At 33.8% G+C, this 57,671-nt stretch carries 45 protein-coding genes and 2 tRNA genes (2 of these 47 cut by a window edge); 15 read left to right on the top strand and 32 right to left on the bottom strand.

All coding sequences use genetic code 11. From position 1 onward, the window contains the following. Positions 1-623: the final stretch of a DUF2326 domain-containing protein gene (locus GKZ86_RS12380; protein WP_154783424.1), read on the top strand. Its footprint begins 1,150 nt before the window's first position; 623 of the gene's 1,773 nt are visible here — the last part of the coding sequence; its start codon lies beyond the left edge, outside the window; it ends in the stop codon at positions 621-623. 134 nt (positions 624-757) lie between these two features. On the opposite strand, the gene GKZ86_RS12375 is transcribed toward GKZ86_RS12380, so the two are convergent. The 4 genes from GKZ86_RS12375 to rseP all read right to left on the bottom strand — a co-directional run bounded on the left by GKZ86_RS12375 (position 758) and on the right by rseP (position 3,320). Continuing rightward, positions 758-1,147: a helix-turn-helix domain-containing protein gene (locus GKZ86_RS12375; protein ID WP_154783423.1), complete on the bottom strand. Its 390-nt coding sequence runs from the start codon at positions 1,145-1,147 to the stop codon at positions 758-760. Positions 1,148-1,707: 560 nt separating this feature from the next. Continuing rightward, a tRNA-Asn gene (locus GKZ86_RS12370) sits at positions 1,708-1,781 on the bottom strand. A 38-nt stretch (positions 1,782-1,819) separates the two neighbouring features. Continuing rightward, a tRNA-Asn gene (locus GKZ86_RS12365) sits at positions 1,820-1,893 on the bottom strand. 83 nt (positions 1,894-1,976) lie between these two features. Next, positions 1,977-3,320 (bottom strand): RIP metalloprotease RseP, encoded by a 1,344-nt coding sequence (rseP, locus tag GKZ86_RS12360; RefSeq protein WP_154783422.1) that lies wholly within the window; start codon positions 3,318-3,320, stop codon positions 1,977-1,979. A 199-nt stretch (positions 3,321-3,519) separates the two neighbouring features. Between rseP and GKZ86_RS12355 the strand changes: the two genes are divergently transcribed. From GKZ86_RS12355 to hflX, 7 genes are all read left to right on the top strand, one after another. After that, the gene (locus GKZ86_RS12355; RefSeq protein ID WP_154783421.1) at positions 3,520-4,590 is read left to right on the top strand and encodes an NADH:flavin oxidoreductase/NADH oxidase; all 1,071 of its coding nucleotides are present in this window, start codon (positions 3,520-3,522) and stop codon (positions 4,588-4,590) included. 168 nt (positions 4,591-4,758) lie between these two features. Continuing rightward, a complete protein-coding gene (locus GKZ86_RS12350) occupies positions 4,759-5,799 on the top strand; it encodes a Gfo/Idh/MocA family oxidoreductase (protein WP_154783420.1) in 1,041 nt (346 codons plus the stop codon). Positions 5,800-6,125: 326 nt separating this feature from the next. Continuing rightward, positions 6,126-7,343 carry an MFS transporter gene (locus tag GKZ86_RS12345; protein WP_154783419.1) on the top strand — a complete coding sequence of 406 codons (1,218 nt, stop codon included), beginning with the start codon at positions 6,126-6,128 and terminating at the stop codon, positions 7,341-7,343. 226 nt (positions 7,344-7,569) lie between these two features. Continuing rightward, a complete protein-coding gene (locus GKZ86_RS12340) occupies positions 7,570-10,401 on the top strand; it encodes a TonB-dependent receptor (RefSeq protein WP_154783418.1) in 2,832 nt (943 codons plus the stop codon). Between the two features lie 21 nt (positions 10,402-10,422). Then, positions 10,423-11,772: a DUF5689 domain-containing protein gene (locus GKZ86_RS12335; RefSeq protein ID WP_154783417.1), complete on the top strand. Its 1,350-nt coding sequence runs from the start codon at positions 10,423-10,425 to the stop codon at positions 11,770-11,772. A gap of 135 nt (positions 11,773-11,907) precedes the next feature. After that, positions 11,908-12,768, top strand: coding sequence for a hypothetical protein (locus GKZ86_RS12330; protein ID WP_154783416.1), 861 nt, complete (start codon positions 11,908-11,910; stop codon positions 12,766-12,768). Between the two features lie 190 nt (positions 12,769-12,958). Next, complete coding sequence (gene hflX / locus GKZ86_RS12325; RefSeq protein ID WP_154783415.1) at positions 12,959-14,203, top strand: GTPase HflX; 1,245 nt, start codon at positions 12,959-12,961, stop codon at positions 14,201-14,203. A gap of 39 nt (positions 14,204-14,242) precedes the next feature. On the opposite strand, the gene GKZ86_RS12320 is transcribed toward hflX, so the two are convergent. From GKZ86_RS12320 to GKZ86_RS12285, 8 genes are all read right to left on the bottom strand, one after another. Then, the gene (locus tag GKZ86_RS12320) at positions 14,243-14,836 is read right to left on the bottom strand and encodes a hypothetical protein (protein WP_154783414.1); all 594 of its coding nucleotides are present in this window, start codon (positions 14,834-14,836) and stop codon (positions 14,243-14,245) included. A gap of 196 nt (positions 14,837-15,032) precedes the next feature. After that, entirely contained in the window at positions 15,033-15,983 is a 951-nt protein-coding gene (locus tag GKZ86_RS12315) for a DUF3078 domain-containing protein (protein ID WP_154783413.1), read from the bottom strand. A gap of 79 nt (positions 15,984-16,062) precedes the next feature. Beyond that, positions 16,063-16,572, bottom strand: a complete 510-nt coding sequence (locus GKZ86_RS12310) for a DUF2480 family protein (protein ID WP_154783412.1) — start codon at positions 16,570-16,572, stop codon at positions 16,063-16,065. A gap of 85 nt (positions 16,573-16,657) precedes the next feature. Beyond that, positions 16,658-16,981, bottom strand: coding sequence for an SUF system Fe-S cluster assembly protein (locus tag GKZ86_RS12305; RefSeq protein WP_154783411.1), 324 nt, complete (start codon positions 16,979-16,981; stop codon positions 16,658-16,660). Positions 16,982-17,068: 87 nt separating this feature from the next. Then, on the bottom strand, positions 17,069-17,479 hold the full coding sequence (locus tag GKZ86_RS12300; RefSeq protein WP_154783410.1) for a GxxExxY protein: 411 nt from the start codon (positions 17,477-17,479) through the stop codon (positions 17,069-17,071). A gap of 137 nt (positions 17,480-17,616) precedes the next feature. Beyond that, positions 17,617-18,042, bottom strand: coding sequence for a SufE family protein (locus tag GKZ86_RS12295; RefSeq protein WP_154783409.1), 426 nt, complete (start codon positions 18,040-18,042; stop codon positions 17,617-17,619). 2 nt (positions 18,043-18,044) lie between these two features. Continuing rightward, entirely contained in the window at positions 18,045-18,470 is a 426-nt protein-coding gene (locus tag GKZ86_RS12290; RefSeq protein ID WP_154783408.1) for a hypothetical protein, read from the bottom strand. An 11-nt stretch (positions 18,471-18,481) separates the two neighbouring features. After that, a complete protein-coding gene (locus GKZ86_RS12285; protein ID WP_154783407.1) occupies positions 18,482-19,693 on the bottom strand; it encodes an aminotransferase class V-fold PLP-dependent enzyme in 1,212 nt (403 codons plus the stop codon). Between the two features lie 221 nt (positions 19,694-19,914). Between GKZ86_RS12285 and GKZ86_RS12280 the strand changes: the two genes are divergently transcribed. Beyond that, entirely contained in the window at positions 19,915-21,264 is a 1,350-nt protein-coding gene (locus GKZ86_RS12280; RefSeq protein WP_154783406.1) for a serine hydrolase, read from the top strand. Between the two features lie 160 nt (positions 21,265-21,424). Here GKZ86_RS12280 and sufD read toward each other — a convergent pair whose 3' ends face one another. The 6 genes from sufD to GKZ86_RS12255 all read right to left on the bottom strand — a co-directional run bounded on the left by sufD (position 21,425) and on the right by GKZ86_RS12255 (position 26,407). Then, on the bottom strand, positions 21,425-22,741 hold the full coding sequence (gene sufD / locus GKZ86_RS12275; protein ID WP_154783591.1) for a Fe-S cluster assembly protein SufD: 1,317 nt from the start codon (positions 22,739-22,741) through the stop codon (positions 21,425-21,427). 118 nt (positions 22,742-22,859) lie between these two features. Next, positions 22,860-23,228: a four helix bundle protein gene (locus GKZ86_RS25240; protein ID WP_194632431.1), complete on the bottom strand. Its 369-nt coding sequence runs from the start codon at positions 23,226-23,228 to the stop codon at positions 22,860-22,862. Positions 23,229-23,275: 47 nt separating this feature from the next. Beyond that, positions 23,276-24,022 (bottom strand): Fe-S cluster assembly ATPase SufC, encoded by a 747-nt coding sequence (gene sufC, locus GKZ86_RS12270; RefSeq protein WP_017494567.1) that lies wholly within the window; start codon positions 24,020-24,022, stop codon positions 23,276-23,278. Positions 24,023-24,036: 14 nt separating this feature from the next. After that, a complete protein-coding gene (locus tag GKZ86_RS12265; RefSeq protein WP_154783405.1) occupies positions 24,037-24,525 on the bottom strand; it encodes a flavodoxin family protein in 489 nt (162 codons plus the stop codon). Positions 24,526-24,532: 7 nt separating this feature from the next. Beyond that, positions 24,533-25,981 carry a Fe-S cluster assembly protein SufB gene (gene sufB / locus GKZ86_RS12260; RefSeq protein ID WP_154783404.1) on the bottom strand — a complete coding sequence of 483 codons (1,449 nt, stop codon included), beginning with the start codon at positions 25,979-25,981 and terminating at the stop codon, positions 24,533-24,535. Between the two features lie 96 nt (positions 25,982-26,077). Further along, complete coding sequence (locus GKZ86_RS12255) at positions 26,078-26,407, bottom strand: iron-sulfur cluster assembly accessory protein (RefSeq protein ID WP_035686721.1); 330 nt, start codon at positions 26,405-26,407, stop codon at positions 26,078-26,080. 373 nt (positions 26,408-26,780) lie between these two features. Between GKZ86_RS12255 and GKZ86_RS12250 the strand changes: the two genes are divergently transcribed. From GKZ86_RS12250 to GKZ86_RS12235, 4 genes are all read left to right on the top strand, one after another. Next, a complete protein-coding gene (locus GKZ86_RS12250; protein ID WP_154783403.1) occupies positions 26,781-27,638 on the top strand; it encodes an MBL fold metallo-hydrolase in 858 nt (285 codons plus the stop codon). Between the two features lie 190 nt (positions 27,639-27,828). Next, positions 27,829-27,993, top strand: coding sequence for a hypothetical protein (locus tag GKZ86_RS12245; RefSeq protein ID WP_154783402.1), 165 nt, complete (start codon positions 27,829-27,831; stop codon positions 27,991-27,993). A gap of 156 nt (positions 27,994-28,149) precedes the next feature. After that, positions 28,150-29,784: a S8 family peptidase gene (locus tag GKZ86_RS12240; protein WP_154783401.1), complete on the top strand. Its 1,635-nt coding sequence runs from the start codon at positions 28,150-28,152 to the stop codon at positions 29,782-29,784. Between the two features lie 61 nt (positions 29,785-29,845). Continuing rightward, a complete protein-coding gene (locus GKZ86_RS12235) occupies positions 29,846-31,726 on the top strand; it encodes a M1 family metallopeptidase (protein WP_154783400.1) in 1,881 nt (626 codons plus the stop codon). A gap of 68 nt (positions 31,727-31,794) precedes the next feature. Here GKZ86_RS12235 and GKZ86_RS12230 read toward each other — a convergent pair whose 3' ends face one another. Beyond that, on the bottom strand, positions 31,795-32,997 hold the full coding sequence (locus GKZ86_RS12230; RefSeq protein ID WP_154783399.1) for a DUF418 domain-containing protein: 1,203 nt from the start codon (positions 32,995-32,997) through the stop codon (positions 31,795-31,797). Between the two features lie 185 nt (positions 32,998-33,182). Continuing rightward, positions 33,183-34,121 (bottom strand): L-threonine 3-dehydrogenase, encoded by a 939-nt coding sequence (locus GKZ86_RS12225; RefSeq protein WP_154783398.1) that lies wholly within the window; start codon positions 34,119-34,121, stop codon positions 33,183-33,185. Positions 34,122-34,415: 294 nt separating this feature from the next. Here GKZ86_RS12225 and GKZ86_RS12220 point away from each other — a divergent pair, with 294 nt between their 5' ends. Together GKZ86_RS12220 and mfd are read left to right on the top strand one after the other, a co-directional pair. After that, entirely contained in the window at positions 34,416-35,024 is a 609-nt protein-coding gene (locus tag GKZ86_RS12220) for a hypothetical protein (protein WP_154783397.1), read from the top strand. Continuing rightward, positions 35,017-38,382, top strand: a complete 3,366-nt coding sequence (gene mfd, locus GKZ86_RS12215) for a transcription-repair coupling factor (protein ID WP_154783396.1) — start codon at positions 35,017-35,019, stop codon at positions 38,380-38,382. The genes GKZ86_RS12220 and mfd overlap by 8 nt, the downstream gene beginning before the upstream one ends. 161 nt (positions 38,383-38,543) lie before the next feature. Here mfd and GKZ86_RS12210 read toward each other — a convergent pair whose 3' ends face one another. From GKZ86_RS12210 to GKZ86_RS12155, 12 genes are all read right to left on the bottom strand, one after another. Further along, positions 38,544-41,909: an Ig-like domain-containing protein gene (locus tag GKZ86_RS12210; protein WP_194632430.1), complete on the bottom strand. Its 3,366-nt coding sequence runs from the start codon at positions 41,907-41,909 to the stop codon at positions 38,544-38,546. Positions 41,910-42,136: 227 nt separating this feature from the next. Further along, complete coding sequence (locus GKZ86_RS12205; RefSeq protein WP_228526522.1) at positions 42,137-44,317, bottom strand: glycoside hydrolase family 97 protein; 2,181 nt, start codon at positions 44,315-44,317, stop codon at positions 42,137-42,139. A gap of 46 nt (positions 44,318-44,363) precedes the next feature. After that, a complete protein-coding gene (locus tag GKZ86_RS12200) occupies positions 44,364-45,743 on the bottom strand; it encodes an alpha-amylase family glycosyl hydrolase (RefSeq protein ID WP_154783394.1) in 1,380 nt (459 codons plus the stop codon). A gap of 121 nt (positions 45,744-45,864) precedes the next feature. Further along, complete coding sequence (locus tag GKZ86_RS12195; RefSeq protein WP_154783393.1) at positions 45,865-46,959, bottom strand: SusE domain-containing protein; 1,095 nt, start codon at positions 46,957-46,959, stop codon at positions 45,865-45,867. Between the two features lie 13 nt (positions 46,960-46,972). Further along, entirely contained in the window at positions 46,973-48,484 is a 1,512-nt protein-coding gene (locus GKZ86_RS12190) for a RagB/SusD family nutrient uptake outer membrane protein (RefSeq protein ID WP_154783392.1), read from the bottom strand. A 9-nt stretch (positions 48,485-48,493) separates the two neighbouring features. Next, complete coding sequence (locus GKZ86_RS12185; RefSeq protein WP_228526521.1) at positions 48,494-51,706, bottom strand: TonB-dependent receptor; 3,213 nt, start codon at positions 51,704-51,706, stop codon at positions 48,494-48,496. Positions 51,707-51,897: 191 nt separating this feature from the next. Next, positions 51,898-53,076 (bottom strand): FecR family protein, encoded by a 1,179-nt coding sequence (locus GKZ86_RS12180; RefSeq protein WP_154783390.1) that lies wholly within the window; start codon positions 53,074-53,076, stop codon positions 51,898-51,900. Between the two features lie 419 nt (positions 53,077-53,495). Next, positions 53,496-54,059, bottom strand: a complete 564-nt coding sequence (locus GKZ86_RS12175) for an RNA polymerase sigma factor (protein WP_154783389.1) — start codon at positions 54,057-54,059, stop codon at positions 53,496-53,498. A 368-nt stretch (positions 54,060-54,427) separates the two neighbouring features. Continuing rightward, positions 54,428-55,084: an aspartate kinase gene (locus tag GKZ86_RS12170; RefSeq protein ID WP_042564741.1), complete on the bottom strand. Its 657-nt coding sequence runs from the start codon at positions 55,082-55,084 to the stop codon at positions 54,428-54,430. 119 nt (positions 55,085-55,203) lie between these two features. Further along, on the bottom strand, positions 55,204-55,575 hold the full coding sequence (locus GKZ86_RS12165; protein ID WP_154783388.1) for a YraN family protein: 372 nt from the start codon (positions 55,573-55,575) through the stop codon (positions 55,204-55,206). 144 nt (positions 55,576-55,719) lie between these two features. Next, on the bottom strand, positions 55,720-56,619 hold the full coding sequence (locus GKZ86_RS12160; protein WP_154783387.1) for an LD-carboxypeptidase: 900 nt from the start codon (positions 56,617-56,619) through the stop codon (positions 55,720-55,722). Between the two features lie 147 nt (positions 56,620-56,766). After that, positions 56,767-57,671, bottom strand: the 3' portion of a protein-coding gene (locus GKZ86_RS12155) for a serine hydrolase (RefSeq protein ID WP_154783386.1). It continues 187 nt past the right edge of the window; 905 of the gene's 1,092 nt are visible here — the last part of the coding sequence; its start codon lies beyond the right edge, outside the window; it ends in the stop codon at positions 56,767-56,769.

Here is a 57,671-nt window from a genome sequence, read left to right as displayed (position 1 = left end):
TAAGTGATAAAAAAACAAAACTATCGGAATTAGAATCAAATACGAAAGTTTTATTTGATTTAACAAGAGAGCTCAACGAGATAGAAACCGAAATTAATAAGCTAAAAAATGAATCATTAAATTATATAGATTCAATTAGTAATCTTATTGCAGATTTTTATAAAAATTTTAATGATGTATATAATGCAATTTATATAGGTAATAATGAGTTTTCTCGTTTTTCCATTACACAAAATTTAAAGAAAGATAGTTTAATCGAAATTGATATATCTTTACCTGATATGTTTGGAAAAGGGAAAAACCAAGGTAGAACTTTAATTTATGACTTGTCAATTTTAATATCAAATATCATCAATACAGAAAACTTTCCGCGATTTTTAATTCATGATGGTATTTTTGATGGTGTTGATAAAGCTCATTTTGTTTCTGTTTGTGAATTTATTGACGGTTTTGTAAATGTTGGAAAAAAAATACAATACATCACAACAATAAATGAAGAAGGAACTTTAACGGCTGATAAATTTGGAGATATTGATCATGTAGATCCAAAATATATTGAGGAGAATTCAATTTTAATTTTGTCTCCTAAAAATAAATTATTTGGCAGTGATTTTGGACAATAATAAGTGGATAAAATATTTATCAGTTTTATTTGTTTCAGGGTTTAAAATCTTTCTAAAGAACTAAAAATCATGTTAATAAGAAAGATATATTTTGGTAGATCTTTTTCTTATTTAATGATAGGTTTTCAAAAAATTCACTTCCCTTTCAACAACTTCTCTAAATATTCAACTTTCTCTTTTTCAGCCAAAACTAAACGCTCATAAAGTTCAACAACTTTATCAAGAGGATTAAAAGTACAACCATAATTAAATGAAGAAGCATTGTCATGATTATTAATTGTATTTCCAATAATATTTAAAACCGCTTCTTCAGAGAAATTTTTAATTCCTTCAACAGACACGCCTAAAACTTCAGCAATTGCTTTAAGTTTTTCTTCATCTATAGTTTCACTGTTTTCAATAGCAGAAATAGCCTGTTGGTTAGTTCCTAAAGCTTGCGCTAATGCTTCTTGTTTCATATCTCGAAGTTCACGAATGCGGCTAATTTTTCGCCCTATATGGTTTGGTTTTGCTAGTGTGCTCATAATTCAAAGATATTTAAAATTCCTGAGAAAATTATTGGTGCCGTAAAATACGGGGTTGTATTTGTGTGATACAAATTTTGTGTGTTTGTGGCTTTGGTTAATTGCGATTGTATTAAACAAAAATACAATTTTTCGCACAGGTAATTATTACTTTTTTCCATTTGGTTTAATGCAAGTTTTACTTTTTGTGTTGTATTTGAAATTTGCTTGTTTTTGTCGAGTTTCTTGCGAAGATTTCTCGTTCCTCGAAATGACACAGACTGTGGGTTAACTTTTTTTGTCATTTCGACCGGAGGGAGAAATCACACTAGAAGCTCCGTAATCATAATCGCCAATCTTTGTAGAGTTCCTTGCGGAGATTCCTCGTTCCTCGGAATGACACAGATTATCGATTAAGAGTTGCGGAGGAACAGATTATATTGTAGGGATGGATTTTAATCCATCATTTGCAAGCAAAATAACCAATCTTTGTAGAGTTTCTAGTGCGATTTCTCCTTTCAGTCGAAATGACAAACCAGTATAAACAAAAAAAGACGATCATTTGATCGTCTTTTTTTAAGCTCCCCCTCTTGGGCTCGAACCAAGGACCCTCTGATTAACAGTCAGATGCTCTAACCAACTGAGCTAAGGAGGAATCACCTTAAAGGTAAATATGTTTGCTAAAAAAAGTTGCTCCCCCTCTTGGGCTCGAACCAAGGACCCTCTGATTAACAGTCAGATGCTCTAACCAACTGAGCTAAGGAGGAAGTTGTTGCTCTTTTTAGCGAGTGCAAATATAGTCGAATTTTTAATTTCCCAAAAATATTTTCACACTTTTTATTAAATATTTTTACCTGCCTACAATTGCCTTGTAAATATCGTTTCCGTTAGCAAACAAAAGCAGTGTTATAAGTAGAACGAAACCAACCATTTGTGCGTTCTCTAAGAATTTATCGCTTGGTTTACGGCCACTAATTATTTCGTATAATAAAAACATAACATGACCACCATCTAGCGCCGGAATTGGCAATAAATTCATAACTCCAAGCATAATTGATAATAAAGCCGTGATCGACCAGAATGTTTCCCAGCTCCAAGTGTTCGGAAAAATGTTAAAAATCGCCGCAAAACCACCTACTTGTTTGTATGCTTTTGTTTCCGGATTAAAGATCATTTTCAATTGTTTTCCGTAACCTACTAATTGGTCTTTTCCTTTTTCTAATCCAACCGGAATAGATTCGAAGAAAGTATATTCTTTTGTGCTTATTTTATAGTATCCTAATTTGTCTAAAGATTTAACGTCTAAACCACCAACAGCAATACCCAGTTTTCCGTCTTTAGAAACGTTTACAGTAATAGGAGTTTCTTTTAGGTCACGCAATACAACTGCAGGAATAGTTTTTCCTTTATGGGCATCTAAAATAACTTTTGCTTCATCAAAATATTTTATTTTCTGACCATTAAGGCTCAAAATTAAATCTTTTGGTTTTAAAGCTGTATTTGTAGATTCTTCTGAAATTTTACCCACAACAAAAGGCATTCTGATCCCTACAAGAAATCCTTTTTCATGTTTAGATAACTGGTCAACAAAATCCTTCGGAATATCGATGGTTTGTTGTTGTCCGTTTCTTTCAATTAAAATATGTTTAGACATGATCACATTCATGTTCATATCATTGTCGAAATTCTCTACTTTTTTACCATCAATAGAAATGATTTTATCACCAGTTCTAAATCCGGCTTTAAGCATAACAGGATTTTCGATATAAACACCATCTTTCAAGTCAGCATTGGCTACATAAGTATCGCCGTAAGCAAACGCCATTCCTATATATATAATAAAAGCCAGAATAAAGTTTACCGTTACACCGCCCAACATGATGATTAAACGTTGCCATGCCGGTTTGGTACGAAATTCCCAAGGTTGAGGTGGCAAAGCCAGTTGTTCCTTGTCCATACTTTCGTCAATCATTCCTGAAATTTTCACATAACCTCCCAAAGGCAGCCATCCAATTCCGTATTCAGTTTCACCGATTTTCTTTTTTAACAGAGAATATTTAACATCAAAAAATAAGTAGAATTTTTCGACTCTTGTTTTAAATAATTTAGCAGGAATAAAATGTCCTAATTCGTGAAGAATAATAAGTAAAGATAAACTCAATAGAAATTGAGAGAGTTTGATAACTATATCCATTTTGTATTTTTAGTTCGTAATTTAACGCACAAAAGTAACGTTTCTATTTTAATTTGATAGTGCAAGATAATACATAAGGTTTTAAATGTTTGTTAATTAATAAACATTTAGATTTCTAGTTTTAGTTAGAAGCCTTAACTTTACTTTTTCAACGCTATCGTACTCAATAGGTAGCTTAAACCTGTTTAACGTTACATTTATGGCCTCATTATTATTTTCTCCTCTTACTATAAAAAAAATTACCTTCAAAAACAGAATCGTTATTTCGCCAATGTGCCAGTATTCTGCCGTTGACGGATTTGCAAACGATTGGCATTTGGTTCATTTAGGAAGCCGTGCAAGCGGAGGCGCCGGATTAATCATTCAGGAAGCCACAGCGGTTTCGCCCGAAGCCAGAATTTCGCCTTCAGATCTTGGAATCTGGAAAGACGAACACATTCAAAAACTAAAAACGATCAACGAATTTATCGTTTCACAAAACTCCATTCCCGGAATTCAATTGGCGCATGCAGGTCGAAAAGCAAGTGTTTCGATTCCGTGGGAAGGAAATAAAAAATTAGATTTCGCTCAGGGCGGATGGCAAACCGTTGCGCCAAGTGCAATCGCATATCACGATAACGAGCCGTTTCTTCCGGAAGCTTTAGACAAAAACGGAATCCAGAAAGTGATTTCAGATTTTAAAACAGCCACAAAAAGAGTTGTAGAAGCGGGTTATAAGGTTGTAGAAATTCACGGAGCACACGGCTATTTATTACACCAGTTTTTATCGCCTTTAACAAATACAAGAACAGACGAATATGGAGGAAGTTTTGAAAACAGAATCCGTTTTACATTAGAAGTTGTAGAAGCAGTTCAATCAGAATGGCCTTCAGATTTGCCTTTAATCGTTCGACTTTCAGCAACAGATTGGGCAGAAGGCGGATGGAATCCTGAAGAATCTGTGAAACTTTCGGCAATTTTAAAAGAAAAAGGAGTTGACTTAATCGACGTTTCATCCGGCGGATTGGTTTCACATCAAAAAATTGAATTAAAACCAGGTTATCAGGTTCAGTTTGCAGAGAAAATCAAAAAAGAAGCTTCGGTTTTAACAGGCGCAGTTGGTTTAATTACCGAGGCAAAACAAGCCGAAGAAATTTTAGAAAAAGGTCAGGCCGATTTAATTTTGTTCGCCAGAGAATCTTTAAGAAACTCGAATTTGCCTTTAGATTTCGCCAAAGACTTAAACGACGAAACCCAATGGCCAAACCAATATGTAAGAGCTAAAATTTAAGGAAATATAGCCACAGATTAAAAGGATTATTTTTCGCCACGAATTGCACGAATTTACACGAATTAATTTTAAGCGTACTGATTTGTGTAAATTCGTGCAATTCGTGGCAAACCTTAAAAAAAATCATTTTAATCAAAATGATTTGTGGCAAAAAATAAAAAATAAAAGATGAAAAAAATAAAAACAGCACTATTATCATACGGAATGTCGGGGAAAGTTTTTCACGCTCCATTTTTAGACATTCACGAAGGATTTGAATTATTAGGTTCTTGGGAAAGAAGCAAAAAACTAATTCAGGAAGATTATCCAACCGTAAAAAGTTATCCTACAATCGACGAATTATTAGCAGACGATGTAGAATTAGTAATTGTAAACACGCCCGTTGGCACACATTACGAATACGCAAAAAAAGTACTTTTAGGAGGCAAACATGCCGTTGTCGAAAAAGCTTTTACCACAACCGTTGCCGAAGCCGAAGAATTAGCCAAAATTGCTAAAGAAAAAGGATTAAAATTAGCCGTTTTTCAAAACAGAAGATGGGACAGTGATTTTAAAACCATTCAAAAAATAATCAAAGAAGGAACTTTAGGAGATTTGGTCGAAGCCGAATTTCATTTCGATAGATACAATCCGTTATTGAGCCCGAAAGCACATAAAGAAACCATAAATGATGGTGCCGGAATCCTGAAAGATTTAGGTCCGCATTTAATCGATCAGGCCGTTTGTTTGTTTGGTTCCCCAAAATCGGTTTTTGCAGATATCCGTTTCACCAGAGAAAATTCTTTAGTCGATGACTGGATCGATTTATTATTAATTTATGAAGATTTCAGAGTACGTTTAAAAGCCAGTTTTTTTGTGAGAGAAGCAAATCCTGCATATACGATTCACGGTAAAAAAGGATCTTTCTTAAAACCTCGCGGCGATGTTCAGGAAGATGAATTGAAACTCGGCAAAAAGCCAAATCTAGAATCCTGGGGAACAGAACCGGAAATCTTTCAGGGACTTTTGCACACAGAAATTAACGGAGAATTAGTTCGTGAAAGAATACCAACACTTCAGGGAAATTATTTTTCATTTTTTGATGGCGTTTACGATTCTATTACAAACAACAAGCCAGAACCTGTAACAGCCCAGGACGGCGTAAAAGTAATGCAGATTATTGAAGCCGCAATTGCAAGTAATGCACAACGAAAAGCAATTAATTTGTAGAAGTTTGCTTGTTTTAAGGGACAAAGGTTCTGAGGTGCAAAGGGACAAAGGTTTCCTGTATATTTGCATAAAAAAGACGCAATGTTGCTATTTGCCTCTGTGTTACAACAATTACATTATTTTTTATGATGGATAAAATCGGCATAAAAAAGATGTACTACAAGTACGCCTGTACAAAAAACCTTTGTCCCTTTGCACCTCAGAACCTCAGTCCCTAAAAAAAAATTATAAACAATAACGTTATAAATTCAGGAACTAGTCGGGTTTGGTAGTCTATAAAGTAGCTTTTTAGTACTTTTATAGTATAATCCCAAAATGCATTTATTTTGATAGACTTCAATCCATTATCACTTTTTCAGACCAAAGGAAAAATCAAGAAAGTTTTTAGAGAAGCAAAAGCCTCTTATTTAAACCGAATTCGTATTGCTGTGGGAATGTTTTATTTTGGAATGGGTTTGAGTTTTGCAACCTGGGCAAGTAGGATTCCGGATATCAAAACAGCCTTGCATTTAACCGAAGGCGATTTGGGTTCGATACTTTTTGCGCTTCCAATGGGGCAATTAATTATTATGCCTTTTTCAGGAAAAATGGTTACCAAATTCGGAAGCCACCGCATATTGGTTTTCTCCTTAATAATGTACGTTTTGTGCCTTGCTAACTTAGGTTTGGCAACAACCGCTTTACAATTATCCTTAGGATTATTCATGTTTGGATTGTTTGGAAACTTAGCCAACATTGCCGTAAACACACAAGGCGTTTATACCGAAGTTCTTTTCAAAAAAACAATCATGTCGTCTTTTCACGGCATGTGGAGTTTTGCCGGATTTACAGGTGCTTTGGTTGGTTTAGGAATGCTAGCTTTAAATTTAAGTCCACTGCATCATTTTCTAATTGTTGGTGCTGTTGTCATATTAATGGTTGTCTTTAATTTTAAATTTTTGGTGAGAGCCAAAGAAAAAATCAAACCTAAAACCGAAGGTAAAAAGTTATTTGTAAAACCGGATAGCGCTTTGATTTGGCTTGGCGTAATTGGTTTTTGCAGTATGGCAAGCGAAGGCGTTATGTTCGACTGGAGCGGTGTTTATTTTAAAGATATTGTTCAGGCTCCGGGACCTTTAGTTATTTTGGGCTATACTTCATTTATGATTATGATGGCCAGCGGACGCTTTTTGGGCGACGGACTCATCAATAAATTTGGTCGTGAACGTGTCATGCAAATAAGCGGCGTTATGATTTCTGCCGGACTTTTTACCGCTGTATTTCTTCCTTATATTATTCCGTGTACCATTGCTTTTATGGCCGTTGGTTTAGGAGTTGCCACCATTGTTCCTACCGTTTACAGTATGGCCGGAAAAAACCCAACAGTTCCGCCCGGTGAAGCTTTAACAATTGTTTCGAGCGTAAGTTTCCTTGGTTTCTTAATGGGTCCGCCGGTAATTGGACATGTTGCTGAAAATTTCGGGCTTCAATTCTCTTTTGCTTTTATCGGAATCTTTGGTGTTCTGATCGCTTTTATGGTTTCTAAAATTAGAACAACAGCTTAAAAAATTATTTTTTGCAAATAGCATCGATTAGAAGATTTACGAGAGACTTTTATATTCTCTATTTTAAATTTGTAAGAATTTATTTTCTTTTTAATTATTTTTATACATACATTTGAACCTTGAGTTATTTGTCTTACGATCGATACTCATTTCCAAAAAACCAATTTTATCTTTTGAATAAGGATTAGTTTCCGAAAACAATTTTCAAAGTAAATTGGCATTTTTAATGGTAAAAAAATACGCGGTCTTTTTTATTTTATGGTTTTTTAATCTTGCTCTTGGGCAGGAAACAATTTTCAGAGGCGTTGTTGTAGATTCTAAAACACAAAATCCCCTTGAGAATGTTGTGGTAAGTGTTCAAAATTCTTCCATAACAAAACTTACTTCTAAAAGTGGCAAATTTGAATTTCATTCTTCTATACAAGGCGAACAACTGCTTTTGATTCACAGTCAGGGCTGTAAAGATTTAATGCTCAAAATTCATTCTAATTTTGGCCAGATTATATATCTCGGAATATTACAATTAGAAGATATTTATTCTGATGAAATTCCTGCAGCTTTAATTACATTATTAGACAGCGATTTATCTGATGACAATAGTTCTTCAGAAATGACTTCGGGACTTTTACAATCTTCAAAAGATGCTTTTATGCAAGCCGCCGCCTTCAATTGGGGTCAAGCCCGATTTAGAGTTCGCGGTTTAGACAGCGAAAATGGCACGATGATGCTGAACGGAATGGTCATGAATAAAATTTATGACGGAAGACCGCAATGGAATAATTGGGGAGGTTTGAATAACGTACTGCGAAATCAGGAATTTTCAGTTGGCACTGCACCGTCTAATTATACTTTTGGAGGAGTTTTAGGAACTCAACAAATTTTTACCAGAGCTTCGATGTACAGAAAAGGAGGTCAGCTTACCTTTTCAGGAAGCAATACAACCTATAATTGGCGAGCGATCGGTACGTATGCTTCCGGAATGAACGCAGGGGGTTGGGCGTATGCCATTTCTGCCGGAAAACGCTGGTCACAAGAAGGTTATTTTGAAGGAACAAATTTCAATGCAGATTCTTTTTTTATTAGTGTAGAAAAGAAATTGAATAACAGAAATTCACTCAATTTCACAGGATTTTATACACCGAATTCACGTGGAAAAAACTCAGCCAACACAACTGAAGTAACACAATTAACAAACGAAAAATACAATTCGTATTGGGGTTTTCAGAATGGTGAAAAACGAAATGCAAGAGTAAAAACGGTAGAAGAGCCTTTGATGATGCTGAATCATTATTTTAAAATTAATGAAACTACCAATCTTAATTCGGGCGTTATGTACCAATTTGGAAAAGTTGGAAACAGCAATATAGATTATCAAAATGCAAATAGTCCGGATCCTGTTTATTACCGAAAAATGCCAAGTTATTTTAGTTCACTTTATGCAAAAGATAAAGGGGAATTTTCAGGAGATTTTACACCGGATTATGAAAATGCTGAAAAAAGTAAAGCCTTGTTTTTAGAAAATTCCCAGATTGATTGGCAGGCAATGTATAGAACAAACCAGAAACAAGTCACAAATTCTGACGGAACTACACATTTTGAATCCCTGCAAAGTCATTATGTTGTATACGAAGACCGAACCGATGACAAAACATTTGCGATCAATTCGAACTTAAATTCACAGCTTGCACCAAACATCTTTTTTGATGGAGGAATTAAGTATACAAATCTAAAATCACATAATTTTCAATACCTTTTAGATTTACTTGGAGGCTCTTATTTTCTGGATATTGATACTTTTTATAAAGGAGATCAATCACAATCAGATTTACAAAACCCAAACCGACAAATAAAAGAAGGCGATATTTACGGTTATAATTATAATTTGCTTGCCAATACAATTGATGTTTTTACACAGTTTAGATTAGTCTATAATAAAGTAGATTTTTATTTGGCGCAATCTTATTCTGCATCAAATTATCAAAGAGACGGATTATATCAAAACGGAATTTATGCAACAACTTCTTTAGGTAAAAGTGATAAAGTAAACTTCGAAAATTTTGGTTTCAAAGGCGGATTCACATATAAAATTTCAGGAAAACAATCACTCTTTTTTAATGCCGCACATTTAACAAGAGCGCCGTCTCTGCGAAATACATTTTCGAATTCCCGATTAAATAACTCCATTGTTGATAGACTCGAAAGTGAAAACATTTCAAGTGCCGAAGCCAATTATGTTTACCATTCGCCAAAACTTAAATTGCGATTAACAGCTTATTATGCTTTAATTAAAAACGCTACAAAAACTTCTTTTTTTTATGCCGAAGGAATTTTTGACAATGGCGCAGGTTATGATGCTACAGACGCTTTTGTAAGCCAGACGCTGACTCATTTAAACAAGAAAAATATTGGAGGCGAATTGAGTTTTGAATATCAAATTTTACCAATATTAAAAACAACTTTATCGCTCGCATACGGAGATTATACATACGATAGTAATCCTGATGTTTCGATAACGAACGATGCAAATGCAGCAAAAGAAAATGCGCAAACTACCTTTGATTTTGGCAAAGCTTATCTTAAAAATTACAAACAGGCAGGAATGCCGCAACAAGCTTTTTCGTTAGGTTTAGAATACAGAGATCCTAAATTTTGGTGGATTGGTGCCAATGTTAATTACCTGACAGAAAATTATATTGATGTTTCTCCTATTGCCAGAACGCCTCAATTCTACATTAATCCTGCAAATGAATTTCCTTTTCCAGAAGCGACAAGCGAGCGTGGAAATGAATTGCTAAAACAAGAAAAATTCAATCCGGTATCATTATTAAATATCTCAGGCGGTAAATCCTGGCGCGTGTACCGCAAATATGTGGGACTTTTTATGAGTGTAAATAATGTTCTTGATACCACTTATAAAACAGGAGGTTTCGAACAGGCCAGAAATGCCAATTTCAGAGCGCTTAATCAGGATATTTCCAGTGGAACTCCATCATTTGGACCTAAATATTACTACGGTTACGGAAGAACTTATTTCGCCAATCTGACCATTGGTTTGTAAACTTTAAAAAATAGAATTGTTATGACGAATAGATTTTTTACCTCACTTTTTGCATTTTCATTTTTACTGCTTTTTAGTTGTAATCAAGAAGTTGAAGTTCCTCAATTAGAATGTACACAACCTGATTTAAAAGTAAATAAAACAGTCGAAAAGGTGCATGAACTTTCCGGTAATGTTGCCAAACAATATGTTTATGACGATATTATTGAAGCTTATGTGGTTTCGAGCGATGAAGGAGGAAATTTCTTTAAAAGTATTTCTCTTCAAACTTTAGCAAAAAATGGTGTTCCCGCAACTGGTTTTAGTGTTCCGGTTGATGCCTCAAATACTTATATCGATTTTCGTCTAGGAAATAAAGTGTATGTAAAACTAAAAAATCAATTTACAGATTTATATTATGGCGGATTGCGGATTGGAAGTTTGTATGTAAGCAATGCAGGAGATCCAACAATTGGTAGAATTTCTCAAAATGAATATAAAAGTGTGTTGAATCCGTCTTGTACGGTAATTGATGAAAATCAATTGGTTAAATCACTTTCTGTTGAAGAAGCTTTAAATGATGATATTTTGAATACTTTGATAGAATTGAATGATGTAGAATTTACAGAAGCAGCAATTGGACGTCATTATTTTGAAGAAACAAATAATGTTGGCGGTTCAACCAACTGGAATTTGCGTGATAAAACCGGAAATCAGATTATTTTCAGAACAAGTGCTTATGCAAAATTTGCCACAAGTGATGTGCCCGAAGGAAGCGGAAAAGTTCGAGGAATCGTAACAAAATTTGGATCAGATTATCAGTTAATGGTGAGATCAGAAAAAGATATTGCAATGAACGGAAAAAGAAATGTTCCGTTTTTTGCTGAAGATTTTCAATCGGTAAAAAACAATGTAAATTTTACTTTACCAGGCTGGAGCAATATTGTCGAGAAAGCAACGAAATTATGGAAAAGCATGGTTTATGCCGGCAACGGATATGCTGAATTTAATACCACAAGCACAACCGCAGTAGAAAACATTGCTTGGCTGGTAACACCTAAAATTAATTTAACGGGTTATAAAAATGCAATATTATCTTTTAGAAGTGCACAACATGATTTAAAAGTTGATTCTCCGCTAAATTCTCTGGAAGTATATGTATCTGCAAATTTTGACGGATCAAGCGTTACTAAAGCAAAATGGACAAAACTTGAAGCAAAATTTCCTTCGTTAATAACACCAACTCGTGAATTTATTAGCTCAGGCGGAATAGATTTATCTGCCTATTCAGGCAACATTCATATTGCATTTAAATATATTGGTTCCGGGAAAGATAAAACCCTAAATGGTGCTTTTATGGTTGATGACGTTAAGATTTTTGGAGAAAAGTAGGCAGTAGTTTTTTAAAGTCGAAATTAAAGTGCTGATTTTTAGATGATAATTTAATAGTATGTAAATTTTAAACTACAGATTATTAAAGTTTGATTGAATTTTGTATTTTGGTCATCCCAAATCGATACAAAAATTATGAAAACCTATTTTATTGCCATCATGATGATGGTTTTTCCATGCTTAGTGCAAAGTCAGGACAAACCCGTTCAATTAAAACAGATTAATATTGTAAAAACAAATTACCAGAATTTTAAAGATGGTGAAATTGTAAACAAAACAGTCGTTTTTAAAGATGGAAAAATTCAAACCGTAACAACTTCAGATGTTGTACAGCATTTCTTTTATAACCCAAAAGGTTTGTTAGACATGACCGTTAAGGACAAAGTAGGAAGCGACTGGAAAGAAGTTGTAAACTACACTTATAATGCGGACAACAACATTACAAAATTGGTTAAAAAATATCAGGAAGGTAGTGACTATATCACTAAAACGGTGACTTTTACATATGAAGGAGCAAGAATAAAAGTAATCACTAAGAAAAGTACAAATCACCAAAATATTGTTGAAGATATTGAGTATATAGTTGAAAATGGTATCATTGTAAGACGCACATCTCGTGATAGAAATAAAGCGATTATTGGTAAAATTGAATACTCTTATACAAATGATAATGTAGTAAGACACAGAGGACTTGTGGGAGATAAAATATCGAAAACATTTACTTTTGATGATAAAAAATCGGTAGATCAGTTAATCGTTCAGAATTTATTTGGAGACAATTACAAAATAATTGTGCCGATGATTTCATATCATGAAGATGAATTTGCTTTTGAATCTATATCTTATAATAACGAAACAAATTTCAGCCCTTCGTCTACGGTTTTGGTTGGAATCAGTAAAAAATACAAATACAATAAACTTAACTTCCCAATCTCTTGTTCTCAACTTGAAGAAAACGGAATTGTAAAAACAGAAAAAACTTTTATTTACGAGTAATATCAGTTTTAAGTTTAATTTTTAAAACCATTTAAAAATTAAGTTTCATTAAGAATAAACGCTTAATGACCTTAATTTCTAAATGGTTTATTTTTTAATGAACAGACAAATTCTTAAATAGAACTTAAAAACAGAATTCTATAAGGCTTAGTGTCTTACAAATCATTAAATTTGCACCTTATTCAAAGCTATGTTAGAAAAAGAAGTTATAAATTTTGAAAAAACAGCCGTTGTTGGTATTGTGACTCAAAATCAAAGTGAAGAAAAACTAAACGAATATCTTGACGAATTAGAGTTTTTGACTTTTACCGCAGGAGGTGAAGTTGTAAAACGCTTTACGCAAAAAATGGAACGCCCAAATCCGAAGACTTTTGTTGGTACAGGGAAAATAGATGAAATCAATCTTTTTGTAAAAGAAAACGACATATCGACTTTAATTTTTGATGATGAATTATCGCCATCTCAACAAAAAAATATTTCTAAAATTATAGATTGCAAAATTTTAGACAGAACGAATTTAATTCTGGATATTTTTGCGCAAAGAGCTGAAAGTTCTTATGCAAGAACTCAGGTTGAATTGGCACAATGTCAATATTTATTGCCAAGACTTTCTGGTTTGTGGACGCACCTTGAACGCCAGAAAGGTGGTATTGGAATGCGTGGTCCGGGTGAAACGGAGATTGAAACAGACAGACGTATTGTACGTGACAGAATCTCGTTGTTGAAAGAAAAAATTAAAACAATTGATAAGCAAATGGGCGTGCAGCGTGGCAATCGCGGTGCAATGGTTCGTGTGGCGCTGGTTGGTTATACCAATGTTGGAAAATCGACTTTGATGAACGCTATTGGTAAAAGTGATGTATTTGTTGAGAATAAATTATTCGCAACTTTAGATACAACGGTTCGAAAAGTGGTGATTAAAAACCTTCCTTTTTTACTTTCAGATACTGTAGGTTTTATTAGAAAGTTGCCAACACAATTGGTAGATTCTTTTAAAAGTACGCTTGATGAGGTTCGTGAAGCCGATTTGTTATTGCATATTGTCGACATTTCACATCCTGAATTTGAAGATCATATTGCCTCTGTAAATCAGACATTGCAAGATATTAAAGCACATGAAAAACCTGTTATTATGGTTTTTAATAAAATTGATGCATACAAACATCTTACGATTGACGAAGATGATTTAATGACTGAAAAAACGCCAAGACATTACACACTTGAAGAGTGGAAATCTACGTGGATGCATCGTTTAGGCGAAGATAATGCTTTGTTTATTTCGGCAACCAATAAAGAAAATTTTGAAGAATTTAGAGAAAGAGTTTATGAAGCGGTAAGACAAATTCATATTACGCGATTCCCTTATAATAAATTTTTGTATCCGGATTACAAAGATGCAATTGAAAAAGAAGAAGATCTGGAAGATCAGGAATAAAAAAAAGGCTTTTGAGTTTATCAAAAGCCTTTTTTTCTTTTAGAGATGTCCATACTTTTTCCTTACATAGGCTCTGTCTATAGATGAAGGTGATGTTGGGCATAATATATCCTCCGTTAAACTCTGAATATTCATTGATTTAAATTCTTTTACTATAGAAAATTTGTTGTCAACTGATAACATAGTAATAATGGGTTCGTGTATGATGCTTTCTCTGTCAATTTTACATTCATCGTCAGTAAGAAAGAAATGAGAATTCTCTTCATTTAATGTAATAGGAGTAATAAAATCATTCTTAAAATACAAGTTTGTATGCTTATCGATTGTTACTATTTTATATACTGAGGATGCTTCTTCTTTACACAATTTCACATCAAGTCCAAATAAGCAGATCATATATTTATTGCCAGGAATAGAGTAAGTTTTTATAACTATTGAGTAAGTCTTTATATCTGTAGAATTAATATCTGAGCTGGTATTTACAGAGCCATTATCTGCGGTATTCTTCTTCTTGTTTTTTTCTAAATAATCAAGAGCTGTCTTTTCCAAAGAATCAGCCAAAATAGATTGAGATTTACAGGTTATGCTAAAACAAAGGAAATAAGTAAAAATTATTATGGATATCTTTTTCATGTATAATTTATTTCGCTGCAAGCTTCAAATTTAGGATAATTACAATGCGTAATTTTTAAAAGAAGCCAATTGTTTGATTTTAGCCCCGATAAAGGCGGTATCCTTGCTGGCCCGAGGTCGGGCAACAGCGAGATATAGCCGAAAGCGGGAAACCATGTTTATGAAATGCCTTTTGTATTGCTTCTGATTATTTAAATTAGAATCCGAAATTTATTCCTAAACCAAATACTTCTCTGGTTTGTAAACCTTTAAAAGCATTGTCGTCATAAATTGCCTGAAACGATAAATTGGCCGATAAGTATTTGTTTACCTTCATGATAATGTTCAACGAATAATTAATATCGACGTTTTGCGGATCTTCTAAATAATTAGAATATAAGTTTAAAGTATTTTCAGCTGTAACGTTTGTCATTATAGCCAATTTGTAGTAAACAGATGCATAGAAACCCAATTCGTAACGCATGCTTTTGTTGGCATCTACTCCAAAATAATCGCCATCGACATAAGGTAAACCTGTTTTTTGATCGATTCCGCTTGTGTAAGCACTGTCTACAAAAGTGAATTTAGAAGTTAGTGGAGCAAAGTTTATTTTAAGATTATCATCTTTTGTCCAATAAATACCAGGACCTGTAGTAAGATATCCGGGTGACATAAATTTGGTATTTTCAGTTCTGATTTCTTTTCCGTTTTCATCCTGACCATAAATATAGCCTGTTGAAAATTGGGTTCTAAAATTCAGGAAATAAGAATAATACCATTGCCCGAAAGCTTTTTTTCCTACTATGGAATTAAATTCCAGACGGTCATCTGTCTTTTTTCCGAAATCAGCATTTTTGGTTTGTAAAAGCCCGTAAGAAGCTAAAACTTTATTATCCCAGGTTATGTCGTCTTTTTTGTAATTAAAGTCGTAATTGATCCCTAACGTTCCTGAAAAGCTGTCTTCACCCCCGGCAATCCAATTATTGAAGCTTGATTGATTCAGTAAAAGAGACACAGTTCCTTTTGCTTTCCAGCCTTCGTCTTCAATCGTATCGTTTATTCTTTTAACTGCTTTTTCAGTATTTTGAATTAATTCCTTTTCGCTATTTTGAGCCTGAACAAAAGTAAAGTTAGCTAGTATAAAAAGTAATAACGTTATCTTTTTCATGGTATCTAGTTTAAGTGTATGTTAACAAATATACTAAAAACCGTTAAAAGGTTTGGCTTTATTGGGCGTAAAAAGAGAGTTATTTCTTAGTTTCTTTGTATAAAGGTACCGCAGAACAAGCTTCACCATACATAATACTTCTTGCAAATGGCTGTAAGTAGTTTGTAGCTAAAATGTAAGCACGCATTGGAACCGGTTTTCTGGAACAGCCTTTAACAATAACAGGTTTGTTTTTATAAACCGAGTAATCAATTTTGCTTAAAATTTCTTCGTATAAACTTCCCTCTAAATCTTCGATAGTTCCGTTGACTATTTTTTTGGCAAAAGGAGCCAATTGAACAGCTACCAAAATAGATGCCCAAGCAGGAACAATTGCATCTGTACTGCAATTTATTGCCACATATTGATCTTGATATTGCGACCAATCGTGATTTTTTAAGTGTTCTCTAAAGTCTTTTTCTTTCAAGAGAAATCCTTCTAAAAGCCATTGCGAAATGTCTAATTGCACTCGCATTCCTTTTGGATAATAATCTTCAAGATCAAAAACTTCTAAAGCGCTGTTGGCAACTTTATTGATGATTTCTTCCATATGAAAAATGGTTTCAAGTTTGAGGTTTCAAGTTTCAAGTTACGTAACCTGAAACTTGAAACTTTGAACCTGAAACAAATATTTTTTAAAGCATTCCTAATTCTAATTTTGCTTCTTCGCTCATTAAATCTTTGCTCCAGGGCGGATCAAAAGTAATTTCAACATCAACATCTTTAATGTTGTCTATCTTCTTCACTTTTTCTTCAACTTCCCTCGGTAAACTTTCTGCAACCGGACAGTTTGGAGATGTAAGCGTCATTAAGATTTTTACTTCGTAATCAGTATTTACCATTACATCATAAATTAATCCTAATTCATAAATATCTACAGGAATCTCCGGATCGTAAATGCTCTTTAAAACTTTTACAATTGATTCTCCTAATTCGTTTGTGTCTATTTCTTGTTCCATTGTTTTTGTTTTTTCACCATATAAGTTATATAAGTTCATTTTAAACGTGACGCTTATACAAAATATAGATGCTTTATTTTTTATATTTTATTCTTCTAACCAACGATATAATTCGTTGACGTATGTTTTTTGACCTTCGTGATAAATATTTGTAACATTGAAATTTATCATTAATCCTATTGGAGATTTTAAAAGCTTCATATAAGACATCAGTTTTGCAATATGAATAGGTATAATTTGATCAACTGCTTTTAACTCAAGAACTAAACAATTTTCAATAAATAAATCACATCTTAGATCTGACTCTAATTCCAAGCCTTTATATTCAACTGGAATTACTAATTCAGATTTAAAACTAATTCCTCTAATAGATAATTCTTTAATCATGCATTGATGATAAATACTTTCTATAAGCCCCGCCCCAATACTTTTATGAACTTCAATCGCCGCTCCATTAACCTGATAAATTAAATCAGTCAAATATTTCTTTGTTACCATCTATTTTTTTAGCAATAATAACAAATAAAAAAAAAAGATAAAGCCTACTTTTTAAATAGATTACTTACATTTCTTGACATAATAATTTAAGCGTCAAAACTTAAATTATCTTATATAACTTATATGGTTCAAAATTTTTAATTCTTATTTTTCGTATCAAAAGCCAAAGCGTACATTTTGATGTTCTTTATCATCGAAACCAATCCGTTTGCGCGTGTTGCTGATAAATGCTCTTTTAAACCAATTTCATCTATAAACTCAGTATCAGCATTTATAATGTCTGATGCTTTTTGATTAGAAAATGCACGAATTAAAATTGCAATTATTCCTTTGGTTAGAATCGCATCACTATCTGCAGTAAAAACAATTTTATCGTCTTTTTGTTCTCCCTGCAACCAAACTTTCGATTGGCAGCCTTTTATTAAATTTTCGTCTGTTTTATATTCTTCCTGAATTAACGGAAGGCTTTTTCCCAGTTCGATGATGTATTCGTAGCGTTGCATCCAATCATCAAACATCGAAAATTCATCTATTATTTCGTTTTGAATTTCTTTTATTGTCATAATTATTCTTTCGTAAAATCAACCAGCAAATTTACCAATTTTTCGATTTCCTTTGGAGGATAACCGTTGTCGAAACCTGTCGTTTCGTATGTTTTTTGATTCTGAGTTATCTTTAAATTTCCAATTGCAGCACCATCATAAGTACGTTTTTCAGTTGGAGCTTTTAAAGTTGCAATTCCATCTAAATTTACTTTTTCAAATTCAGTTACAATTTGGTTCCATTTTGCCGTATCTATTTTAGTTTCAACAGGCTGTTGATCTCTTCCGTTTGTAACTGAAACAGTTTGGTTTTGAACTACAATTTTTTTGTAATATCCTCTTGAAAGCGCTGAATATTCAATTTGAGTTGAAGTCATATCTGCTTTTTTTTGGCTTGAACAACCTGTTTCGATGCAAATAACTAATAGTAATAAAGATAATATTCTCATAAAGTATTTTTTTAGCTTAACATTGTTTGTGCCTTTTTAACAGCTTCGACCATTACGTCGATTTCTTCTTTAGTATTGTAAAAAGAGAAAGAAGCGCGAATGGTTCCCGGAATACAGAAAAAGTTCATAATAGGTTGCGCACAATGGTGTCCGGTACGAACAGCGATTCCTAATTTGTCGATAATAGAACCGATGTCATAAGGATGAATTCCATCAATATTAAAAGAAACTACAGAAGCTTTTTTTCCGGTTCCGTAAATTTTTAAACCTTCAATTTCTAATAAACCTTTTGTTGCGTGTTCCAACAATTCATTTTCATATTGTTGAATATTTTCAAAACCAATAGCATTTAGATAATCAATTGCAGTTCCAAGAACAATTCCACCAGCGATGTTTGGAGTTCCGGCTTCAAATTTATGAGGAAGATCAGCATAAGTCGTTTTCTCAAAAGTAACTTCTTTGATCATTTCGCCCCCGCCTTGATAAGGAGGAAGTTTATTTAGCCACTCTTCTTTTCCGTATAGAATTCCGGTTCCCGTTGGACCACACATTTTATGACCTGAAAAAGCATAAAAATCACAATCTAATTCCTGAACATTTGGTTTTAAATGCGGAACAGCCTGAGCACCATCAATTAAAACGGCAGCACCAAATTCGTGAGCTTTGTCAATAATATATTTAATCGGATTTATGATTCCGAGCGCGTTTGAAATATGATTTACGGTAACAACTTTTGTTTTTTCTGAAAGCAAAGCATCAAAAGCTTCAATAATCAATTCGCCGTTTTCGTTTATCGGAATAACTTTTAAAACAGCTCCTATTTTTTCGCATAACATTTGCCAAGGCACAATATTACTATGATGTTCCAGAGAAGAAACAATTACTTCGTCGCCTGGTTTTAAAATAGATGCAAAACCATTACTTACTAAGTTGATTCCGTGCGTTGTTCCTGAAGTAAAAAGTACTTCGTGCGCGAATTTAGCGTTAATATGTTGTTGCACTTTACCACGAGAAATTTCGTAAGCATCAGTTGCTAATTGGCTTAAAGAGTGAACGCCACGGTGAATATTGGCATTTATTTCCTGATAGTATTTTACTTCGGCATCAATTACAATTTGTGGTTTTTGCGAAGTGGCACCGTTGTCGAAATATACTAAAGGTTTTCCGTTTACTTTTTGTGAAAGAATTGGAAAATCGGTTCTTATTTTTTGGATATCTAACATGTCTTATTTAGAAAAAATCTATTTACAAAAGTACTAAAACAAAATTGGTTTATCCATGAAAACTATAATTTCCTTTTATGGTGCCATCAAGAGAAGGCTTAAATACTGATTCCGTAAAATTTAATTCTATTTTATAAATTATCTGAATCGGAAATCTAAATTAGGTTCTAAAATCATGAACATAAATTAATTATATTGCATTAAAAATATCTTTAAGTATTATGAAAAAAATTCTAAAATTACTTGCGCTTGTTTTAATTCTTGCCTTTTTATATTTCGGATTCACTACTTATCCAAAATTGGATTTAATTTCAGGTTTCTCTGCCAAAAGTATTGCCTCTGGACATTTTATTGACAATCGTTCGAAAGAGTTAATTGAAAAAACCGACAACGATATCAAAATGATTGATCTGGCTTCGAATACAATTGATGATGCAGGAAAATACGCAACTTCGGCTGTTTACGGATTAAAAGAGCGAAAAGCGATTTATAGAGAAGGTTTAGGTGCTGTTTTAATTAATGATGATTTTGATATTTCAAAACCTTATTTACTTCCGAAAAGAACAAAATTGACAAATAATCTTGCTTTTCCTTACGGGAATAATGAACCAAAAGATACAGTTTTTGCTAATGTTGATTATTCAAAATTGAAGAATGCTGTTGAAAATGCTTTTGATAAAACCAGTGGAAGAATTAAAAGAACACGTGCAGTTGTAGTTTTATATAAGGATAAATTAATTGCTGAAAAATACGATACAGGATTTAATAAAGACAGTAAAATCCTGGGCTGGTCGATGACAAAAAGTATTACAAGTTCTGCTTTTGGAGTTTTAGCCAAACAAGGAAAAATTGATATTTATAAACCTGCTCCAATCAAAGAATGGCAAAAGGATGATCGTAAAATTATTACGATTAATGATTTGCTTCACATGAATTCCGGTTTAGAATGGGAAGAGAATTACAGTACAATTTGCGACGCAACAAAAATGCTTTTCCAGGCCGAAGATATGGGAAAAGTACAAATGGATAAACCTGCTCAATTTAAACCAAATACACATTGGTATTATTCGTCAGGAACTACAAATTTGTTATCAAGAATTTTGAGAAACCAATTTAAAACACAACAAGAATATCTTGATTTTTGGTACAGTGCCGTAATTGATAAAATCGGAATGAATTCGATGATTGTCGAACAAGATATGTCCGGAACTTTTGTTGGTTCTTCTTACGGATGGGCAACACCGCGTGATTGGTCTAAATTTGGCTTATTATATCTTCACAAAGGAAACTGGAACGGAGAACAAATTTTGGATGAAAGCTGGGTAAAATATACAGCAACACCAACCAATACTTCTGAAGGAAAATATGGTGCGCAATTCTGGCTAAACGCCGGAGGTAAATTTCCGGATGTGCCTCGTGATATGTTTTATTGCAGCGGATATCAAGGGCAAATGGTAGCGATTATTCCTTCTCTGGATATGGTTATTGTGAGAATGGGAGTGAGAGAAGGTGATAAAAGTTTTGATTTTAATGGGTTTTTGAAGGGGATAATTGATAGTGTGAAGAAATAGGTTGTTCTCTTCCTGCAAGGTTTCCAAAACCTTGTAGGTATAGAAACATAAACATAATACCTACAAGGTTTTGGAAACCTTGCAGGACAGGAGTAGCAAATAAAAAAACCGATAAACTTTTTAAAGCTTATCGGTTTTCATTTTTATTAAATAGAATTTTTTACAAATCAAATCCTAAATTCACGCCTAATTTCATGGCAATGATTTTAGTAATTCTTTGTTTTAATTCTGGTATTTTGATGCTTTCGATAACGGCATTTGAGAATGCGTACATCAATAAAGCTTTTGCTTCTTTTTTCGGGATTCCACGAGATTGCATGTAGAACATTGCAGTTTCATCTAGTTGCCCAACAGTACAACCGTGAGAACATTTTACGTCGTCAGCAAAAATCTCTAATTGTGGTTTTGCATTGATAGTTGCTTTGTCACTCAATAAAATGTTGTTGCTTTTTTGGAAAGCATTTGTTTTTTGAGCTTCTTTGTTTACTAGAATTTTTCCGTTGAAAACTCCTGTTGAGCGATCAGAAAAAATTCCTTTATAATCCTGGAAACTCTCACAGTTTGGCTGCGCATGGTTTACCAAAGTATAATGATCAACGTGTTGTTTGTCGTTTAGAATTGAGATTCCGTTAAGCGTACTTGTTAATCTTTCACCAAAGTGATAAAAGTTTAAGTTGTTACGCGTTAGATTTCCTCCAAACGAGAATGTATGAACATAAGCGTGACTTTCCTGTTGTTGAGAAACATAAGTATTGTCAACTAAATTCGCTTCGCTATTATCGTTTTGAATTTTATAATAATCAACAATAGCACGTTTTTGAGCAAAAATTTCCGTAACGGAATTGGTTAAAACCGGATTTTCGTTCAAACTTTGGTGACGCTCGATAATTTGAACATGTGAATTTTCACCCACAATAACCAAATTTCTTGGCTGAACCATTAATGCAGTTTCATTTCCAGTTGAGAAATACATAATCTCAATTGGTTTATCAGCTACTTTTTTCTTCGGAATATTAATGAAAGCGCCTTCACTTGCAAATGCAGTATTTAATGAAGTCAAACTATCATCTTTACTTGCGATTTGATTGAAATACGTATCAATAATCATTTTATATTTTGGTTTGGTCAATGCCGATGACATTAAGCAAACATCAATTCCGTCATGTGTTGTAGAAGACAAATGCGAACTAAAAACGCCATCGATAAACACTAATTTATAAGTGTCGATTTCGTGTAAAAAGTATTTTTTTACCTGATTAAATTCAATTGCATTTTCCTGCTTTGGAAAAACCGTAAAGTCATTTTTTAAGATGGCGTTTAACGATGTATATTTCCAAGCTTCTTCTTTTTTGGTTGGGAAACCTTTATTTTCGAAGTTCTTTAAGGCGTTTGTACGTATGTCGTGTAAATCTGAATGTACATCAACACGCTCTTCAAAAGCCATAAAAGACGATACTAATTTTTCTTTTAAATCCATTTTTTTGTTTAGTCTTAAAGTCGAAAGTCGAAAGTCGAAAGACTTAGGATTGCCGACTGTTTTTGCCAAAAGGTTAAAAATTTAAAGCATAAAGGTTGAGACTTTATGACTTTCGACTTTATGACTTTGGGCTCAAATATTTAATGAAACCGCTTAATAATTTCGATATTTCTGTTATCGATTCTAAAAGCATTTCAAATTCTTCTTTTATAATGTATTCTAAATCAAAAGCTAAATATAATTGAGATCTAACTTCTCCTGCGGATGCTTTGGCAACATATAAAAAGTAAACAAACTCTTTATCAGTATTTCTTTCAAAGCCTTCGGCTATATTTGACGATATAGAAAGTGATGCACGTCTTATTTGTCTAACAAAATCAAAGTCTTTTTTAAAATTAGAATTTTCAGTAATCAAATATATTTTTTTATTGAAGATTCGAGATTTTTGCCAAGAATTTATTTCCTCAAAAGATTTGAATTTACTCATATTGTATTTTCGACTTTATGACTTTTGACTTTCGACTTTATGACTGACTAATTCTCCGCTTTAATCCAGTCGTATCCTTTTTCTTCTAACTCGTAAGCTAATTCTTTTCCGCCAGATTTTACGATTCTTCCGTTGTAAAGAACGTGAACGAAATCCGGAACGATATAATCTAACAAACGTTGGTAGTGCGTGATTACTATAATTGCGTTTTTCTCGCTTTTTAATTTGTTTACACCATTAGCAACGATTCTTAAAGCATCGATATCAAGACCAGAATCCGTTTCATCAAGGATTGCTAATTTTGGCTCTAACATTGCCATTTGAAAAATTTCATTTCTTTTTTTCTCTCCTCCGGAAAAACCTTCGTTTAAAGAACGAGATAAAAATTTACGATCGATTTCTAACAATTCAGATTTCTCACGAATTACTTTTAGCATTTCGTTTGCAGGCATTTCTTCCTGACCATTTGCTTTACGAGTTTCGTTGATCGCTGTTTTCATGAAGTTTGTTACACTTACTCCAGGAATTTCTACAGGATATTGAAAAGAAAGAAAAACACCTTTATGCGCTCTTTCTTCAGGAGCTAAATCAGCAAGATCTTCTCCGTCAAGAAAAACTTCTCCATCAGTAACTTCATAATTTTCGTTTCCAGCGATTACAGCCGAAAGTGTACTTTTTCCAGAACCGTTTGGTCCCATGATAGCGTGTACTTCGCCAGCTTTAACTTCTATATTAATTCCTTTCAGGATTTCTTTATCACCAATTGAGGCGTGAAGGTTTTTTATTGATAACATTGTTTTTTTTTATTTTATATAAATGTCAATTCTATTTTTGTTGTTTGGTTTAAGATGTTGGCATTAAAATGCGCGTGTCCTAAATATTCCATGCCTAAATAATCGGCTGTTTTTTTGAACGGAATGTAAAAACTTTCTTCGATCTCATTATCGTGTGAATTTGATATCACGCCAATTTTCTTTCCTCTAAGTTTTCGTCCGGTTTCTTTTTCAATTCGGATTAAATCCGAAAAACGATCAAAGAAAACCTTCAGGATTCCACTCATATTATACCAATATACAGGCGTTGCAAAAATTAAAGTGTCGTAATTTTCGATGATTCCTTTTATTAAAGGGAAAAAATCGTCTTCTCTGTTTTTGCTTTCGTAATCATAATAAGAAATATTAAAATCACTTAAATTAATCACCTCTATTCCGTGTTCTTTAGAAATTTCGTCCACAATTTTTGTTGTGTTTCCGTTTTTTCTTGATGAACCTAAAATGATTACTTTTTTTCCTTCCATCTTGTAATTATCCTACAGAACCTTCTAAAGAAATCTCTAATAATTTTTGCGCTTCAACCGCAAATTCCATTGGTAGTTTGTTCAATACATCTTTACTGAAACCGTTCACAATTAAGGCAATCGCTTTTTCAGTCGGAATACCTCTTTGGTTGCAATAAAATACCTGATCTTCTCCAATTTTACTTGTAGTTGCTTCGTGTTCTATTTTAGCCGATGGATTTTTACTTTCGATATAAGGAAAAGTATGTGCACCACAATTATTCCCCATTAAAAGAGAATCACATTGAGAAAAGTTCCTTGCATTTTCAGCTCTTGGGCTAATTTGCACTAATCCACGGTAACTATTTTGTGATTTTCCAGCAGATATACCTTTAGAAATAATAGTCGATTTAGTGTTTTTACCTAAATGGATCATTTTAGTTCCGGTATCAGCTTGTTGATGATTATTAGTAACAGCAATTGAATAAAATTCTCCTACTGAATTATCTCCTTTAAGTACGCAAGAAGGATATTTCCAGGTCACAGCTGAACCAGTTTCAACTTGTGTCCAAGAAATTTTAGCGTTTGTTTCGCATAAACCTCTTTTAGTTACGAAGTTATAAACTCCACCTTTTCCTTCTTTGTTTCCAGGGAACCAGTTTTGAACGGTAGAATATTTAATTTCTGCATCATCCAAAGCGATTAATTCAACAACAGCAGCGTGTAATTGATTTTCGTCACGACTTGGAGCAGTACATCCTTCAAGATAAGAAACATAACTTCCTTCATCTGCAATAACAAGAGTTCTTTCGAATTGACCTGTTCCTGCCTGATTGATTCTAAAGTAAGTTGAAAGTTCCATTGGGCAACGAACGCCTTTTGGAATATAACAGAAACTTCCGTCAGAGAAAACTGCTGAGTTTAATGCTGCGTAGAAGTTGTCTTTTTGAGGTACAACAGTTCCTAAATATTTACGAACTAATTCCGGGTGTTCTTTTATAGCTTCAGAAATCGGGCAGAAAATAATTCCTTTTTCTCCCAATGTTTTTTTGAAAGTAGTAGCCACAGAAACAGAATCGACAACAATATCCATAGCGACATTGTTCATCATTTTTTGTTCATCAACAGAGATACCTAACTTTTTGTACATCTCTAAAAGTTCAGGATCTACATCATCTAAAGTTTTGTTAGGATCTACTTGTTTAGGAGCAGAATAATAAGAAATAGCCTGAAAATCCGGTTTTTGATAATGAACATTTGCCCATTCCGGTTCAATCATTTCTTTCCATGCACGAAAAGCTTCTATACGCCAATCGGTCATCCATTCCGGCTCTCCCTTTTTAAGAGAAATAGCTCTAACGATATCTTCGTTTAAACCAATAGGAAACGTCTCAGATTCAATATCAGTATAGAATCCGTATTCATATTCTTTAGTTTCGAGTTCGATTTTTAAATCGTCTTCTGTATATTTTGACATTTTTTTTATGTTGAAAGATTTAAAAAATTCAAAGATTTAAATTTTAAGAATGTTTCTGTAATTTTTAAATCTTTAAATTTTGCAATCATTTATTATTTATAGAGAGAATGATTCTCCGCAACCACAAGTTCTGCTTGCATTTGGATTATTAAAAACAAAACCTTTTCCGTTTAATCCGCCAGAGAATTCTAAAATTGTTCCGGCTAGGTATAGAAATGATTTTTTTTCAACTGCAATTGTTATGTCGTTGTCTACAAATATTTTATCGTCGTCGCCTTTCGTTTTGTCAAATTTTAAATCATATGACAAACCAGAGCATCCGCCACTTTTCACGCCCACACGTACGTAGTCATGTGCTGCATCAAAACCATCATCACTCATCAAATCGATGATTTTCTTTTTGGCTGTATCAGAAACTTTTATCATTGTTTATGGTATTTAGTTTTTCTTCCATTTCATTCACATTAAAAAAATAGTAATGAAATTATTACATTTTAAAACGCTGTATTTCAATGTTGAAATTAAATTATCTGCAAAGATACGACTTAAAAACCTTTTTCCATAACGGTTCACATTATTATAACAAATGTTAAAATAGATAATATTTATTTTAAGAAATAAACCTTTAATCTCTCAGAAGATAGCGAGCCAAAAATGAAACTTTAAAACCAACTTTGACGTTGCGTAAAACGAGGCTTTTTAGTTTAATAATAAAGAGTTGAAAGTTTTTTAAATGGAAAATTTTAGTATAAGGAAATCCAATTTCCTAGCTTTGTTTCAACATTAGAAATTTATACAAATGAAACTTTATCCAATAGAATCAGGAAATTTTAAATTAGATGGAGGCGCTATGTTTGGCGTTGTGCCAAAAACAATTTGGAACAAAACCAATCCGGCAGATGCCAATAATTTAATTGATATTGCAGCACGTTGCTTGCTTATTGAAGATCAAAACCGATTAATTCTGATTGATACCGGAATGGGAGATAAACAATCAGAAAAGTTTTTTGGATATTATTCACTTTGGGGATCACATTCTATAGATAAATCATTGGCAAAGTATGGTTTTCACCGAGATGATATTACCGATGTTTTTATGACACATTTGCATTTTGATCATTGTGGAGGAAGTGTACAATGGAATTCTGATAAAACAGGATACGAACCAGCGTTTAAAAATGCCAAATATTGGAGTAACGAAAATCATTGGGAATGGGCAACAAAACCCAACCCTCGTGAAAAAGCTTCTTTTCTCTCAGAGAATATTTTGCCAATGCAGGAAAGCGGGCAATTGAATTTTATTGATAGACCGGAGGGAGATTTTGGAGCATCAAAAGAATTAGGATTTGATATTTTTTACGTTGACGGCCATACCGAAAAACAAATGATTCCACATATTCAATATAAAGACAAAACCATAATTTTTTGTGCCGATTTATTGGCAACTGCCGGACATATTCCGTTGCCATATGTTATGGGTTATGACACAAGACCTTTATTAACAATGCCGGAGAAAGCAAAATTCTTAAATGCCGCAGCAGATCATAATTATTATTTGTTTTTAGAGCACGATGCACACAACCAAATTATAACGGTTGAACATACTGAAAAAGGTGTGAGATTGAAAGAGGTTTTTACTTGTGAAGATATTTTGTAAAGAATTTTAAAACGAAAATCCCATTTTCGTTTTAAAATTTAGTTTGGTTATATAAGTAATATTTAACAAAATAATAATTTGTAAGAAATAATATACTATTTACAATAGTAATATAGGTATTGTTTTATATATTAGCAAAATAGCGGAAGCCGAAAAGCTAATGAGTAGGTGAAAATAAAAATTAATTATTATGAATTTAGAAGATTTTATTGAAAATGCAAATGGATTAGATGTAGTAGCACTTGAGTCTAAACAATTGAAAGAAATTAATGGTGGAATTGGCCGACCAGTTCCAAGAATTGTTTATCAGGAAACTGCGGAAGATGCATATCTCATAAGATATTATCCAAATTAGATGATGAATTTAATTATTAAACCGAGTTTTTAACTCGGTTTTTTTAATAAGAACTTTATGTGGATAATCATAATTGACTGTTAATGGTTGGTATATTATAACAAAAAAGTATAATTTAGACCCATCTTTTAACTTTTACATTTATAATATAGATACATGAGTCATATAAAACCTCTCAAATTATCTGCTTTTGCATTACTTGTTTTAGCAGGTTGCAGTGCTACTATGCAAGCACAAGTTTCAACTTCAAAAGAATTAATTATAGCTCCTTTGGCTGTTGTCAAAAAAGCCCCACTTTCTGAGAATGATCTAAAAAGATGGAGTCATCTTGATTTAATTAAAGATTCTATTCCGGGAATGAGCGTTGATAAGGCTTACGCTGAATTGCTACAAGGAAAAACAGGTCAAAAAGTAATTGTTGGAATTGTAGATTCTGGTGTTGATATCGAGCATGAAGATTTGAAAGGAATGATCTGGACAAATCCTAAAGAAATTGCTGGTAATGGAATTGATGACGATAAAAACGGTTTTATTGATGATGTTCACGGATGGAATTTCCTTGGAAATGCTGTAGCAGAAAATCTTGAAATGACCCGAATCATTAAGAAAAAAGATGACGGTTCTGCAGAATATAAAAATGCTTTAGCGCAATATAATGAGAAATACGAGAAAGCATTAAAAGACAAAGAACAAGTTGATTTTTTATTGAATGTTCACAATACAATCAAAAAAGAGCTAAATAAAACAACTTATAAAATTGAAGATTTAAGCACCATTACCTCTACAGATCCAAAAGTGACAAGAGATAAAATGATCATGACTCAGATTTTTACCAATGCAGGTTCAAAATTTGATCCAGAAGCAGAATTAGAAGATTACAGAGAGCAAGTTTACGATCAGTTAAATTACAATTTAAACAAAGAATTTGACGGAAGAAAAGTAGTTGGAGATAATCCTGATGATATAAAAAACAATTATTACGGAAACAATATTGTTTTTGGTCCTGATAAAGAAAAAGCATTGCACGGAACTCACGTTGCCGGAATTATTGCACAAGTTCGTGGAAATAATTTAGGTGGAGACGGAATTACAAATAATGTTGAAATATTAACCGTAAGAGCTGTTCCTGATGGAGATGAATATGATAAAGATATTGCATTAGCAATTCGTTATGCAGTTGATAATGGAGCAAAAGTAATCAACGGAAGTTTCGGAAAAAGCTTTTCTCCGCACAAACAATGGGTTTATGATGCCATAAAATATGCAGCGAAAAAAGATGTTTTAATTGTTCACGCGGCTGGTAACGACGGTTATAATATCGACGAAACAAAAAACATCAATTATCCAAACGATTCTCAGGATAACATCAAAGAATTTGCTGATAACGTGATTACAATTGGTGCAATAAATAAACAATACGGAGAAACAGTTGTAGCAGGATTTTCAAACTTCGGTAAAATAAATGTAGACGTTTTTGCTCCGGGTGAAGAAATTTACGCAACAGTTCCAAACAATAAATACAAATATTTGCAGGGAACTTCAATGGCGTCTCCAAATGCGGCAGGTGTTGCAGCATTAATTCGTTCATACTATCCAAAATTGAAAGCATCTCAGGTAAAACAAATTTTAATGGATTCTGGAGTTGCGCTTCCTGCAAAGGTAGTTTTAGGAGAAAGTGAAGATCCTAATAAAGAGCCTGTAGCAGTTTCTTCTGCAGAATCATCAAAAACAGCAAAAATAGTAAACGCTTATAATGCTTTATTAATGGCTGAAAAAATGTCTAAGAAATAAAAAACATAAAGTACTAATCCAATGGAAGAGTGGAAACTCTTCCATTTTTATTTATACCAACATGCGTAAAATTATTCTACTTTCTTTTTTGAGTTTTGGTTTAAACTCAGCTTTTGCACAAAGTGCTCCGTATTGGCAACAACATGCCGATTATAAAATGGAGGTTTCGATGGATGTGAAAAACTATCAATACAAAGGGAAACAAGAATTGGTTTATACCAATAATTCTCCTGATACTTTAAGAAAAGTGTTTTATCACTTATTTCCAAATGCTTTTCAGCCGGGAAGTGAAATGGATGCTCGTTTGCATTTCATCAAAGATCCTGACGGAAGAATGGTAAATAAAATAAAAGGAGCTGATGGGAAAGAAGTAAAACAAAGCCGAATTGAAACTTTGAAACCAAATGAAATTGGATTTTTGAAAATTTCTGATTTTAAGCAAGACGGCGTAACGGCTCAAACCAGAACTTCAGGAACAATTTTAGAAATTACTTTGGTTAAACCAATTTTACCAAATTCTAAATCGACTTTTACATTAGATTTTGACGGACAAGTTCCGGTTCAGGTACGTCGTTCAGGAAGAAATAATTCTGAAGGAGTTGAATTATCAATGTCACAATGGTACCCAAAATTAGCCGAATTTGATTTCGAAGGATGGCACGCAGATCCGTACATCGCGAGAGAATTTCACGGTGTTTGGGGTAATTTTGATGTAAAAATTACGATTGATAAAGAATACACTCTTGGAGGTTCAGGATATTTACAAGACAAAAATACAATTGGTCACGGTTACGAAGATGCCGGTACAACAGTAGTTTATCCAAAAAAAGCAAAAACATTAACCTGGCATTTTATTGCGCCAAACGTGCACGATTTTACTTGGGCAGCAGATAAAGAATATACACACGATATTGTAAAAGGACCAAATGATGTTGATTTGCATTTCTTCTACAAAAACAATGAAAAAACAACTGCAAACTGGAAACAGTTAGAGCCATTAATGGTAAAAGTGATGGATTATTACAACCATAGAGTTGGAGCATATCCGTATAAACAATATTCATTTATTCAGGGTGGAGATGGCGGAATGGAATACGCAATGTGTACTTTGATGTTAGGAAACGGAACTCTTGAAGGAATTCTAGGAACTGCAACTCACGAATTAGGACACTCTTGGTTTCAGCATATTTTAGCTTCAAACGAATCAAAACATCCTTGGATGGACGAAGGTTTTACAACTTACATCGAAGACAGTGCTTTGAATGAATTAAAAGGAGATAAAAAAGAAGCAAATCCGTTTAAAGGAACTTACGCAGCATATTACAGTTTAGTTAATTCTGGAAAAGAACAGCCTCAAACAACACACGGAGATCGTTATGATGAAAATCGTCCTTATAGTATTTCATCTTATGTAAAAGGATGCATTTTCTTAGCACAATTAGAATATGTAATTGGAAAAGAAAATCTGGATGCCACTTTAAAAAGATATTTCAACGATTTTAAATTCAAACATCCAACTCCAAACGACATCAAAAGAACTGCAGAAAGAGTTTCCGGAGCAGAGCTAGATTGGTATTTAATTGACTGGGCACAAACTGCTAATACAATTGATTACGGAATTAAAGATGTCGCTGACAATGCAGGAAAAACAACAATTTCTTTAGAAAGAATTGGAAGAATGCCAATGCCAATCGATTTAAAAGTGGATTATACAGACGGAACTTCTGAAAACTTCTACATTCCGTTAAGAATGATGAATTTCATTAAACCGAATCCAAATTCAAACGAAAAAAGAACAGTTGTAGAAGATTGGGCTTGGGCAATGTCAAACTACAGTTTTACAATTGACAAGAACAAAACAGCAATCAAAAAAATCACAATTGATCCAAGCGGATTAATGGCTGATGTAAAACCAGCAAATAATGTTTTTGAAGTGAAATAATTTACCTTATAAAATAAAAAAAGCCCTTAAAATTAATTTTTTAAGGGCTTTTCTATTTAGTAATAAATCTATAAAACAGGTTTTATATCAGTTACAATATTGTTTTGTATCGTCTTTTTTAAAGGAAACATCTTTCTGTAACTTAAAACTCTCCATAACCATTCAACAGGGCCATAATTGTATTTTGAAAGCCACCATTTACTTATAAATAATTGAACAATAAAGATAAAAACCGCTAACGAAAAGTAAAACCAATACGGCATAGTATCCGCAATTCCTAAACCAATTCCGGAGAAGATAAATGCACCTAAAATATTTTGAATCATATAATTGGTTAGTGTCATTTTTCCTCCGGCACTAAAATAGTTGAATATCGTTTTAAGCTTGCCGTTGTTATATAATAAACAAATGCCGGTTGCAACAAAAATCATTGTGCTTAAAATAAACCAGAAATAAGGATGAAAGAATTTAAGAAAGCCAGCTTTATTTTCAATGGCAAAATAAAAACCAATACCCATCATAACAGAAATAAAAAAGCTGCTTATAAGTACATAGATTAAAAGTTTTTTCATTTCGTTTAAACGATTGAAAAAATTTATTTTTTGCAGCAAAACCCCAAAAAGCATACAAGCAAGCATTACAATATGTGCCGTAATGGCGTAACCGGGAACAATAATTTGCTGATAAAAAGAAGCTACGAGATTAAATTTAAAGAAGTCCAGCCAGTTTCCCGAATGATATAATTTTAAATATTCAGGATCTGTGGTAATCGCTATTCTTTCTATATTCAGGCCTTTGATATAAGCCATTATAAAAGGAGTGGCAAGAATAAGAATAGCACAAGTAATAGCTAAGGTTCTTGCTGAACTTTTATAAAATAACAACAATATAAGTCCTAAAAACGCATAATCTTTTAAGATGTCGCCAAACCAAAAAGACGAATCAATAAAAGCCAAACCAAAAAGCAATAGCATTCGCCAGCTAAAAAAAGTAACAGGGTTTTTGCCTTTTGCAGCGACATTGTTAATTAAAATGGCAAAGCCATAGCCAAATAAAATGGTTAATAAAGTCCAGGATTTTCCAGCTAAAAAATACTGATCAAAATTAGATAGTATGTCTGATAAAATACTATTCTTGATTTCGTGTGGTATACCGATGAGTTGAAAGCCGGAATAATTGCCAATGGCAACGCCTAATATAGCCCAACCACGAAGAATATCGACAATAGCAGTTCTTTTGCTTTGTTCGAGAGGATGATAAGAATTTGTCATTTGATTAACGTTTTTGTTGTGATTTGATTGATGATTTTAGATAAATTTAAAATTATTCTGATTGCTCAAAAGTAAGAAAATTATGTAACCGTCAAAACGGTATCTAAAATATTTTCATAAAAAAAACGTGCTATTCTAAAAGTATTTCTTTTAAAATAGCACGTTTAATATTACGTATATTCAGATTAGCTCAAATGCTCCAGCATATCTTTTGTCATCGATTCTAAATCGAATTTATGATTCCATCCCCAGTCTTTTCTGGCAGATGCATCATCGATACTTGCCGGCCAGCTATCCGCAATTTTCTGGCGGAAATCAGGATTATAAGTAATCGTAAATTCAGGAATATGTTTTTTAATTTCAGCAGCAATTTCAGTAGGAGTAAAACTCATAGCCGCTAAATTATAAGAAGAATGAATTTTAATATCTTCAGCAGGAGCCTGCATAATGTTTATAGTTGCTTCAATTGCATCATCCATATACATCATTGGCATTTTAGTTTCTGAAGATAAAAAGCATTCGTATTTTTTATCGGCAATAGCCTTATAGAAAATATCAACAGCATAATCTGTAGTTCCGCCGCCCGGAGGAGTTGACCAACTGATTAAACCAGGATAACGAATACTGCGAATATCAACACCATAAATATTATGATAGTATTCGCACCATCTTTCACCGGCTTGTTTACTGATTCCGTAAACCGTAGAAGGTTCCATAATGGTGTATTGAGGCGTATTTTCTTTTGGAGTTGTTGGTCCAAAAACGGCAATACTTGAAGGCCAGAAAATCTTTTTAATTTTTTTTGCTTTCGCTAAATTCAAAACATGAAAAAGAGAATTCATATTTAAATCCCATGCAAAAGCCGGATTTTTTTCAGCTGTAGCTGATAAAAGAGCCGCCATCAGATAAATATCCGTGATTTGATGTACTTCAACAAGATGTTCAATTTGATTAAAATCTAAAGCATTGACCACTTCAAAAGGTCCTGAATTAACAACATCAGTATTTAATTTTCGAATATCAGAAGCAATTACATTTTCTGTTCCGTATAACTTACGCAGTTTTTGAGTCAACTCTGTCCCAATCTGACCGCAAGCGCCAATGATCAATATTTTTGGATTCATTTATGTAGATTTTAGTATTGCAAATATAACGTTTTCGCAAATAATTTTATTTTTTGCAGCACTAAATTATAAAATTAATAACAATGAAGTTTGTTTTTTGGATTATTCGCTGAACCTGCTGAGGTACATTAGCCACGAATTCACGAATTTTCTTTTTCCTGATTGATTAATAAATCAATAAAATTCGTGAATTCGTGGCTATTAAATAGTCGTTAAATTTTACGTTTTGTAATGAAAATCAGAATTCGGAATTGTAAATTTACTTTGTAACTTTGTAGCTTAATGTTTTACCAAATGAAATATAAAATATCTCTTTTTCTGCTTTTGATTTTTGTGCTGAATTCATGTCAAAATGAAAATGAAAAACGTCTTGCTGAAAACAAAAAAGAAGCGAAAAAGAAAGAGAAAATCTTCGATAATATTAATAAAGCATGGATTTTTATTGATGAGCCAATCAATGAAGTTTCAGAGCAAAATGTAAGAGCCTGGACAGAATGGCGTGATTTTCTAAAAGAAATTGGAGAAAAACCGAGAAAAACAATTGGTGCATTTCAAAAAAAATCAGCAGCAATTTCAAAAAAAGCAATGGCGTTAAATAGTAATATTCCAACGCAATTCAATCAGCCACAAATAAAAGCCCGAATTTCAATTTTGATAACCAAAGTCAAAATGATGGATTTGTATATTCATTTGAATCAAATTCCGGATGAAAAAGTTACTTTTTTAATTGGGGACATTAATAAGGAACTCGTGTCTTTACAAAGACAAATGGACAAAATTGTCGAAAAAGCCAAGATTCCGAAAGAAGAAGGAGAAGCTGATTTCCTAAAAATGTTAGATACAACAAGAGCGATCCCGAATTCGGCACCGCCAATCGATCAAAATAAACCTAGAATTGAGTAAAAACGCCTTATATACAATCTACGACAATCTGCCAAAAACGCAGCAGATTGCAACAAATTTGCTGGAAGGAAATCAAATAAAAATGCATCTTAACGGATTGTTAGGATCAGCAGTTTCATTTGTAATTCGATCTGTTTTTAAGAAAACCGAACTCCCTTTTTTAGTTGTTTTAGACAATAAAGAAGAGGCTGCGTATTACCTGAACGATCTCGAACAAATGATTGGCGAACAGGATGTTTTGTTTTATCCCGCTTCATTTCGTCGTCCGTATCAGGTTGATGAAACAGATAATGCCAATGTTTTACTTCGTGCTGAGGTTTTAAACAGAATTAATTCCCGAAAAAAACCAGCCATAATTGTTACGTATCCTGAAGCTCTTTTTGAGAAGGTTGTGACACGCCAACAATTAGACAAAAACACTTTAAAAGTAGCTTTAAACGATAAAATTTCGATTGATTTTATCAACGAAGTTTTGTTTGAATACGAATTTAAAAGAGTTGATTTTATTACAGAGCCCGGTGAATTTTCGGTTCGTGGAGGAATCGTCGATGTATTCTCTTTTTCAAACGATCATCCGTATAGAATTGAATTTTTTGGAAATGAAGTAGACAGCATCAGAAGCTTTGATGTAGAAACGCAATTATCTGTAGAAACGCATAAAAAAATCACGATTATCCCGAATGTCGAAAACAAGATATTTCAGGAAAACCGCGAAAGTTTCTTAGATTATATTGCCGAAAAAACAGTACTATTTATTCAAAATACTGATGGACTTTTTAGTCAATTAGACAAACAATTTGCAAGAGCTGAAGAAGCTTTCCAAAAACTTTCAGGAGAAATAAAACACGCCGAACCAGAGCAGTTATTTTTAAACCAGAGATCCTTTATAAAACGCGCTTTAGATTTTTCGATTGTCGAATTGACTTCAAAACCAATTTTCAAAACGACTAAAAAATTCGAATTTCATATTCAGCCTCAACCCTCTTTCAATAAACAATTTGATTTATTGCTGAATAATCTGAGTGACAATCATTTTAACGGATACAAGAATTATTTGTTCTGTTCGAATGAAACGCAGGCGAAACGTTTTCATGATATTTTTGAATCTTTAGATGAAGCCAATTCTGAAAATATCAGAAAGCAATATAATACCATTGTATTGCCTTTATACCAGGGTTTTATTGACGAAGAAAATCAAATAACAGCTTATACAGATCACCAGATTTTTGAGCGTTATCATAAATTCAATATCAAAAATGGATATTCGAAAAAACAGAATATTACGCTTAAAGAATTAACGGCACTTTCTGTTGGCGATTATGTAACGCATATCGATCACGGAATTGGAAAGTTTGGCGGTTTACAGAAAATTCAGGTGGAAGGAAAAACGCAGGAAGCCATAAAACTGGTTTATGCTGATAATGATATTGTGTATGTAAGCATTCACTCGCTTCATAAAATTTCCAAATACAACGGAAAAGACGGAACTCCGCCGAAAATCTATAAATTAGGATCGAACGCCTGGAAAATTTTAAAACAAAAAACCAAAGCGCGTGTCAAACATATTGCATTCAATTTGATTCAATTGTATGCAAAACGCCGTTTAGAAAAAGGTTTTCAATTTGCGCCAGATAGTTATTTGCAAAACGAATTAGAAAGTTCGTTTATTTATGAAGATACGCCTGATCAAACCAAATCGACGGCAGAAGTAAAAGCCGATATGGAAAGCGATCGCCCAATGGATCGTTTGGTTTGTGGTGACGTTGGTTTTGGAAAAACAGAAGTTGCGATTCGTGCCGCTTTCAAAGCCGTAGACAATAGCAAACAAGTTGCTGTTTTGGTTCCGACTACGATTTTGGCGTACCAACATTACAGAACTTTTACTGAAAGACTAAAAGATATGCCTGTTTCTGTTGGTTATTTAAACCGATTTAGAACTGCAAAACAAAAAGCACAAACTTTAAAAGATTTAGCAGAAGGAAAACTTGATATCGTAATTGGAACGCATCAATTGGTAAACAAAAATGTAGTTTTTAAAGACTTAGGTTTATTGATTGTTGATGAGGAACAAAAATTTGGAGTTAACGTAAAAGATAAATTAAAAACCATTGCTGCAAATGTTGATACGCTGACATTAACAGCAACACCAATTCCGAGAACGCTTCAGTTTTCGTTAATGGCAGCGCGTGATTTATCCGTAATTACAACGCCTCCGCCAAACCGTTATCCAATAGAAACAAATGTTGTTGGGTTTAATGAAGAAATTATTCGTGATGCCATTTCGTATGAAATTCAGCGAAACGGACAGGTTTTCTTCATCAATAACCGAATCGAAAATATAAAAGAAGTTGCAGGAATGATTCAGCGTTTGGTTCCAAATGCAAGAGTCGGAATTGGTCACGGACAAATGGACGGCGCCAAACTCGAGGATTTGATGTTAGGTTTTATGAACGGAGATTTTGATGTTTTGGTAGCGACAACAATTATCGAAAGTGGGTTGGACGTTCCAAATGCCAACACGATTTTCATCAATAATGCGAATAATTTTGGATTATCAGATTTGCACCAAATGCGCGGGCGTGTAGGGCGAAGCAATAAGAAAGCATTTTGTTATTTCATCTGTCCGCCGTATTCGTCAATGACCGAAGATGCGAGAAAGCGTATTCAGGCTTTGGAACAATTCAGTGAACTGGGAAGCGGTTTTAATATCGCCATGAAAGATCTTGAAATTCGTGGTGCAGGAGATTTATTAGGTGGTGAACAAAGCGGTTTCATTAATGAAATTGGTTTTGATACGTACCAAAAAATCATGAACGAAGCCATCGAAGAATTAAAAGAAAATGAATTCAAAGATTTATATCCGGAAGAAAACGATATTGAAACCAAAGAATACGTAAAAGATTTACAAATCGATACTGATTTTGAATTGTTATTTTCTGATGAATATATCAACAATGTTACTGAGCGTTTGAGTTTGTACAACGAGTTAGGTTCTGTAAAGAATGAAGCAGAATTAGTTATCTTCCAAAACAAATTAATTGACCGTTTTGGTCCAATGCCTCCGCGTGCCAATGCATTGATGAATAGTATTCGCATCAAATGGATTGCTACAAATATAGGAATTGAAAAACTGGTGATGAAAAAAGGCAAAATGATTGGCTATTTCGTTTCAGATCAACAATCTGATTATTATCAATCTTCAAAATTTAGAAAGGTTTTACAGTTTGTACAAAAATATAGTTCACTTTGTCAAATGAAAGAAAAACAAACGCCAAACGGTTTACGACTTTTATTGACTTTTGAGAATGTAAAATCGACCAAAAGAGCTTTGGAATTGATGGAATTATTGGGGGAATAATTTAAAAAAAGTTGCCACGAATTACACCAATTTCCAAAAATTAAAGTTAGTTATGAAAAATAAAAATTCGTGCTAATTAGTGCAATTCGTGGCAAAATAAAAAATAAAAAATGCCGTATGAAAATCTCATACGGCATTTACTTTTTTCTAAAGAAATAGAATTATTTAACGATCAGTTTTTTAGTAACATTTAAAGCTGCAGAATTAATAGTTACAATATAAATTCCAGAAGACAAATGATGATTAATTTGTCCTGAAGTTGAAAGTTTTTCAGTTAAAACCGTTCTTCCATTCATATTTGAAACTGTAATCGATGCGATATCTCCAGTTTCTAATTCAGGTAATAAAACATTAAAATTATCTGTTGAAGGATTAGGATAAATTCCGATTACTTTTTCAGTTTCTGAAACTTCTTCAATTTTTATAGCCGATTTACCTGTTCCAACCGTAGTAGTTTCCAATTGCCATTGTGCGCTAAACCAGCCATCTTGAGAATTTCCATATTGTGCAGAACCCGTTTGGTTTTCAACATGAATAATGTTTCCAGATTGCCATCTGTTTCTTAAGCGAACCCAAGTTCCGTCAATATAATCGCTAGACCATTGTGCGCTCCAGAAAGTCGTATCTGTAATATTACACTGAACATTTCCGGTTTGACTTTCGATATTTATAAGTTCGCCGGTTGCTACATTTTTTAGCACAAAATAAGTGGCATCAATAGCGATTTTTTGCCATTTATAATTGTTGTTTGCAACCGTTGTTCCATAACCAACATTGGCTCCGGCATCAGATAAATAAGCGCCAGTCCATCTGTTTTTAATTGTATAATAAGTTCCCGTTGCAGTTGAAACGGTTACAGAAGCTGTACTTGTTTTACTTCCATCAACAGTTGTAACCGTAATAGTTGCAATTCCGTTTGCAACAGCAGTTACCAAACCTGAACTATTTACAGTTGCAACAGCTGTATTGCTCGAACTATAATTTACAGATTTGTTAGTAGCATTTGAAGGTAAAATAGTTGGTGTTAATTGTTGTGTTCCACCAACAGCTAATGATGTTGAATTTGGACTCAAACTCACACTTGTAACGGCAACATTTGATGCATTTACCGTAACGGCACAAGTTGCCGTTTTTGCTCCGTCTTGGGTTGTAACGGTTATTGTTGAAGAACCCGCAGCGACAGCAGTTATTAAACCAGACGTATTTACAGTTGCAACAGCAGTATTACTTGAACTATAAGTAACCGCTTTATTTGTTGCGTTTGAAGGATTAACCGTTGGTATTAATTGCAGTGTTGCTCCAACTAATAACGTTGAAGTTGTTGGTGATAAAGTTACGCTTGTAACAGCAACAACAGTTCCCGGATTCGAATCATACCAAGTTGTATTCATATACCAACCTGTTTTGTTTCTGCTTAAATCGGCCGTTTGACTTGTTCCATCATTAAAAATTAAATTAGTTGAGGTTACATTTGTAAACGTATAACTGTACCAGCCATTTCCGGCATCGGTCATGTTTACGCCCGGCCATGTAGCATTTGCCAAAACTCCTGCTGGTAAAGCACTCCAGTAATAAATTTTAATTCCGGTTCCCCAATTTGATGGTTTATAGAAATAAACGGTGAAATTAGTATTTGGATTTACTGTAATTGTTGCAATTGCAGTTTTACTTCCGTCTTGTGTTGTTACAGTAATATTTGCCGTTCCTGCTGAAATTGCACTAACAAGTCCGCTTGAATTTACGGTTGCAATTGCAGTATTACTTGAAGACCAGGTAACGGTTTTATTAGTTGCATTTGCTGGCGAAATTGTCGCTGAAAGTTGTTGTGTATTTCCTGCATACAAACTTGCTGTTGTTGGTGAAACCGCTACAGAAGAAACAGGAATAGCCGCTACAGTTACAGCCGAAGTTGCTGTTTTGTTTCCGTCAACTGTTTTAACCGTAATAGTTGTTGTTCCTGCCGCAACAGCTGTAACTAATCCTGAAGCATTTACTGTTGCAACCGCTGTATTACTTGATGTCCATGTTACGTTTTGGTTTGTTGCATTTGCCGGTGCAATTGTTGGATTTAATTGTTGTGTAGATCCTAAACCTACGGTTACTGTTGTTGGACTTACAGAAACTCCTGTAACGGCTACAACCGGTGCATTTGTATTGGTTAAAACCAAATATTCATAAGCCGCAAATGTTCTTGTAGCACCTGTCGTTAAAGTTACTGAAGCATTGTTATTATACGGATTTACATAAGTTCCTGCTAAAGCAGCCGGAATTATATACGATTTTGAAGCATTTCTTAAATTCGACATTACGATTACTTTTTCAGTACCCAATGTTTTGGTAAAAATGCTAATATCATCATTTGCATACGTGGTTAAATCTCCACGTCTAATGGCTGCACTTGTGGTTCTGAAGTTTAAGATTTTGGCGAAATCTGCTGCCGCAGTTGGATTTTGAGACCAGTTGAATTTAAAGTTCGTCCAAGGCCAGTCTGTTTTTGGTTCGTAGTCGATTTCCTGTCCGCTCATTAAAAAAGGAACACCTTTCATATAAGCCGAAACTAAGAAATTAGCAACAACTCCATTGTGGCTTTTGAATACGATAATTGGTCTTCTTACGCCATCATCATTTGTATAAGTATCATGGTTACCAGTGTATCTAACTATTTGCTGATTCCCAGTTGCTTTAGCATATTCATAAGTAGATTGATCCTGAAGCCTTTGAGAAACAGGTCCTCCACCAGCAATATCATATAAACCGTTGTGAAACCATCTGTCACCATAATTCATGTCGAAACCAACCTGAAAGTTTTCTTGTCTGTCTCCTTCGGCCAACATTAATAAATTATGAGAAGAAATACCTCTAAGGTTTGAATTCACTTCTGACCAAAAATCTAAAGGTGGATTATTCGCATAATCGCAACGGTATCCGTCAATGTTGGCAGCGAAAATCCAGTAACGCATTGCATCTTTTATAGCTGCTCGTGTGGCTGAACTATTAAGATCAAGCGCTGCAATATCAGAGAAGTTTCCTAATTGCTGAATTGTTGTTCCGGTTCGCTTATAATATTCCGGATGCGAAACTGTCCAGACATTATCCCATGAAGTTCCGTTAATGGCAATATCTAAAATAACCGCCATTCCACGGCTATGCGCTCCATCAACTAAAGTTCTTAAATCTGAAAGCGAACCATATTCTGATCCTACCGCTTTAAAATCTTTAATGCAATAAGGCGAAGCCGAACTTCTGGAATCGGTACCATGCGGGTAAATAGGCATTAAATAAATAACGTTAGTGCCGAGTGCTTTTATATTGTCTAATCGGGCGGTTACTCCGGCTAAATCTCCGTTAGCACTAAACGGGCGAATATGAACCTGATACATGTTTACATCTCGTGTATCTGGTACGCCTGCAAATGGAGTTCCGTATTGAGGCGGATCTTGTGCATAAACGGAACTTGCAAATAATATCAGAAAACAAATTAATGTTTTTGTGATATGAAAAAATCTAGTGGTAATGTTGATTTTCATAATTTTTGTTTTTTGCATGCTTGTCAGCATCTCTAACTAAAATTCATTCTCACTCGCATTGTTTTAAATTTGACAAACATTTTGTGGTTAATAGTTTTCAAGTAGTAAAATTTTATTTTTCGCTCAGAAATGAGCGTAAGTTTCTGCCACGAATTCACGAATTAAGTATTTATTTTAAAATCTTAATTTGAAAAATTCGTGAATTCGTGGCAAAAAAACTTAGTAATCTATAACTTTTTCAATCCCTTTAATTCTGATGGATTTGCTTCTTTGATGCTAATGGCAACGCCACCGCCCGGAGCTAGATATTGCTTCAATTTGCTTTTTGAGTTTACAACAACTTTGGTAACGGTATATTTTTGCGGATTTTTGTTCCAGTTGGCTTCTTTTGCGTCAGCATAAATTGTGGCGATGAAATTTTTTCCGGCAGGTAAATAGTCAAAAATAATGTTGGCTGTTCTTGAGTTCTCGTCTGTAACTCCTCCAATAAACCATTCGTTTTTACCTTTTGCTTTACGTGCAATTGTGATATAATCTCCAGGTTCAGCTTCAAGAATATAACTGTTGTCCCAATCTACAGCAACATCTTTGATGAACTGAAACGCATCTGGAAAACGCTCATAATTCCCCGGAATATCTGCCGCCATTTGCAACGGACTGTACATCGTAACATAATACGCCAATTGTTTTACCAAAGTGGTGTTGACACGTTGTGAACTTCCGGTTCCGTAATACGAAAGATCAGTTTGAAAAATTCCAGGCGTGTAATCCATTGGACCTCCCATTAAACGGGTAAAAGGCAAAATCGTGGTGTGATCCGGTGCTAATCCTCCCATAGATTCAAACTCAGTTCCACGAGCAGATTCCTGAGCAATCCAGTTTGGGAAAGTTCTGTTTAAACCTGTTGGTCGAACAGCTTCGTGACTATCAATCATGATTTTATAATCGGCGGCACGTTTTGCTACGTTAATGTAATGATTCACCATCCATTGTCCGTCATGATGTTCACCACGTGGAATAATCTGACCTACATAACCTGTTTTTACAGCATCATAACCGTTGTCATTCATAAACTGAAAAGCACGATCTAAACGACGTTCGTAATTCGTAGCAGATCCTGAAGTTTCGTGGTGCATGATAATTTTTACACCTTTTGAGGCGGCATATTCATGAACTGCTTTTACATCAAAATCAGGATAAGCAGTTACGTAATCAAAAACTTCTTCTTTCCAGTTGCCAATCCAGTCTTCCCAACCAATGTTCCATCCTTCGATAAGGATTGCATCAAAACCATTTTTAGAAGCAAAATCAATATATTCTTTGGCGCGTTCTGTTGTGGCTCCGTGCTTTCCGTTTGGTGTTAATTTTGTAAAATCATCCGTTAGTTTTACGTTGTTTTCTTTTCCGAAAGCCCACGTACTTTTTCCGGCAACAAAATATTCCCACCAAATTCCGATGTATTTTACCGGTTTTATCCATGAAACATCTTTATAACTTGTTGGCTCGTTGAGGTTCAGAATTAGTTTTGAAGCCAAAATATCTGTTGCTTTATCGCTTACTACAATAGTTCTCCAAGGCGATTGTGCATCGGTTTGCATATATCCTTTTGCGCCAACAGCGTCTGGTGCTAAATGACTGCGCATTTTATAATTTACAGCATCCAACTCAAGATACATTGCAGGATAATTTATTAAACCTGCTTCGTGAATATTGATGTATAAACCGTCATCAGATTTCATCATCGATGGCGTTTGAACAGATAATTCTTTGATTGGCCATTGCGCATTAATTTCGATAGTCGCTTTTTTCATCAACGAGGGAACTTCAGAAATTTTCGAAGTCGTGTAAGCATATTCGTTGGTATCATAATCTCCCGGAATCCAGAAGATTTTATGATTTCCTGCCAAATTAAATTCAGAACGCTCTTCTTTAATTACAAAATAATTCAAATCATTTTGCTTTGGAAATTCATATCTAAAACCTAATCCGTCGTTGAATAAACGGAAACGAATGCGAATATATCTGTTGTTGTTTTTTGCTTGCGCTAAAGTGACAACTAATTCATTGTAATTATTGCGTATTGTTTTTTCTTCACCTAAAACCGGATTCCAATTTTCATCAACAGAAGATTGTGCTGTATTTGTAACGGTAAAACCATCCAAAAACGAAGGCAAATTTTGAAGCTCTAAACCCAAAGAACTTGGTTTTATAACTGCTTTTTGTTTATATGATAATTGGTAAGACGGGATTCCGCCTTCCTTTAATTCAAATTTTAAAGAAAGATTTTTATTAGGCGAAGTTATTTCCTGCGCCTGAATCCATGCAAAATTGACACAGATAATAAGACACAACGCGATTTTTTTGCCTAAACGAATTTGAAGCAATGATTTGTGGGATTGAAAATTCATGTTTATTTAGTTTTTTGCAAATCTAATTTTTTAAAGTGCTTTTATATTAGTTTTTCAATACTAAATATTGAAAAGGTTCTAATGTTATTTCTGCACCAACCGTTACAGCTGTTCCTGTAAAAGCATCTTTCCAAGTTCCTTTTAAGGCGGGAGAAACAAGATATTTTGCAGCATTATTAGTTAAATTAGAAAGTACAAGAACTTTTTCAGCATCTTTTACCATTGTAAAAGCACTTACTACATTATTGCTATATCCTGTATAAGTTCCTCTTTTGATGGCATTGCTGGTGTTTCTAAAAGCAATTATTTTTTTGTATTCTGCTAATACAGAGGCATCAGCAGTAGACCAGTCGATTGGAGTTTTGGCAAAATAATTTAGTCTTTTGTTATATCCAATTTCTTGTCCGTTGTAAATCATCGGAACAGATTTCATGTAAGCTGCTACTACAAAAGTTGCGACAGATCCTTGTTTACCTCCAAAAAGTTCCAATGGAGTTCCATCTGTAAAGTTTACATCATGATTGCTGGTGTATCTTACAATTCTGTTTTCCTGATTATAATTGTTTGCATATTCCGTCGTGTTCGAATCCTGAATTGTAGTTGCAGGTTTACTTTCTTTAAATACTTTCTCTAAAGTACTGAAGAAATTGAAACCAAAAGTATAATCAAAACCTGAAGCAAAATGGTCTGTTTTAGATCCTTCGGCTAACATTAATATGGTTTGATTTTTTTTGATGCTTCTTAGTTTTGTGATTGCTTCTGACCAAAAGGTTTGCGGAACAAAATCAGCATAATCGCATCTAAAACCATCTACGTTTGCTGTGTAAATCCAGTATGACATGGCATCGATCATGGCTGCTTTCATCTCAGCATTATTGAAATTTAATTGCGCTACATCAGTATAATTGGTCCCTGGCGGAATAATAATGTTTCCTTTGTCGTCTTGTTGGTACCAATTTTTATGATCGGTAATCCATGCATTATCCCAAGAAGTATGATTGGCAACCCAGTCTAAAACTACAGCCATATTTTTTTTATGTGCTTCATCGACCAAAGTGCGAAGATCTTCTAAAGTACCGAAATCTGGATTTACGGCTTTATAATCTTGTACGGCGTAAGGTGAACCTAATTCTCCCGAAGCTTTTATTTTTCCGACAGGATAAATTGGCATTAAATAAATAACATTTGCGCCTAATTCCTGAATTTGGGTAAGTCTGTCCTGAACACCTTTTAAGGTTCCGGCTTGACTAAAAGCACGAATATTTACCTGATATATTATGGCATCGGCTTTATTTGGCATTTTTTCAAATGAAGTACCGTATTGCGGATATGCAGGATTTGTATTTGAATCGTCATCTGAAGAACTGCACGAAACAAACGCAAGCGTAAGGAGTAATGAATAGACGATGTTTATATTGAATTTCATATTTTTTGAATTTTAGTTTTTAATAAACCCGGTTTTCATTTGTTAGAGTAACCTGCCTTTCACGTATGAAATGAAAGACAGAAATTACTCAAACCAAACTAATTTTCAGATTTTAATTTTATTAGGGTTGTACTACTTTTTTAACAATAGTATAATTTGCAGTTGCAGGATATCCAAGACCAGAAGGATCAACATCGTTTATTTGAAATGTGATTTCATAAGTACCGGCTTCACCAACATAATGTGCACCCTGATCATCAAGATATGCAATTCCGTCTGTTGTGTTTTTAGAACCGTAGTTAATTGTCCATTCATTATTTAGTCTGAATTTTACATTTCCGGGTACTAAATCTGCTGTTATTTTCCAGGTTTTTGTTTGATAATCATAGTTCATTGGTGTGCTGGTGTTCCAGCTTCCGGCAGTTCCGTCACCAACAATTCCCCACGAATAGGCAACAGAACTCCATTTTAAAGTATTTAAATTTACTTTTACCTGATATGAGCCTTCTCCCGGAAGTGCAAAATCTGTAGTGCTCATGTTTTTCATGTCATTGTTTGTAGCTCCCGCACCATAGAATTGATCCCAGCCTCTGGCAGTATTTAATTTAAATACAGGACCATACCCAGGAAGAACGGTTACATAACCTTGGTAAACACCTTTTGAAATTGCAGTTAAAGCTAAAGCAGTATCTATATTCCAGGCTCCCTGATATGCTCCAGGCATATAAATTTCGCCAAAAACAACGCTTCTTTCATACGGTGTAACAGTTAATGTAACAACATTTGAATAGGTTCTATGATCCATTGTCGCTTCTACACGAACGGCTAATTTTCCCGCAACCTCAATTGGAAGACCTAAATCTGCTGCTATTTTGTTTAATTCCTGATCTGAAAATGCTTTACTTAAAACATCAGCACCAACTTCAATTCGTTTGGCTTTTTGCCATGCCTGACTTCCGCTGATATCGGGAACTAAATCAAATTGCAGGGCGTAAGTAACGGGTGCGGCAATTGGATACGTAACTGCCGGCCACGAAATAAGCAAAGCCTGATCATCTGCAGTATCTTCTGTAAGTACTATTGTACTTGTTGACACTTCGATTGCAGATGTAAAACTTACTTCTTTTAAAGATGTTAATTGACCGTCACTTTCGCAGGATGAACCTAAAAAAAGTAAGCCGCTTAGCAAGAGTAATTTATTTATATATTTTTTCATGATAGTTTTGTTTTTAGTAATAACCCTCGTTTTGTTTTAATCCTCTGTTTGCATCTAAAGCAGATGTTGGAATTGGAAACAATTTTCTATAAGCAGGAGATGCTGGCCTGAACTCGCTTGCCAGTAAAAATTTATCAAAACGAATCATGTCTTGTCTTCTGTGACCTTCCCAGTTTAATTCAAATCCTCTTTCGTTGTAAACATCATCCAGCGTTGGGTTTGCGGCTAATCCGTTTAATCCCGCACGTACTCTGATTTGATCTATAAAAGGTTTTGCTGCGCCTGGATTTCCTAAACGAACATTACATTCTGCTTTCATTAAAATTACATCAGCATATCTGAAAATTGGAAAATCGTTTGAAGCTCCTCCGCCACTTCTTGGTGTTGCAGGATAAAATTTTACATTACGAACACCAGCCTGAGGCGCAGCTCCGGGATTGTCTAAAGAAGCAACATCTAGTGTGTAATTAAATCCGCCTGTTTGTTCTCCCACTAAAAATTGTTTTATTCGAATATCATTTGCATCATATTTCAGGAAGAAATCTTTAGGAACAATAGTTCCGTTCCAGCCATCATATCCAAATAAATTTTTAGCATGCGGACCGTATAAACTACGAGTTGCGTAGATGTTACGGGAAACGACATCAAGAGTTGCATAAATAGGTAAGATAGTTTCATCGTCCGGAAGTACATCTCCGAACAATTCATAATATTTATATCCTAATGGGCTGGCATCATTTTTTTCACCTGAGTGAAGCGTATATCCACCTTCGCTAACTTTATTACAAGCGGCTAAACATTCGTTCCATTTTGATACTCCGGTATATACTTCTGCATTCAAATATACTTTTGCCAGTAATGTATAAGCAGCCCATCTATTGAATCTTCCGTAATAATTTCCTCCTTTTGTTATAGAAAGCATATCTGCGTTTTCAGTGATTTCTTTTACAATAAAATCATAAACATCTTTACGCTTTGCTTGCGGAATTTTATCTACTGTAATATCATTATCAGTAAAAAAAGGAACATCACCAAAATCATCAATCAATAAGTAATAAAAGAAAGCACGTAATACTTTGGCTTCTGCAATTTTTGAAGCTTCTGCATTTGATTTTTCTAATAATTGAATGGCTAAATTGGCATTGAAAATAGATTTGTATAACCAGTTCCATGTATTATTAATAATAAAGTCTGATGGCAGCCATTCATGTTTGTGCAAACGGGCAAAATCTTGTTGCCAGTCACCAGTATTTCTATGCGGAATTACCTGCTCATCTGATGACATACAGTTCATGTCATACCAGCCGTTATCTGCTCCTGCGTAACCAACACCCGGCACATTATTGCGCACAAAGTCTCCGGGAATTTCTGCATAAACACTGGCAAGAGCAATATCTGCCCCTTCCGGAGTTCCATAAAAGCTGTCCGGCTGATATTTGTCGTATATATTTTCGTTGATATCTGTACAGCTAAAAAGTGTAAGGAAACATGCGCTTCCTGCTATTACTATATTTTTAATTTTCATTTCTTTTTACTATTTAAATTTTACAGTCAAACCAAATGCAATACTTCTGGTACGCGGATAAATTCCTCTATCTCCACCGAAATTATCATTAGGATCACCACTTCCGCTTATGTTCAATTCAGGATCTACACCTGTGTAATCTGTAATTAGCAGTAAATTGTTTCCTGTAAGAGAAAGTCGAACATTGTCTATATACTTATCAGTAAAACGGAAAGTATAGCCTACTGTTAGATTTTCTAAACGCACGAATGAGCCATCTTCTAACCATAAATCAGATCCGTATGGAGAAGAGTGAATTCCTTTGTCTACAGCGCTTTCTAAAATGTTTGATTTACCGGTGTTTTCAAGCATGCTTAAGTTTTGATTCAATGCGTTGTAAACTTTATTTCCTCCGGAACCTCTTACTAACATCGAAGCATCAAAGTTTTTGTAGCGGTAAGATGGATTGAAAGCAAATGTGTACGTTGGCAATGCTGAACCTGCATAATGACGATCCGGACTTTTTACACCCTGATCAATTATACCGTTTCCGTCACGATCTAATACTGTTTCAACACCATTATCGTTTACGCCGGTGTGTTCTAAAATATAAAATGCACCAACCGGTTTTCCTTGCACTAAGTAAGAGTTTGCAGCTCCCCAGCCTACATAATCTGTGTTTAGAGGAATACCATTAATACTTCCGCTTAAATTAAGTACTTCATTTTTCATGAAGGATACGTTTCCTGCTAATGTCAGCGTGCTGTTTTCGGTTCTGATAACGTCATATGCAAGTGCAACTTCAAGACCTTTGTTCGAAATACTTCCTACATTGGCTTTTATTTCTTTGTATGGATAAGGTGGCTGAGGTACAGTATAGTTAAATAGCAGATTATCTGTTTTAGAATCGTAAACATCTACGCTACCTCTTAATCGGTTGTCAAAAAGAGCAAAATCAAGTCCGATATTGGTTTGTTTTTTAGTTTCCCATTTCAAATCAGCATTTGCGTTTTGAGAAATACCAAAATTGGTAATAAGAGCTCCTCCAAAATAAGTGTTTCCTGCGCTATCAACTAATGGTAATGACGTTTGTGGATAAAGACCTTGCTGATTTCCTGTTTCACCATAACCTACGCGTAATTTTAATTCATTAAACAAAGTTTGGCTTGTCATAAATGACTCTTTGTTGATTTGCCACGCAACAGATGCTGAAGGGAAATTTCCCCATTTGTTGTTTGTACCAAATACGGATGAACCATCTCGTCTGATACTTGCGGTAAGTAAATAACGGTCTAATAAAGAGTAGTTTAATCTTCCTAAATAAGAAACTAAAGATCTGTCATTTTTATAAGATTTTAAATCCCCGGGTCTTACTTTAGACATATCACCAAACTGAAGTGCATTGTAGGTAGCTTCATCACTTATAAAACCTCTTGCCTGAGCATAATTACCCTGATAAGTCTGACTTTGCCATTCGTATAAAGCCAATGCATTAAAACTATGAACTCCAAAGGTTTTTTTATAAGTAAGACTAATATTGGTTAATTTTTCGTTTTGTCTCTTATTATCGATATTAGCATAACCTTTTTGCTCTACTGCCGAAGCTTCTGTTGATGATACAGGCAAAAAATATCCTTGAGTTGAATTTGTTTTTCTCCAGCTTCCAAACCAGTTTGCAGAGAATCCTTTACCCAAATCTAAATCGGCTTTTAAACTTCCAAATAAATTATCTTCTTGTTTTTCATTTTTTACTGATTGCGCAGCGGCATAAGGATTTAAGTATTGAAATACAGTTGAATCAGTAAAATAAGTTCCATCAGTATTATAAACCGGATCTGTTGGTCTGGCCAATAATGAATTTGTAATTAGGTTTGACTGATAAGAAACAGCGCCAATTTTGGCAATACTTCCTGTTACATTATTTACTCCAGTATTTAAATTAAAAGTCAGTTTTAATTTGTCATTAAGAGCCAATTGCGTTGCCTGAACACGACCAATATATTTTTGATTATTGGAATTAATTACAACTCCATCTTGCAAAATAGCAGTTATAGAAGCTCTGTAACTAAATTTATCCGTTCCTCCACCAAATGATAACGTGTGCGTTTGTGTAATTCCGGTTTGAGTCAAAAGACCATACCAATCTGTATCTGAACCATGATTTGAAGATGCCGGAACACCAACACTCTGAGCAGTATTCCACCATTGGTTAGCATCTAGCATATCTAGTTTTTTCGGAATAAAATCGATAGAAGTAGAGCCAATATATTCAATAGTAGTTTTTCCTGCTTTATTTTTTTTAGTTGTTACGATGATAACTCCCGGCGCTCCTCTTGAACCGTAAACTGCAGTAGCCGAAGCATCTTTTAAAACATCTATACTTTCAATTTCACTGGGTGGAACCTGATTTAATAAATCCATATTTCCCTGAATTCCATCCACAACAACAAGCGGATCATTTCCTCCAATTAATGACGAAATACCACGAATACGAACACTTGGCCCTGAACCTGGCTCGCTTCCAATTTGTGTAATGTTTACTCCCGCAGCTTTACCGGCAATCAATTGTAACGGATTTACAATTGCGCCCTGATTCATGTCTTTTGCAGCAATTGAAGAAACGGCTCCTGTAACATCTTTTCTGGCTGTTGTACCGTAACCAACTACTACAATTTCCTGCAAGTTTGTAGCATCAGGAATAAGTTGAATGTTTATAATGTTTTGATTGGCAGTTACTTTTTTCTCTTTGTATCCTATAAAAGACACAACGATCACAGATGTACTGCTTTCAACGGTAATTTTATATTTTCCGTCAAAATCTGTCACCATGCCATTTTTAGTTCCTTCCTCAGTAACCGAGGCTCCGGGTAAAGGCAAACCATTTTCATCCGTAATAATACCGGAAACGGTTTGTTTTTCGAACTGAATAATTTCTGTTTTTAGTTCTGGTTTTTTTAGGATAATCTGCGTATCACGAATTTTGAATTCGGTTGGAGTTCCTTTAAAAATCCTGTCTAAAACCACATATATTGATTGATCTTTTACAGAAATAGAAATCGTTCGATCCAGGTCGATGTCATTCAGTTTGTAAATAAACCTGAAATCTGTTTTTTGCTCTATGGTCTCAATAACCTTCTCGATTGTTGAATTGTTTAATTCTAAGGTTACTTTTGTTTTTTGGGCATAAGTATTCCCTCTAATATTAAACATGGCGACCAAAATAAGTAGTGTAGTTAGTTTCAATTTTAGGTCATTTTGGAACATAGAGTATAGGAACCCAATGTTCTTAGATTTTTTTTTCATAATTTTGTTAATTGATTGTAGTTAATTCGTTATATTCAATCACTTAGTAAATCGGAAATTGTTCGCAGCTCTTTCCGATTTTTTTTATTCCTGTAATCTTATTTTCTCATATTTTTTCATTGGTTAAGTGGTTATTTAATTAGTATCTGATTGTTTTTTATCGTGTAATTAATGCCATGAATGTCATTAAAATAACTCATTACTTTTTCTATCGATTCATCACCAAAACTTGCATTGAATTTTTCGTTTGCCAATTTTTCGTTTTTGTTTATAATCGTCACATTGTAACGTCTTTCCAGTTTTGTAATGATATTTTTAAAAGTCATGTTTCTAAAAGTAAGTCCGCCATTAATCCATGAAGTATAAATATCTGTAATGACCGCTTTGGTAGAAATAGCAGCATTTTGCTTGTTGAAGCTTCCTTTGTAACCCGGTTTTAGAATCGTGTTTTTATCCGCATTAAAATCTTCGTTTGTGTTGTACATTCCCACAGATCCTTCTACTAAAACGACATCTGTAGCATCATCTTCAGGATAATTAGAAACGTTGAAATGCGTTCCTAAAACGCGTACATTCAGTTTGTCAGCATTCACGATAAAAGGATGTTTTTTATCTTTGGCAACATCAAAAAATGCTTCTCCATCAAGATAAACCTGTCTGTTTTCGCCTGCAATAAATTTCACAGGATATTTTAAAGTTGTTCCTGCATTTAAGTGAACAAGAGTTCCGTCTGACAATTGCAATTGAAATTTTTTACCGTACGGAATTTTAATCGTGTTATAAGATACTTTTTCTAAATCGCCGCTATTTTCGTAAACCAGTTTATTACCTTTCTGATTTCCAATTACATTTCCTTTTGAGTCTAATACTTGTACAGAGTTATCTTCAGAAATAACCTGAACCTTTCCGTCTTCTAATTGCAGAACAATGTCTGTGCTTTTAAAATCGAATTTTTGTTCAGCTGTTTTATTAAGGCTATTTTGTTTGTAGAAAAGTCCAATTCCCAATAAAATAACAACTGAAGCAGCAATCGAAATGTATTTTCTGAAATTTGATTTTTTAGGAGCAATTTCAATTACAGTTTCATTTTCTTTAGATGCAGATAAAATATTCAGAAAAATATCATTAGCCGTTTGTTGATTCATTTTCGGCATTTCGACCAAAAGATTTTGAACATCTTCTACCGAAGGAAAATCTTCCGTAAGTTTATTTTTTTTGTAATAGGCAATTACTTCGTTTATTTCTTCCGGTGTACATTGGTTTAAAACAAACTTTTGTAAAAGGTCTTTTATTTCAGAATTTGAATTCATTACGAATTGATTTTAGTTCGGGTTCTGATATAATACAGTTGAAATGAAGTTGAGTACTACTCAAACGTTGTAAATTTTTTAATTTTAACATTTGAGTATTAAGGAATATCTTGTTAGGTGTTGATTTTGTTGAGGTTTTGGATTAAAATATTTTTTGAAAATAATTTAGTTTTTTTAGAAAGAAGAGCAGTTTTTGTGTCATTTCGACCGGAGGGAGAAATCACATAACGGATTTACGGTTCGTTGCTCTCTGAATGTGATTTCTCCCTCCGGTCGAAATGACACAAATGTCGAAATAACCAAATTGAGCAAAATACAAACGTCGTTCTCGACTCCGCTCGAACTGACAAAAACTTTGCGGTTAAAACAAAAAAAATCACTCGAAAAGAGTGATTTTGATGGTTAAAGGGTATTTTGGTTTAGATAATTTCATCATGAACTTGAAAAAAGACTCGCATTGATTCTAATGCTTTGCTCATTTGGTTCCTGACTGTATTTATAGAGATGCCGAGTTCCTGACTAATTTCTTCGTAACTCATGCCTTTCTTTCGGGACATTTTAAAAATTTGCTTTCGTTTTGGCGGTAATTGTTTCATGGCCTCTTTTCGAAGCTTTTTGCAATCGGCTTCGCGAATAGCATAATCGCCGTGTTCGTGTGATTTTTGGCTTTCATAAAAAATCTCTTCTTTAAGCAACACTTCATTTGCTGCTTTGTTTAAGAAATTAAAAGCCCGATTTCGGGCGATTGTGAAAATATATGCTTTAAAAGATTGTTCGAGATTTAAGTTTTCACGATTTTGCCAAACTTTCATAAATACATCCTGAACATTTTCTTCGGCAGCTTCTTTAGACTTTAAAATACTGATGCTATAACCATAGATATCCTGATAGTACGAATCAAAAAGTTTACGAAATGCTTTTTCGTTGCCATTTTTGAGTTCACTCACCAATAATTTTTCGCTATAGTTGTTTGCTTCTAACATTAATTTAATTAGTCTTTATTTAATTCTAATTATATTAGGATACTATCAAAATGAGTAGTCTTATTTGCTGACAGGTTAGCAAATATATAAAAATATAATTCGCAACAAATAGTATCTAAAAAAACTTAATTGAAATTTTTTTAATAAAATTTTAACGAATCCCTAGTAAAGGTGCGTAGAAATTGATTTACCAAGTATGTAAATATTTTAATCAAATTTGTTAAATAACGGTATACACCGAAATTTATAGGGGAATATTCTTATTCTGAATTTTTAAATGGTATTAAATTTAAAAGAAAAAATCCTTTTATCTAAAAGACAAAAGGATTCTTAAGTAAGGAAATTGTAATATTATATTTCTATTTTGATTAATTTTTTAAATCTTTAATGACTTTAAATGCTACGTCGACCTGATCTTCTCCCACTAAAATTGTAAATTCATTTGATGTCGAAATTACTTCATTTATAATAATTCCTTCCCAGGCCAAACGTTGGAAAATGAAATAATAAATACCAGGAACCACAATGTTTTCTTTTGGTAATTTTACAGTAATAGAAGCCAGATTATCCAGTTTCTGAATTAGTTTTTCGCGCATAAAGTGTTTTTCAACTAAATGATTTACACTGCTGCTTACCACAATATTAGTTTCGTTTACACCACGGGATGAGGTATAAAAAATATCAGATAAAACATTAATATCAGAAATTAAATCTGCTTGTTTGTTTAAAACAGTTTCTGAAGCAGCGAAGGTATAATCCGTCAATTCTGAACGAACAGTAATCTCGCCAATATTCTTAATTACTTTATTGATTTTATGGTTTAATTTAAAATCTAATTCTTCAGTTAGTCGTTTAAGCGACATTACAACAGCGCCTTGTTTCACTTCTTTGCCAAATTCACTTTCGAGTTCGGTCATAATGTTCCGTGACAGAGAAGTTAAGTTGATGATTCCAAGCGATAACGCATTCAGTAAAAATGGCTTTGTTTTGATGTAATTTTCTACAATTGAAGAAACAGTTTTCATAATTTTTTCTTTTTTTTTGTAACGTAATTGGGTTGGTGTAGTTATAGATTTGTGTTATAAATCTCTGCAAATATAAATAAAAAAACAATTTGTTACAATTATAACAATAAAAAATTATGTTAAAAATGATAAAAAGCATCTGTAAGATGTTCAATTGCAAATGTTTCACCTGTTTTTTGTACGGCAATAATATCAAAACGAATTTCTAAGTCATCAGTAAAATCTTTTTCCCTATAGTTTATGTAGGCATTTACTGCTTTTACGAGTAACTGAATTTTTTTTGATTTAACAAAATCTTGTGGTAAACCAAAATCTGTGCTTGATCTTGTTTTGACTTCTATTACTGCCAAAAAATGATCTTTTTGTGCGATAATATCTATTTCTGCCTTATGAAATGTCCAGTTTCGATCCAGAATTTTATATCCTTCTTTCTCAAGATATTCCACAGCAAGTTCTTCTCCTTTTTTTCCGAGTTCGTTGTGTTCTGCCATTTTTTTAGTTATGAGTTTGTTTAGCGCGCAAAGACACAAAGTCGCAAAGCTATTTCAATAAAGCTTTGCGACTTTGTGTCTTTGCGAGATTTTAATGTGGTATTTAACGCTTCCTTAACTTAGGAAATCGCTATCAGTACTATATTATTTTTGAAAAGTAACCGTACTTCCGGATGCATTTACATCTATAGAAATTGTGCTTCCCATGATTAAGGCACGATTATCCTGAATATGTCCTGCCGGGAAATTGAAGATTACAGGAATATTATATTTTTTGGTAACATCATCTACAATTTCGACAGCATTTTTGCCCCACGGCACTTCGTTGTCTTTCATTTTGGTCATAGCTCCAACAACGATTCCTTTTAGGTTTTCAATGCAACCGTTACGACGTAAATTCATCATCATACGATCGATATGATATAAGTATTCATCTAAATCTTCAATAAATAAAATTTTATCCTTGCAATCTATTGCAGATTGTGATCCTAATAAACTGTATAAAATAGATAAATTTCCACCAACCAATTCGCCGGTTGCTTTTCCAAAACGATTCATTTTATCCGGAGCAACAGAATAAGATAACGGTTCGCCAAACAAACTTGATTTCATAGAACTAATTGCTGCCGGAGTAGCTCGTGGAATCGTTACGGGCATAACTCCGTGAATCGATTTATAACCCATCGTATTTAAATGATTGTGTAAAACCGTAACATCACTAAAACCAATAATCCATTTTGGATGTTGTTTAAATTTAGTAAAATCCAAAAGATCAATCATTCTCACTGTTCCGTAGCCACCACGAACGCACCAAATAGCTTTAATATTCGGATTATCTAATTGATGCTGAAAATCAGCAGCGCGTTGCTCGTCAGTTCCTGCTAATTGGTTAACATCAAGTCCAATTGTTGTTCCAACAACAGCTTCCAGACCCCAACTATGCAATAAATCTATAGTAGGTTTTAGGTTATCGTCGATGTTTTTTCTGGCAGTTGCTAAAATAGCGACCGTATCTCCTTTTTGTAAATAAGGTGGTGTTATCATGTTTTGTTGAGATTGACAGGTGAATGATTGTAAAGCAAAAATAAGAAATACGAATTTACCAAAAGCAAAGTGTTTCTTGAGATATTGGAAGCTTTTCATGTTCATGTTTCTTTTTGCTTAAAGTTATAAATTATTTTTTACTCGGTTTTAATTAAATAACGGAGCTCCATACTTCTTTTCTAATTCTTCTAAAATTAAAATCATCCCTTTGTCTGCTCCTTCAGCTTGCACGTTGGCAAAAAGAATAAAAGCTTTGTTTATGGCAGGGCAAAGATACACTTTGGTTAAAAATGTTCCCGGATTTCCATTATGAAATGAATATTTCAAATCACTGCTATTTTTGACATCAGAATTCCAGCCAAAAGAAAAATCAGGCAAGCCAAAATGCATATAATTAAATTCTTCTGCGGTAAATAGTTTTGATTTTCCCAGCAAACCCTGAAGCTGCATTTGTGTAAATTTACAATAATCAGGCAAACTAACATTTATATTTCCTGCAGATGAAAGCCAATTGAGTTTATAATTTAAGGCCGGAGCTTCGGGTTTTAAATCCTCGTCATGTCCCCAAGGTTCATTTTCATTTTTTAAATTCGGCTGACCAAAATCAAAATCAATATTTAGACTTTTCCCTAATTCGTTAACCAGGGTCTCATACGTTTTACCGGTTGCTTTTTCGAGCATAAGTCCCGCGGCAACATAACTCGGATTAGATCCATATAATTCCTTTTTCTTCTCTGGAATAGTTGCGTTTTGTTGCAAAAACCAGGCAATAAACTCATAACGTTGTTGCTGATTATTTCCTTTAATTTCTTTTTGAGTTGGAGTTTCATTTCCGTAAGACCATGTATTTATGCTGGCTCGAAAAGTTATAAAATCCTGAAGCGTAAAATCATATGTTTCAGGTTTGCTTTTAGCTTTTAATTCAGGATACAAATCAAAAAATTTAGTGTCCCATTTTATTTTTCCTTCTTTAACCAAAACTGCAGCAAGATATGCTGTAATAGTTTTTGTGATAGAACCTAAACGAAATCTATCATCGATTTTAGCCTTGT

The organism is Flavobacterium sp. LC2016-13, from assembly GCF_009707955.1.
Lineage (GTDB): Bacteria > Bacteroidota > Bacteroidia > Flavobacteriales > Flavobacteriaceae > Flavobacterium.
This window is presented reverse-complemented; position numbering and strand designations above follow the sequence as displayed.

Bases quoted from the DNA above. Each gene is read 5' to 3' on its own strand.
- GKZ86_RS12280 (WP_154783406.1), top strand. From the start codon at position 19,915: ATGAAAAAAATTCTAAAATTACTTGCGCTTGTTTTAATTCTTGCCTTT.
- GKZ86_RS12190 (WP_154783392.1), bottom strand. From the start codon at position 48,484: ATGAAAATTAAAAATATAGTAATAGCAGGAAGCGCATGTTTCCTTACA.
- GKZ86_RS12195 (WP_154783393.1), bottom strand. From the start codon at position 46,959: ATGAAAAAATATATAAATAAATTACTCTTGCTAAGCGGCTTACTTTTT.
- sufC (WP_017494567.1), bottom strand. From the start codon at position 24,022: ATGTTATCAATAAAAAACCTTCACGCCTCAATTGGTGATAAAGAAATC.
- GKZ86_RS12165 (WP_154783388.1), bottom strand. From the start codon at position 55,575: ATGGCAGAACACAACGAACTCGGAAAAAAAGGAGAAGAACTTGCTGTG.
- GKZ86_RS12220 (WP_154783397.1), top strand. From the start codon at position 34,416: ATGAAATATAAAATATCTCTTTTTCTGCTTTTGATTTTTGTGCTGAAT.
- GKZ86_RS12230 (WP_154783399.1), bottom strand. From the start codon at position 32,997: ATGACAAATTCTTATCATCCTCTCGAACAAAGCAAAAGAACTGCTATT.
- GKZ86_RS12320 (WP_154783414.1), bottom strand. From the start codon at position 14,836: ATGAAAAAGATATCCATAATAATTTTTACTTATTTCCTTTGTTTTAGC.
- GKZ86_RS12340 (WP_154783418.1), top strand. From the start codon at position 7,570: ATGGTAAAAAAATACGCGGTCTTTTTTATTTTATGGTTTTTTAATCTT.
- GKZ86_RS12245 (WP_154783402.1), top strand. From the start codon at position 27,829: ATGAATTTAGAAGATTTTATTGAAAATGCAAATGGATTAGATGTAGTA.
- GKZ86_RS12235 (WP_154783400.1), top strand. From the start codon at position 29,846: ATGCGTAAAATTATTCTACTTTCTTTTTTGAGTTTTGGTTTAAACTCA.
- GKZ86_RS25240 (WP_194632431.1), bottom strand. From the start codon at position 23,228: ATGAGTAAATTCAAATCTTTTGAGGAAATAAATTCTTGGCAAAAATCT.
- GKZ86_RS12375 (WP_154783423.1), bottom strand. From the start codon at position 1,147: ATGAGCACACTAGCAAAACCAAACCATATAGGGCGAAAAATTAGCCGC.
- GKZ86_RS12350 (WP_154783420.1), top strand. From the start codon at position 4,759: ATGAAAAAAATAAAAACAGCACTATTATCATACGGAATGTCGGGGAAA.
- GKZ86_RS12355 (WP_154783421.1), top strand. From the start codon at position 3,520: ATGGCCTCATTATTATTTTCTCCTCTTACTATAAAAAAAATTACCTTC.
- GKZ86_RS12310 (WP_154783412.1), bottom strand. From the start codon at position 16,572: ATGGAAGAAATCATCAATAAAGTTGCCAACAGCGCTTTAGAAGTTTTT.
- rseP (WP_154783422.1), bottom strand. From the start codon at position 3,320: ATGGATATAGTTATCAAACTCTCTCAATTTCTATTGAGTTTATCTTTA.
- GKZ86_RS12180 (WP_154783390.1), bottom strand. From the start codon at position 53,076: ATGAATTCAAATTCTGAAATAAAAGACCTTTTACAAAAGTTTGTTTTA.
- GKZ86_RS12210 (WP_194632430.1), bottom strand. From the start codon at position 41,909: ATGAAAATCAACATTACCACTAGATTTTTTCATATCACAAAAACATTA.
- GKZ86_RS12315 (WP_154783413.1), bottom strand. From the start codon at position 15,983: ATGAAAAAGATAACGTTATTACTTTTTATACTAGCTAACTTTACTTTT.
- sufB (WP_154783404.1), bottom strand. From the start codon at position 25,981: ATGTCAAAATATACAGAAGACGATTTAAAAATCGAACTCGAAACTAAA.
- GKZ86_RS12290 (WP_154783408.1), bottom strand. From the start codon at position 18,470: ATGAGAATATTATCTTTATTACTATTAGTTATTTGCATCGAAACAGGT.
- GKZ86_RS12160 (WP_154783387.1), bottom strand. From the start codon at position 56,619: ATGATAACACCACCTTATTTACAAAAAGGAGATACGGTCGCTATTTTA.
- hflX (WP_154783415.1), top strand. From the start codon at position 12,959: ATGTTAGAAAAAGAAGTTATAAATTTTGAAAAAACAGCCGTTGTTGGT.
- GKZ86_RS12240 (WP_154783401.1), top strand. From the start codon at position 28,150: ATGAGTCATATAAAACCTCTCAAATTATCTGCTTTTGCATTACTTGTT.
- sufD (WP_154783591.1), bottom strand. From the start codon at position 22,741: ATGGATTTAAAAGAAAAATTAGTATCGTCTTTTATGGCTTTTGAAGAG.
- GKZ86_RS12300 (WP_154783410.1), bottom strand. From the start codon at position 17,479: ATGGTAACAAAGAAATATTTGACTGATTTAATTTATCAGGTTAATGGA.
- GKZ86_RS12330 (WP_154783416.1), top strand. From the start codon at position 11,908: ATGAAAACCTATTTTATTGCCATCATGATGATGGTTTTTCCATGCTTA.
- GKZ86_RS12225 (WP_154783398.1), bottom strand. From the start codon at position 34,121: ATGAATCCAAAAATATTGATCATTGGCGCTTGCGGTCAGATTGGGACA.
- GKZ86_RS12265 (WP_154783405.1), bottom strand. From the start codon at position 24,525: ATGGAAGGAAAAAAAGTAATCATTTTAGGTTCATCAAGAAAAAACGGA.
- GKZ86_RS12335 (WP_154783417.1), top strand. From the start codon at position 10,423: ATGACGAATAGATTTTTTACCTCACTTTTTGCATTTTCATTTTTACTG.
- GKZ86_RS12170 (WP_042564741.1), bottom strand. From the start codon at position 55,084: ATGAAAACTGTTTCTTCAATTGTAGAAAATTACATCAAAACAAAGCCA.
- GKZ86_RS12205 (WP_228526522.1), bottom strand. From the start codon at position 44,317: ATGAATTTTCAATCCCACAAATCATTGCTTCAAATTCGTTTAGGCAAA.
- GKZ86_RS12305 (WP_154783411.1), bottom strand. From the start codon at position 16,981: ATGGAACAAGAAATAGACACAAACGAATTAGGAGAATCAATTGTAAAA.
- GKZ86_RS12255 (WP_035686721.1), bottom strand. From the start codon at position 26,407: ATGATAAAAGTTTCTGATACAGCCAAAAAGAAAATCATCGATTTGATG.
- GKZ86_RS12200 (WP_154783394.1), bottom strand. From the start codon at position 45,743: ATGAAATTCAATATAAACATCGTCTATTCATTACTCCTTACGCTTGCG.
- GKZ86_RS12175 (WP_154783389.1), bottom strand. From the start codon at position 54,059: ATGTTAGAAGCAAACAACTATAGCGAAAAATTATTGGTGAGTGAACTC.
- GKZ86_RS12250 (WP_154783403.1), top strand. From the start codon at position 26,781: ATGAAACTTTATCCAATAGAATCAGGAAATTTTAAATTAGATGGAGGC.
- GKZ86_RS12285 (WP_154783407.1), bottom strand. From the start codon at position 19,693: ATGTTAGATATCCAAAAAATAAGAACCGATTTTCCAATTCTTTCACAA.
- GKZ86_RS12295 (WP_154783409.1), bottom strand. From the start codon at position 18,042: ATGACAATAAAAGAAATTCAAAACGAAATAATAGATGAATTTTCGATG.